The following is a 56,241-nucleotide window of genomic DNA, read 5'->3' on the forward strand; positions in this document are numbered from 1 at the left end:
AGGCGCCCTCGGTTTCGACCCGAACGGGTACTCTGTCGGGCGGCAACCAGCAAAAGGTGGTGCTCGCCAAATGGCTGTCGATGAACCCGAAGGTGATGATCCTCGATGAACCCACGCGCGGCATCGATATCGGCGCGAAAAACGAGATCTACGGTCTGATGCGGGCGCTTGCTGACGCTGGTGTCGCGATCCTGATGATCTCCAGCGATATGGAAGAGGTGATCGGCGTTTCCGACCGCATTGCCGTGATGCATGAGGGCCAGATCGCCGGCATTTTGGAAGAGGACGAATTCAGCCAGGAAAGCGTCCTTTTGCTTGCTGTCGGCAAAAGGGTAAAATAGCCGCTGCGGCCAATATGAATAAATATCGGGGAATGGATCTCGAATGATCAAGAAAGATCTTGGACTGCTGCTTTTGATCGTCGTCGTCGGCATCGTTGTCGCCATTATCAATCCGCGCTTCCTACTGCCGATCAACCTGGCCAACACGGCCAACCTGATCGGCCTGTTTGGTATCCTGTCGATCGGCCAGGCCTTCGTCATCATTACCGGCGGTATCGAACTTTCTGTTGGCTCGCTTGTAGCGCTTCTCGGCGTGCTGTTCGTCGATTTCATCGCGGTCCAGGACATGTCCTGGATGCTGGCACTACCGCTCATTCTCATGCTCGGCGCCGTCATAGGCGCCGTTCATGGCTGGCTGATCACGCGGCTGAACCTGCAGCCCTTTGTCGTCACCCTGTGCGGTCTCCTGATTTATCGTGGGGCTGCGCGCTTCTATACCGCCGACGGGACAGCAGGTTTTGCGTTCGGCCAGAATTTTCCGGACCTCGAATTCCTCACCGCCGGCCGGTCATACGGCGTCCCCAACACCTTCATCGCGCTTGTCATCATTGCGGTCGTAACGTGGGTAGTGCTGCATCGTTCTGTATTTGGGCGCTATCTCTATGCGATCGGCAAGAATGAAGAGGCCGCCCGATATTCCGGTATCCGCACCGATCGCATGGTCATGTCGGCCTACATCATTTGCGGAGTTCTTACGGCGCTTTCGGCGATCTATTTCGCCATGTACACACGCTCGATCTCGCCAGCGAGCCATGGGCAGTTCTACGAGCTCTACGCGATTGCCGCAGCGGTACTTGGGGGCTTTTCGCTACGCGGCGGCGAGGGGTCAATCGTCGGCGTCGTGCTCGGCACTGTTCTGCTCCAGGAGTTGCAGAACCTCGTGAACCTGCTCGGTATCCCCTCATCGCTGAATTTCGCCGTCATGGGTGGTGTTATCCTCATCGGCGTCCTGATTGATCAGCAATGGAACGCGATCCGCGAACAGCGCCGTCTCGTCGCTGCCGCCCGGCAGACCGAAACCCGCCTGCAGGGCGATGGTGTAGTGACGGTGGTCGCCAACGAGGACTAAGCGAGCCCTCGTGAACAGGGTTGCCGCCAGCGCGCCGTATCTCTGGATTCATGCCACCTCAGCGCGGCGGCAGCATCGTCTCTGTTGCGGGGATCATCGCCGACACTGATGCATCGAAGCTACACCGCGACGGAACTCGCTGCGCCTTGGTTGACCTCAGCAGGCACACTCTGCATATTGGATTCTCTTGATTTTAAACGTTCCTGCATCGCCACGGGGGATGGATGCATACTCTGTATCACGGGCCAAGGAGCCCGATCGGACTTGCCCGTTCGCACCGTTTGAATAAGATCGGTAGGGCGGCGGCTCTGGTGAGCGCGATTTTTTCAATCGCAGCGACGCAAGCGTACGCGCAGGACGCAGCAGGGGCAGCGTCCCCGACAGAATCGCAGCGGCCCAGCCAGTGGATCGTGACGATTGGCGGCAGCGTTGAATACAGTCCCAAATACGAAGGGTCGAAGCACTACACAGTGAGCGGCCTGCCTTCCTTCGACTTTCGCCGCCTGGGCGAGCCACCCGAGCAGGATGTCCCCGACGACAATTTCGACCTTCCGCTCTTCAACTACAAGGGCATAGAGATTGGTCCGGTGGTGGGTTTCCGCAACGGTCGGTCGCGCTTTGACGACGGTCGTCTGGAAGGGCTGGACCGAATAGATTGGAGCTTGGACGCCGGCGTCTTCGTGCAATACTGGCCGATCGAGGACCGGTTGCGGCTGCGGGTTGAGGCGCGCCAGGCGCTTTGGAACGGTGGAGGCCTGGTCGCGGATCTTGGTGCCGACTGGTTCCAGCCGGTGATGGAAGGCGTTGTGGTGTCAGCAGGCCCACGCATGACACTCGGCAATTCGACCTTCATGAAGCAGAATTTCGGCGTGTCGGCAACAGAGGCTGCCAATAGTAGTTTCCCGCAGTTCGACGCCGGCGCCGGCGTGGAATCCGTGGGTTTCACCGTCGCTGCGACTTACACGATCAACCCGCAATGGAGCGTGCAGCTCTATAACCGGTATGACCGCCTCGTGAGCGACGCTGCCGACAGCCCGATCACCAGCGACGTCGGGAGCAGAAATCAGAACACGATCGGCTTTACCATCAACCGGTCATTCCAGATCGGCTTCTGAGAAGGTTGGGACGATCGAGGATGTAGTCGCGTGTCACCGGCAGACTGTCGTTGCGCTTGCTGATCTGGATCTGGAAGACCACGAGGTCCTCGTAGCGGAACGCGGCCTCTGCTGTAGACAGGTAGTATTCCCACATCCGGCAAAATCTCTCGTCATAGAGCGTCGCCGCCTCAGTCCAGCGCGCCGCGAAGCGTTCCCGCCAGGCAGCGAGCGTCCAGGCGTAGTGGAGCCGCAATATTTCGACATCGGTGATGATCAGCCCAGCCGCCTCGACCTCGGGAACGATCTCGGACAGTGACGGAATATAGCCGCCGGGAAAGATATACCTGTCGAGCCAGGGTGTGGTGAAACCGGGCGTTGCGGAACAACCGATCGAGTGAAGCACCATGACGCCGTCATCCGCCAAGAGTTCGGCGCACTTGCGGAAAAACGTGCGGTAGGAGGAGCGACCGACATGTTCGAACATACCCACCGACACGATTCTGTCGAAGCGTCCTTCAAGGCTGCGATAATCCTGCAGCAAAAAGCCAACCTTTCCCATGCTCGGACCTGCGACGCTCTGCCCACGCTTTGAAGCATAGTCGAACTGCTCTTCCGACAGGGTGATGCCAAGGACATTTCCGCAGGGCGCACTCTGGGCGAGGTGGCGCGCGAGCCCGCCCCACCCGCAGCCGATATCGAGAATGCTGTTGCCCGGCTCGATCAAGAGCTTGGCGGCCAAATGCTTCTTCTTTGCCCGCTGGGCGTCCTCCAGGCTCTGGCCCGGATACTCGAAGTAGGCGCAGGAATACTGCCGGTCCGCATCAAGAAAGACTTCGTAAAGCCGGCCGTCGAGATCGTAGTGATGGGCGACGTTCCGCTTCGAACGACCGGGGAGATTTCGGTGGCGAAGGATTCGAAGGCGCGTCCTGACCCGGTCAATCAGCCGCGCGACGAGCGGATGCTTCTGATTTTTCGCTTCCCGCAGCATCATGGCCACGAACTCATAGAGCGAACCTCGCTCGACGATGAAGCGGCCATCCATGTAGAGCTCGCCAAGCCTGAGATCGGCGTCGATAAGAAAGGCCCACTGTGCCCGGGTATCAGTAAAGCGAACGCGAACAGGACTGCCGCTGTCGTCGCCGAAAACCAGGACGCGACCGCTTGCAGTGGCGACTTCTAGCGAACCGCTCGTCACGATGCGTGACAAAGCGCGCCTGAGAACATGGTCAGCGATTATCGAGGTATCGAAACGTCGACGATTCTGCTGTAGGGGTAGCGTCATTGTGCCTACTCCGGTCCCGGTTCGCGACGATGCCTGCTCCATCGTCGAAGTGCCGTCTTGCGTCTCTTCGGTAGCCCCGGCGATTAGCCAAACGCCTAAAAGGATCAGCCCGCTGCCAATGATCTGTAGGCCAAGGATTGGTTCTCCGAAGGCGAACCAGCCACTCGCAACAATCAGCACGTAACTGGCGCCGCTTAACGGGAAGGCCTTGCTGAGCTCCAGTTTGGAAAGGATATTCATCCATATGAAAAAGCAGAGTATTTCGGTGAGGATCGCGGCCAAAATCCAATAAGAGGCGAATGCTTCGAGCCAGCCGATGCCCGCAGACACGCCCTCAAGGGAGAGGGCACCTTTCTTGAGGAAGATCTGGAACAGCGTATTCAGAACCGGAACCGCAAGCCAGGACATGCGCGAGAGCTTCATGAGGCACTCCCATCAACGGAGAGGAAGCGCGACACCCGCTTCAGCAGCCTTTGAACCAGCCAATTGCGGTGATGGAAGAACATCGCATTCGAGGTGAGCTTGCTGCCCAGCCGCACCTTGTTCTCATAATATGCTTGGCCGCTCTGGTACCGTCTCATGCCATGATCGAGGCAATAGCGAAGGTTGGTGAACCAGCTGAGGAAATAGAGATTGTACGGCCTGCCGGCCTCCCCATCCATGCAGAAGAACTTGTCAACGAGCGTGTGCCCGTTGTGGACAAGAAGGTTGGCGGCGAGTAGCTGGTCGCCGACAAAGTACAGCATACAGAACGACCGCTCCGGCATGTGCCTCAGCACGCCTTGGAAATAGTCGGGTGTCAGCTCCTCGAACTGCCATTCACTGCGGTTGCGGGTGTCGTGATAGAGCGCCATCACCTGCGGAAGCAGATTGCCGACATCCGACGTCAATTCGACGCGGACAAGCTGCGAGGACTTCAACTTCCTGCGCATGTCCTTGCGCGTGCCGGATGACAACCGTTCGAGATAGCTGTCGATGTTATCGAAATCGATGTCGAGCCAGGCAGTCGGCAGGCCGTCGATAACGGCATACCCGCGCTCTTCGAGCGTTGCGGCAATGCTGGCAGCGGTTTGTTGGTCGATATCCTTCATACCGACGAGCGGGCAGTTCTCGGCGGCGGCATGGCGCTCGAACGCCGTGAGTAGCTCGGAAAACAACGTCGCGCGGCGTGCCTCGGAAATATCCGGATGAAATCCGACAACCCCCGTTTCCGTGCAGGGCGAGCCCAGGCAGGCAAGCCTAAGCGACAGGAACCTCGGAAACAGCTTTCGAACGCGGCGCATCATTCGCCGCGGCAGGCCGTTCTCCAGCGTCGTATCGAGCGCATAGTCACAAAGGAACGCCGGCATCGCGGCGCAGGTGCGCCCGTTTTCGACGACCGTGACATAGCGCCATTCAAAGCCGCCGATTCCTGCGTCCTCTATGGCGAGCAGACAATCATAGTCCTCCACCTGATCGACAAAACAGGCATTCCAAGCATCGCGCCCGACGTCACGGATACTGTCGACTACAAATGCTTGGGAGCCGCCGGAGTGAACGACCAGAGTGGCTCCCTCTGCCCGGGGATGGTCAAGGACGTGCTGGAGCATGGGGCGCCTCGAAAAACTCCGCCGTGTAGTCGGCGACCTCTTTATGATGCCGGTCGACATGGATCATGTGGTAGCTGTCCTTGATCCAGCGTAGCTCGTGTGGTCCCCCGATATGGGCAGCGATATGGCGTGCATTGCGGGGATTGCTGAGATCGTCTTCCAGGGCGTGCAGGATGAGGGTTGGGGTCTGAAGATACGGCAATCTGTCTTTGAGGGCATTGCCGAGCTTGCGCATCTCGACGATGCCCTTGCCGGGAAAGCTCTCGAGAACACCTTCGCCCGTCATCACTCCGATCTTCTGCCTCAGCCGGTCGTCCTTGATGCCGAGCGACGAGGTCTCGCGAAAGTTCAGCCGATCGAGGAACGGAACGTGCGACAGCCAGCCGATATGCGGCGACAGCAGCTGATAGGAGACGGGAACGTTCCAGCCATCGTAACCGAAGCACGGAGAATAGATGGCAACTGCCCCCACACGATCTGGATCGCGGTCTGCCGCCATCATCGCAAGCTTGCCGCCAACGCAGATTCCGGCTGCAAAGACAGCGTCTGTCCGCGACCGGAGCAGTTCTGCCCCTCCCTGCACGCTTTCCAGCCAGTCCTGCCAACGCGAACGCCGGAAACTGTCGAGATCGGCGCCGTGTCCGGCAAGCAGCGGCGCATAGACGCTATACCCGCGACGATGCAGGTAGCGCCCAACCAGCCGCATCTCAGCCGGTGCACCGGTCATTCCATGGACCAGGACGATACCCCTGCCATTGGTGCCCTCCAGGAAGAAGCTCATTTCATCGCGCGTCATGCGAGGCCTCCGTGCTGCTTCCCTCGAAGCCCAGGTTCTCCTTGGCCATGAAGCCGAGCGCGTGGCAGGTGCTGATAACATGGACGCCGGCCTGCTCCTGCTCCTCCTTGATCTGCTCGTGCAGGGCGTGAAGCTTGGTCCAGTGTGTGCGCGGGCGGTAGTGATGCTCGGCGTGATAGCCGTTGCCGAACCAGAGCCAGTTATAGAAGGGCTTGTGGCTGCTGACGCCCCAGGCGATCGGCTCGTCCGGGTCGCCGTGCAGGTGTTCGTAGTAGCCGTTGAGCGACGACAAGCAATTGCCGAGATAGTAGAAGGGTACGAAGAACAGCAGGGCCTTCCAGTCGTAGACGAGCGCGGCCAGCGCCAGCGCTAGGAAGAAATAGAGTTCGAACCGGCCCCATTTGGCCTCCAAAGGCCGCGTTCGGGCGATCGCCTTGTGAATATCGCCGATGCTGTCGCGGAAGAAGCTCACGAACGTGTAGGACCAAACGTTTTCCGGCTCGCCGTTGCGGCCGTGGCGGTAGATCGACAGCAGGTCGATGGTATCGCCCTTTTCATCCGGCCGGTCGCTGTTGCCGGAATGGTGACGCATGTGGACCCAGTGGTAGTAGGTCTGGGAAAAGCCGATCGCGACCGATTCGAGCAGGCTGAAAGCATAGTTCATCCAGCGCGGTTTAAAGTAGGGTGTGTGAATGAAGTTGTGGGATATGCTGTTGATATTCCACGATATGGAGATGGCGTACAGTACGCCGAGGACGGCTGAAAGCCAGAGCGGCCGACTTCCGAAACCCACGATCAGATAAATGTTGAAGGCCAGATGAGCGACGGCCGCCAGCACTGGAGCTACATCCCAACGTGTGTGTGCGAATATCTTCATAGTCCGGTTACTCCCACGCATGCCACGCCGGCCGCGACGAGAAACACTCCCGTTGCGTGACGCAGGTTTACTTTTTCCTTGAACATGATGGCGCCGGCGAAAACGACGACGACGTAGCTCGATGCCATGAGTGGAAAGGCGACCGAAAGCGGGACCCATTCGAGCACGACCGTCCAGGCCAGCAGTTCCACTGCCCAGAGCAAGATACCCAGCCAAATAAGTGGCTTTACGAGCAATGACAGGAACCCACCGTCGGCGGACTGCTTGAAGCAGACCTCCGTTGCCGTCTCCGCGAGCACGCAAAACAGGATCAGGCCGATCATTGAGGGCGTCAGGCTTCCGCTCATCCCATCGCCTCCGCGAGAACGTCGAGCAGCGCATGGTTGGCCGCAGAATTGATGTGGCGAACCGCCGCCAGCTCCGGGCGCTTCCGTGGCTGATCGATAAGGACTTCGGCCTTCTTCGCCACCCGTGTCCAAAGATTGCCGCCATATCGCGGGGCGGAATAATCGCCGGTCACGTCGGCGCCGACGATGCGGCAGCGCCGGCCGATCTCGCTTATCAAGGTCAGGACATAAGGAAGCCGCATACGACCCTGGTCCCAGTTGGTGACCGCATCCTCGGGTGCCAGGACGTCCTTGTCGATGGTAACGTAAACGGCCTCGGTTTCTATCCTGTCGAGGAACCAGCCGATGAAATTCTGCTCGCCAAGATTTGCGATTGACCTCCAGTGCAGGGCGCCTGCATCTTGGCGATGGCTAGCGCCGCAGCCGTAGTCGGCGGCAACGCGGCTTGGCGGATGGGCATAGGGATACAGCTCAAGCCTCCCTTCCGACAACAGTTTCAAATTGCCGCCCTTGCGCTCCGGGCTGCAAAGATCGTCGCTGCAGACGCCGAGCGTGATGACCTTTCGAACATTCTGATTGTCGAGGGCGCGGTTGATCCACGATCCGCAATGCATCCCGTCCTCGAACCTCACCCAGTCAGGGTGGTTGTCGAAATGGATCAGCGTCGTCGGAGCCGGATGCCGCGCCAGCGCACGCTCCAGCAGGAGGGCCGATACATGATGAAAGTCGCCGGAGCCCAGAAACCAGAGCGGCGCCTCCTTGCCTACCGCCGGCGTGCGCCGGTCGAGGGCGCAGGCGAGCTTGTCGAGCGCCCCCCATTTGCTCCAGAGGCGTATCGCCCTGCCGCTCTCCTCATCCGAAATTTGGTGCGCGCCGGCCTGTGTGCAGGCGCGCACAAAATCTGGCTGCAACTCCAGCGCATCGTCGAGGTGAAGAAGCAGGAGCTGCACGGTTCTATCTCCGCGCGGCGCGGGTGAAGAGTTGATCGAGCAGCTTCAACGCCAAGTCAATCTCCTCGTAAGTAATGAGCAGATTTGGCGCCAGCGTAATGACGTTCTTGTGGTAGCCGCCGACATCCAGCACCAAGCCGTACATCTGCGTCCCGACTTGAAGATCACCCTTCATGCCCTCGTCACAGAGCCAGTCCATGGTCGCCTTGTCGGGCGTAAAGCCGTCCTCCTGGCAGATTTCTGCCCGCAGCGCGAGACCCAGCCCGTCGACGTCGCCGATGATGGCATGGCGCCTCTGGAGCTGCTTCAACCCGTCGAGGAAATAGGCGCCCTTGGCCATCACCGTTGTGCCAAAGTCCTTCTCCTCCAGCATCTTCATGGTCTCCAGCGCCACTGCGGTCCCCATTGGATTGCTTGCGAATGTCGAGTGTGTCGATCCCGGCGGGAAGATATCGGGATTGATCATTTCCTCCCGTGCCCAGACACCCGAGAGGGGGTTGAGGCCGTTCGTGATCGCCTTGCCGAACACGAGGATGTCTGGCTGAACGCCGAAATGCTCGATCGACCAGAGCTTGCCGGTGCGGTAGACGCCCATCTGGATCTCGTCGACGACGAGCAGGATGCCATGCTCGTCCAGCACCTTCTTAAGCTCTGAGAAAAAGTTCATCGGCGGGATGACATAGCCGCCCGTGCCTTGGATCGGCTCGATGTAGAAGGCGGCATATTCCGCCTTGCCGACTTTCGGATCCCAGACGCCGTTGTACTCACTCTCGAACAGCCGGGCGAACCTGCGCACGCATTCGTGGCCGTATTCCTCCTTCGACATGCCCTTCGGGCCGCGGAAGTGATATGGAAACTCGACGAACTGCGCCCGTTCTCCGAAATGACCGAAGCGGCGGCGATAGCGATAGCTAGAGGTGATCGACGAGGCCCCGAGCGTGCGCCCGTGATAGCCGCCTTCGAAGGCGAACATCAGGCTCTTGCCGCCGGTATAGTTGCGCACCAGCTTCAGCGAATCCTCGATCGCCTGCGAGCCGCCGACGTTGAAGTGAACGCGGCCCTTGCGCCCGAACTTGTGCTCCGCATCCCGCGCGATCATGGCCGCGAGTTCGACTTTCTCGCGATGCAGGTACTGGGAGGCGACCTGCGGCAGCCGGTCGAGTTGCCGATGGGCGGCCTCGTTCAGGCGCTCGTTGCGGTAGCCGAAATTGACAGCCGAATACCACATCTGCAAATCGAGGAAGGGCGTACCGGCTGCGTCGTAGAGGTAGGATCCTTCGCATTCCTCGAAGAATTTCGGCTCCGGGGAATAGTGGACGGTGTCGCCGAACGAGCAGTAGGTCTCCTCAAGGGAGCGCAGTTCTGCCTCGCTTCGGGCCGGCGATGGGCGTACGCCGCCCGTGATGTCAACAATGTTGGTTTTCATTTTGCGCCTTTTGTCTGTGTCATACGGTGATGGGTTGAGTGATGACGCGGTCCCGCTCGAGGATGCCGGGCAGGATCGTCTTGAATGTCTCAAGAAGGTCGGTGAAGTCCGTGAAGCCGTAGTAGGGGATGCCTTGCTCGATGCAGTGGTCCGCAAGCTTGTCTTTCGCGAAGACGACGCTTGCCCGCGCGGATACGCAGAAGTCGCTTCGCCCGTCGCCGATATAAATCTGCTGCGTCGTGCCATTGATGACGGCACACTTGCAGACACCGGCATCGGCAGTGCAACAGGAAGCACTGAACGGCGACGTCAGCGAATAAAAGGCATCGTCATCGTCATGCAGCCGAACCAGCCGGTTCGCGATGATGGGCAGGAGGTGGATGCCGTGGGCGACGAGAATGCGACGAATGAAGTAGTCGACACCGTCGCTGACGACTGCCACCGGGATGCCGAAATCTACGCAGGCGTCCAGAAAGCGGTCGAAGCCGGGATCTATCGCCACTTTGTCCAGCAAGCCGTCGAGTTCGCTCCGGCTGGCGCGAATGAGGGCGACCTGGCGACGCATGCATTCGGCCGAGCCGATCAGCCCCTGCTTCCACTCGCTTTCGATTGCCTCCCACTCGGGGCTGGCAAAGCGGGAGAGAACCAGATCGGTTGCATCCTCGACGGAGATCGTCCCGTCGAAATCACAAAACACCTGCATGAAGCACTCCAAAACTTACTTTCTGGGAGTGTTTAACAAGCGTCGATGATCGCGACCTGAGGCGAAGATGAAGCGAAAATGAAAAAGTCGATTATTTGCTTTTTTGCAGCAACAAATCGACCTGCAGTCCCTTGCCCCAATTGGGTGTGGCGAGCGCAATCATCGCCGACAGGCGATCGGCGATATCCGCAACGATCGCGAGTCCAAGGCCACTTCCCTCGGATTGAAGGGTATTCAGCCTGTAGAAGCGCTGAAAGACGGCGTCGTAATAGTCCGAGGGGATGCCCGGTCCGCTGTCACGAATCGACAATCGGCAAACTTCCTTTTCTGACGAGACGACGACTGCGATGCGACCTCCGACCGGAGTGTACTTGATGGCGTTGTCAACGAGATTGCTGATCATCAGGGTCAGCAACAAACGGTCGGTGTTGGTTTGCGCATGCTCATCTCCCTCGAGCGATACGTCCATCTGACGGTCATTGATGACGTTGCCGAACTGCGCGAGCACCGACGCTGCCAGATCGTGGAGGTTGACGGGAGAGAGTTCTATTTCGTGGTGGCTCACTCGTGCCAGACGAAGCAGCTGCTCGATCATATGAATAGCGTGATCGTTGCTAAGCACGAGATCGGACATGATCGCGCGGCGCTCTTCGTCGCCATCAGCCCTGTCCAGCAACTGCAGCAGCAGCTTCATGCCGGCCTGTGGGGTGCGAAGCTGGTGAGCAGCAAGATCGGAGAACCGCCTCTCCAGTGTCAGCGAGTGCGCAAGCTTGTCGAGGAGATGGTTTATCGAAGTACCGAGCGGAAGAAGATCCCGGGGCAGGCCTTCCACCGGAATGGCCGAGAGATCGTCCGGCGAGCGGATACGGATGTGGTGCACGAGACCTCGCATGGTGCTCAGTCCATTGTTGATGCAGTACCATATGAGAAACCCGATGATCGGGAGGAGCGCGACCAGCGGGAAGAAGAGATTGAGCAGGATATTGGCGACCAACGTCTCACGGACAGCAATTTTTTCGCCCACCTCAAACACGATTGCCGTGCCTGGTAGCGAAGTCGAGTAGATCCGCCACATCTCGCCGTGATGGGCCAGGGTCGTAAAACCCGCCTTCTGCCGAGGGACGTCTTCGCCAAACGCATTGTTGCTGTAGACTGCGATGTGTTCGTTGACCCAGCCGCGAAACATATGGGCGTCCGCGAAATCGTCGGAATCCTGCCCGAAACCAGACTGGTTGTTCGCGGTGAAATCGATATCTGGTATCTCGCGCGCTCCTTTCCCGGTCGGCTTTTGGAGCGAGTGCTGCAGCAGTGCCAGAAGCACGTCCGCATCGTCGACGAGCTGTGCGTCGTAGATCTTGTTGATCTCTCGCGTTGCGCTATCGAATGCAAAGACGGCGACGAGCGCTATGGTGACCGCAACCACAGGCGCAATCCTGAAGAAAAGCCTGCGTGTGAGGGTAGACCGGCTCATCGTTCGATCAGGTAGCCGACGCCGCGGATAGACTTGATGAACTCACTGCCGAGCTTCTTGCGCAGATTGTAGATGGTGACCTCGGTGGTGTTGCTTTCCACCGTGTTGCCGGCGTCATAAAGCGAATACTCTATGTCATTCTTCGTCACGTAGCGGCCACTGCGCTCCATCAGCAGGCTTAGAAGGTGAAATTCCTTAGCTGTGGTGTGGACCTGCGAACCGGCTTTGCGCACGATCATGGCCGACGGATCCACTTCGACGAGTCCGCACCTGATGATCGTTTCCGCTCGGCCGTCCCTGCGTCGCGTAAGAGCCCTTACCCTGGCAAGCAGTTCGTCCAAGTCGAAGGGCTTAACCATGTAGTCGTCGGCCCCCTCATCAAGACCCTCGACCTTCTGGCGAACTGTATCGAGCGCAGTCAGCAAAAGGACGGGCACGCGATTGCCTCTGCGGCGGATGCCCTTGAGAACCTCAATGCCGCTCAGCTCCGGCAGGTTGATATCCAAGACGACGGCACCGAAATCAAGGCTCTCCAGGCAAAGGAGTGCAGACTGACCATCACGTAGCCAGTCGATTCCATAGGCATGCTTTTCCAGCGCCTTTTTCAAGGACGCTCCGAGGATTTGATCATCTTCAACAAGCAACACGCGCAACTCTCACCTCTTATCACCGGCGACAGGCGGAGCACAGGAGCCCAGAGTCGCCTTTACTGTTCCTGAGCGTGCAATCCACACGGATGGCCGTCCCTCGTTCATGAGGCTGAGTGGGGCGGTCCCACGGCTTACGGCCGTGGGGACGTCGGCGCTGTGGAGTGGGGGGTTTGACGTAAAACGGAAATTGGCTTGCTGATGGCTCCAAAACGAGGGCCAGAACAGCCGATCTCGTAAGAATCCTGACATCTCGTCTCCGTTTTATCTAACGGTCGGAGTCTATGATGGGAGAGGCAGCCACACACCTATACGCAAGTATAGCCGGCTCTGACGAAAGGTTTACACGCGACGGCCGGCGCCGATGGAAAAGGACGGCATGTGATGTCCCGGCATGTGATTATGGGTGTGGTCCCCAGACGATCGAGTACGGTGCTGAGTTCATAGCCCTAACGCGCAGAATAGATATGCAAACGTATCATTTGCCAGTCAATGATCCTTTTTCGTTGCATTTCTTGACAAGCTGCCGCGTGCGCAGTGAGTGACGCTGCTTCCATGCCTGTTGAAGCTGGAACTAGGCTTCTCCCGATCTGATTGAGGAATTGGTGAGTGGTTGAATTCGTTCAAGAGCTCGGAGCGCTCTTCTGTTGGCCAACCTATGACGCTCTTTCCCGAGTGCCGGGCAGGGCGGCACCCAGCGCGATCGTGAAGATCGTCATGAGGCGCTGATCGAAGCACGTGATAAAAAGCGACGCGACGGCGCGCAATTTCTCGCGTGGCGTCTAGCGCTGAAGTCGGTTCCGACGCTCCATCAGAAGCTCATGCTCAACAAGCGTCTTGCCCGCCGCACTCAGACCCGCTCCATCGACTGCCTTATCAATCAAGCCAAGCTTGCTGAACCTCTGGCTTTGCCCTGTCGGGATTTCGGCCGTTTCGTGCCTGTAGATATGCAGCAGGCAATTCCATTCCTCATAGGTAAAATCTCGTCGAGCGATCATCATCGTGGCCTCCCCGTCGGGTCGCTACCAGCCAGCAAGGCCGTAACGTTCGTCAATGGCTTAAACTCTTGCCGCGACACGTCGCCGGGGCCGGCAAAGCCTCGTGCGCTCTCGCCAGCGCCTCCAACCACGTGCCCAATTCGGCCGGAACAGTTTCGTTTCCGACCTCCAAAGCTTCGATCCATGACAAGTCGCACTGCAACGCCGACGCAATGTTGATCGGCGTCCATCGGATGTGCAGAAGGCATTCGCTAAATCGTTCTGGCGTCATGGTTTGCGCTTTCCGACTGGTCTCGAATACCGCTACACTCTCATATGCGCGGTGGGAGTCAATCGTCGCTTTGAATTGCAAGGTGGGGCGGCGAAGCGTCTAGCGGAGCAGAAGAAGCTGGCGGCACGTCAAACCATCTGCGCCCAATGGGAACGAAAGTCGTGACCTAACCGTTGATCTTGTCCGCAAGCAATGTGGAGGAAGTTCAATGGGTATAGAAAACGCTGAAACGGAAAAGGGCCGGCAATCGGCTCGCGGACTTCGTAAGAGCGCAGCAATGGAAGAGAAGAAGGTCGAGGCCCAAAAGGGTTCTGACCTGGCCAAGGGCGCCGAGCGATTCGATGAGCACGAAAAGCTCCGACGGCAAGAGCGCTGAAGAAAAGCAACGGCTTTAGCGGCGTCAAATTGCATGGCAGTCGTGGCGTGGCTAGCTCGAACTGCAGAAGGCAAGGCCGGGGTCAGCGCGCCTCATCTTTCCTTTTGGCGCCAACGCGCTAGTTGTAAACTATCGGCTCCGAACTTTTACGGCGGGGACCGCTTGGGAGATCATAAGAGCTTCTGCCGACAAACGGAGGAAGCTACATGTCTTTGTTGAGCCTTATCGATCTGAACCATGACCAGCTCGAATCTGTTATGGGCGTGGTCACTTGCTGGTGCCAAGATCACGCCGTGTCGGTTGATAGTGTTGAGGGTCGCGAAGCGATTGCTGCAGCTGTGGAGTGCGCGGTACGAGGGGAGCAGTCGCCTGTTGCACTTTCCGAAGCGATCAACGCCGCCTTAACTGCTCGATCAATGCCAACTATTGCCGCTCCAAATGATAGTCACGAACCTGCTGATTGTCGTTCTCAGACAATCGATCCCCATTTCGACAATACGCGGCCAGAGCCTATAGGAGCTCGAAATCGAGCTTTGCCGCACTCACCGCGGCCATGAAGGCGACTTGAGCGTCATAGGGTGTCTTCTGTCCTTCGGCGACTGCTGTGCAAACTTCCAACGCGGAAAAGTAAGGTTGCCCGTCGATGACAGGCCAATCGTCAAACAAGACGAGCAGTGCATCGTGGGTACAGGTCACAGCGCGGGTCCTTGAACCCCGTGCGCAAGCTATGGATACGGGAGCGCTCCAAGGGTGTTTCATTCCTGCTTCGCGGTCTCTCATCAAAGTGAGATAGCGCCGTATCAGGTGATTGCAACTTGGTTGGCCGCAAGCGCTATTCCCAACTGTAGCCCGGAGAGCATGAGAGCTGAGGCCAGCCAGACGAATACCCGTTGGTATACGATTCGAACGGTGAACCCGGACATCATATGCCTACCCGCTGCCACCGCCAGGCGGGCGCCTCATACAGATTTGTCGGCAGTGAACGCCTTCGCCGCGTGAGCACTGCGCCACAACGATCCGGGATCAATCCGGTCCGGGTAAAGCTCGATCATGCGATCATAAAGCTCGCGTGCGGAGGAAGTCTCGCCGTCCAGCCGATCAAAGTCCTGCCTCTAAACCCTGCCGCCCGAGGACTCACGACGGTTTGGCCGCTCCCCTCAAGCGACCAACCTAGAAGTCTGAGGGAGGACAATGCGAAATGTCGCGCCCCTGTCCTCGTTGTTGAACGCCTCGACTTTACCACCATGAGCTTCCGCGATCGTTCGACAGATGGACAGCCCTATGCCCATGCCATGAAGCTTTGTGGTGAAGAACGCGTCGAACAGCCGGCCCGCGACCCCCTCCGTTATCCCATGCCCCGCGTCCCGCACTTCAACGGCAACACTGTCCTCGCAATTTCGCGAACGGATTGATATCTGACGCTCGCTCTCCGGAGTCGTTGCCATGGCATCGAAGCCGTTCATCAGGAAATTCACGAGGATTTGCTGCAGCTGCACCTCGTCGGCCTCCACCAGCTTCAGATTCGACTCAAGATCGATCAGGCACCGGATGTTTCTGTCCTGGGCTTCCCTCTGCAGGATTTGTACGACGTCGGCTACGACATGGTTCATATCAAGGGCCCTCGTTTGAACCTCTGCCTTTTTGGTCATATTCCGAAGATTGGAGATCAAGGCTCCTGTGCGTCCTGCGTTATCGACGATGCGGGTCAAACTCAGACGGACGTTGTCCAATTGAGGCGGTTCCCGGTCAAGCCATCTTGCGCCGGTCTCTGCGTTCAACTTGATGGCTGCGAGCGGTTGATTTATTTCATGGCTTATGGAGGCAACCAGTTCTCCCATTGCAGTCAACCTGGTGACATGGGCAAGTTCGGCTTGCGATTTCCGCAGCGAAGCACTTATGCGTTTTGCCTCGGTCACATCCATAACCGCCGCCGAAACCCGGATCTTTCCACCCCGTTCGAGTTCGGCCTTGCCAAGTACAGCAAGCTCCTTGAGGGTACCATCCGGCATCACGATCCGATGTTCGAAATCGATGCGTTTCGCAGGCTCTGTCAGTTGGAAGAACCGGCTCTGTGCCAAAGCGATATCGCCGGGATGTACACGTGCAATCATGCGCTGCACGCTTGGCGAGGTGTCGTTGCTATAGCCAAGTACTCGATATGCCTGCGCGGACCAGAAGACTTCGGCATCCGGCACAATGAAGCTCACGCTCCCTGTCTGGCTCAGTGCCTGGGCGTCTGTCAGATATGCTTCGCTTGCTCTCAGCTTTTCCTGGGCGCGTCGCTGGGCCGAGCCAAGCAGCCAGAGTAGCAGGATAGCCTCGCTGAAAAGGAGAAATACACGCAGTTCCTCGTCAGGCAGAGCGAAGGGATCAATTGTGTAGAGGGGCTCAAGCAGAAAGAACCTAATGCTGAAAATCGTGAACACCGAAGCCACCAAGCCAGGCCCAATACCAAATCTCCACACGGAAAACATGACGGCGAGCAACATGGTCGCAAAGGCCGTGGGAACATGGAAGCTATTGAGTGTCAGCGCTATCGGTAGCGTGACGGCAATTACAAGAACCATAAGTCCGTAGCGGATGGCATGCTTTTTCGGCATCGCGACTGCCTCAGATATTTTTAATAGCATGAAATTCTCCGGGGGTTAGAAACGGTCGGGCTCAGCAGGGGCAAACGGGCCCCACATCGGCAATTCTGCGGTGATGGCTTGTTGTGGAGCTTCTCGTGGGCGCGAAATCTCACTTAACCGTGCGCGAAAGGCAGTGAGAAATGAGTTGCTAAAAGCAAACCCAAATGTTCCGCTGGAGACCTCGTGGACGGTCCTGTGACCTTCCGAAGCGATCTCTGAGGACGGCCGGCGAACGGCGAAATGGCACCATCGAATTCGTGCCTCGATTAAGAAAAAACTCGTTCCACTCACTCAAGGTGATTGGCATGGCAATCGTCTCCTGTAGCAGGCAAGCGTGCAACTGCTGTCGGCAGGCAGACCAAGGGTGGCATGCCTGAAATCGGATCAAGGCATCGCGGCAATATCCGCGATGGCACCGAAACCTCACTTCGCGTCTTGGGTGAGCAATCGGGATGAGTAGTTGCAACTACCCGTTATTCTCCGGTCAGACTATTCCCCCGTGGGGGATGAAAAGTTTTGGATGCATGTCCAGCTACATGCACTTCAGCTGTGACGAAAAACCCGACTTCCGCACTGTGCCGTTCAGCGATCATCGCAGCGCGAATAAATGGTGGCGCGCGGTATGGCGTTCAATTCTGAAGAGACGGAAGCAATCTTGTAGCACACGGCGCTATGCGCCGACGGCGCATATCAAATCCGCTATCAGATCTCGCGGACCATTGGCGGTTCAAAACGGTGTCGAATTTCCCGGCGAGTTCCGCGGCCGCTGCAGCGCCACCGCTAGGTCTTCCCACGAATTCACCCCAACTACTCGATAAATGGCGGAAAGATGCTTCTTTAGTGCCTCCTTGCTAATCCCCGTCGAGTTCAGGCAGTCCGCACGGGACCCGTCCTCAGCAGCAACCAGTGCGATCAAGCGTTGAAGCGGCGATATTGGCAGGTCCAGGATCGCATGGATAATCCGTAGGCGTTTGGGCACCTCCATCTCGAGCGAGATGAGCACCCGTTTCGTAGCCTCTGCTGAGAATTCATGCATTTGCGTGGCTGTAGCACGAAGCCGACCCCACGGGATGTCCAGGATATCGCTCGTCACACCTGCCGTCTCCAGGCGACGACAGAGGTCCTCGGCAAATCGCGGGGGAAGCGTTGCGGAAGCTGTAACGCGGATATCCTGCCCGACGATCGCACAGGCGTTGAGAAGCTGGGATGCTTCATCGCTCACCGCCAACAGCTTTGTGCCAGACCAATCGACAAGTATATGACCGGGAGCATTGGGTCCCTCCCAAGGCCCTTCCGGTGCGTGCCTTTCAATAGCATGTCGCAGGTAGGGGAGTGCCTGTCTGAAATGCGAAGCGTCGTGTTCATCAAACGCCGTTTGCCCCTTGCGAAACAACATAAAAACCGCTCGTGTCTGATTTTCAACGTCGACCTTCAGATCAATGGAGTGCAGGTTTGCACTCGCCTTGACCATAAGATTGAAGGTTTTGGAGCAAAAATAGTCCCGCCGTGGATTCATCAGGATTCCGACAGGCTCGTCATTCTCCGGGGATGCGCTCAAGCCATTCAGCTCTGATGGATCAGAAAAGAACCGGTGATAATCATCACCGAATACCTCAGCTGCGCAATCTGCGGTGCTCTCGTAGAAAAGCCCCGCAGGCAGGCCGTTCTGATCGAGCCAGAACAGCAAGATGGAGTCTGCTCCAACGAGCTCGCGGACTATCCTGCAGGCCGCAGGCGCGATGGGTCCAATCCCCGCTCCAGCTCGGCACAAGAGATCAAGCTCGTGCCATTTGCGCTTTTTACGGTACCGTTGGACATTCATTCTGCACTGACTCGGCATTTTCATATTGCCGGCATGTATTTACCGGCAACGTACTGGACTCTGCCCCCACCGGAACTTTCTTAAGGGACTGCTTATTCACGTTCAAATCACAACAACGAACGGTATCGGCACTGCATCGGCGGCAGGGCAGGGATACTCTTAGTCCCGGACTAAATCCTGCCGCCGGCATTCGGGTTGTGGTTCATTCGGGACGCGCAAACTCCATGATCCAGTTGGTTTCCCAAGTATTTCCATCATCATAGGAAAACGACTGGCTCCAGCGCGGGCTCTCGGTATCGGTGCGGCTCCAATGGAACTTTACCTTCACCGGGCGGTCACCATCCGTGTCGTCGCCGGTGAATATACCCACGCCCTTTTCGAAGCGACCGAAAACCGGCGGCTGGAGGATACCGTCGCCAGAATTGATCCAATAGATCGCCCATTCGTCCTTTTGGGGATTGTAGGTCCGCAGGCTCATACCGCGGAAACCCTTCGTCGGGAAATCGCTTTCGTCGATCGAAACCATGCCACCCATCCAGAGCTGCGCCTTCTCATAGGAGGTGAACACCTCCCACTCATGAGAGTTGGCGCCGCGCTGAACCAGTCGCTTATTGGTAACGACCCAATCGCCGTGGTTGAAATCGAAGTCATGTGTTGCCCCGCCGACCATAAGCTTCCCCTTTTTTCGTTCTGACAAGGCAACTTGATCACACCGGCCCTGGCGCGACTAGGTCATCAGCCGCCAACTCCTGACATCTAGTGTCAGTTGTATCTCGCAAACGGCGCCCACGGCTACCTGAAACCAAAATCGCAACCTCGGTGGCCATGCCCCCGGCAGAGAACTGACGAGCCGGAAGGTGCTGTGAAGCTGGCTTTTGGCGATCAACTTGTGTTGGCGCTTCTGCCGGTGTTCGCGCCATCGCTCATACTTAGTGACCAAGGATCATCCGCGTGGTCTGCAAGAAAGTCGACGACGACACCACGGAATTTTTCCGGCTCCTCCGAGAACAGGAAGTGGCCAGAACGGTCAAACAGGACAAACTTGCTTTGCGCAATGCTCTTCGCAATCGCACGGCTCGCCCGTGGTGGGCAGACCCAGTCGTATGCACCGACGAGTACCAAGGTTGGAACGGCAATCAGATGAAGTTGTGAGGTCAAATCATACTGTGGGGCAATCTTTGTCATGAAATGTTTCATCATATCGACGTTTTTCGAGGTTGCCTGCAACAGCGTTGCGGTCAGCCCCATCTGCGCGGGAGCGGCATAGTAAGGGCCTACCTTTTCGAAGAATTCCGCCACACTTTCCGCGGTGATGTCCCCTGAAAAAATTCTAGCGGCTACTTCCATCGTCTTGGGTGGGGCTCGGTCCGCGAGGGTGGGCGTGGGCTGGTTGGGCTCATCTTGTATCGGCGCGACAGTTGGCGCGGTCCCCGACAAAATCAGGCCAGCAATCGATCTGGAATGCCTCAGGGCTAGGTGCAACGCTACGAAACCACCCGCCGAATGACCGAAGATATATGGCTTATGGGGTCCGAGCATACGGATGAGCTCCGCAACGTCGTCGGCCATCTGCTCCAGTGTGGCTGTTTCCAGCGCCGGACGGCCTGATCGGCCTTGCCCCCTCAGATCCACATAGATGATTTGGGCGATATCCTGCAGACGTCCAAGTCCATCCCGCAAGTAGCCATGATCGAATCCAAGGCCCCCATGCAGAGCCAGTATTGTGGGTACTTCGCACATCTGTCCGTCGATCTTTCGCAACGCACTGCCTTCGATATCAAAGAAGATGTCTGTCCCATTGATCCTCGTTAGCATTTACAGGGCCTTTCAATTGGGAGAGGGAGCAAGTTGCCGCTCGTTTGATGTCGCTGGCGGCGTGGCGACACGACCATCTGGGCCAGCCGTTGCGGGTCCCGATGTCAACAGGGCAATACGTACCACCGTTGACGAGCGCAAACTCGCTGTCGAGGAGTCGCGATGAAATCGTCGCTTCGCCCTTTGTCTAACTGCGCTTGAGATTAGGCAAGACAGCATTGCTGAACATCTAGACGAAGATATAGGAGTGCGAACTCTTGAATGTTCTCAAGGAACTCCCACGCCAAGAAATGACCTCGGATAGGAACCGAGGCGATCGCGCCTTCAAACGAGCTTGGCGATTGTGCGCAACCGATCAGCGGTTGTCGCCGGGAAATCGAAGAACTCCAGGTAAGCCGGAATCTGTTCAAACAACATGTCCGTCCCCACTTGAAACGTGCAGCCACGCGCTTTTGCAGCCTCGAGAAGAGGTGTCATTTGGGCGGACATCACGACTTCGCCTACAAAGGTTGACGGGGAAATATGGTTGACATCGATGGGGAGCGGGTCGTCGCGCCTCATTCCAAGCGGCGTCGCGTTGACCACAATATCAAAGCCAGCCGGATCGGCGGAGCCGGTTGAAACCTGAAGGCCTGGATGGTGCTTCTTAAGTCTGTCGAGCAGCGCACTGGCGGTCCCTTGATTTGCATCGAAAATTGCGAGACGGCCCACGCCGCCATTCGCCAATGATGCTGCTATCGCCGATCCGACACCGCCAGCGCCGACTACCAGGACACTCGTTCCGGCAATCGGCCTTCCCTTTCGCATCACGCCGCGCACAAAACCCTCGCCGTCAAACATGTCTCCGATGAGCCTGCCATCCGGGTCGAGCCGTACGGCATTGCATGAGCCCGCGATTTTTGCGGCTGTCGACGCTTCGTCGATAAGGTCCATCGTCGAAACCTTGTGAGGCATCGTTATCAGTGCGCCATGGATATTTGACAGCCGAAAGAGCAGCTTCAGGAATGCCGGATAGTCTTCCGGTCTACAGCCCATGGGCATCACCACGGCATCGATGTCGCTTGCCTCGAAATACGGATTGTAGATCAACGGAGCCTTGAATGAATCGGTGGGGTAGCCAAGGTGAGCAATGAGCTTGGTCTTGCCGGTGATCATGACACTCGTCTTTCTTCGGATCGAATTGAGTAACGTCGCATATCCGGATCTCGCTCCAAGGCTGGCCGAGTTCGTGGCCGCCGTTGCGAAGCTCACTTCCGGAGGATCTCCCCGAGAAACTTCCTGGTCCGCGCATGCCTCGGATCGGTGAAGAATTCGGCAGGAGGCGCCTCCTCGACGATCGCTCCGCTGGCCATGAAGATGACCCTGTCTGCCACTTGCCGGGCAAAACCCATCTCGTGGGTGACACAGATCATCGTCATGCCGTCGTCTGCCAGCGAAATCATGGTGTCCAGGACTTCCTTGACCATCTCAGGATCAAGCGCCGAGGTAGGCTCATCGAACAGCATGACTTTCGGCTGCATGCAAAGCGCACGCGCGATGGCAACGCGCTGCTGCTGACCGCCAGATAACTGTGCCGGATACTTGCTGGCCTGCTCGGAAATCTTGACCCGTTCGAGAAGCCCGCGAGCCCGATCTTCTGCCTCGGACTTGCTGATGCCAGTGGCTCTGACAGGAGCAAGCATGCAGTTCTGCAGCACTGTCAGGTGCGGAAAGAGGTTGAACTGCTGGAACACCATTCCGACCTCGCGTCGGATCGCATCGATAGCTTTCGGCCGATCTCCAAGGACGATGCCGCCGACACGAATCTCGCCCTTCTGGTAGGTTTCGAGATGATTGATGCATCGGATGAGTGTCGATTTTCCGCTGCCGGAGGGACCGCACAAGACAATCCGCTCGCCACTGCGCACCGTCATGTTGATGTCATGCAACGCTTGAAAAGCGCCGTACCACTTCTCCACCCGTTCCATGACAATCATCGGTGCGGCGACTTCGGCAGGCTTTGAATTTGGCATCGATGGAACTCCGGTGGGCTTGGTAGGTAGCTTCGAAGCAGGAGAGGGAGGCTAGCGTGCCGATGCGGCGAACCGTCGTTCCAATCGCGCTCCAAAAATCGTCAGAGGCAGGCACATGAGGAAGTACAGCACCCCAACAATCCCAAAGACCGTCAGCGGCTGGAATATCTGATTGGAGATGATGTTGCCGGCGCGCGTCAGCTCGGTGAACCCCACGATCGAAGCAAGCGAAGTTCCCTTGATCAGTTGGACAAGAAAGCCGACCGTTGCCGGCAGCGAGATACGCAATGCCTGGGGAAGGATAACGTCTCGCATGCGCGACATGTATTTGAGGCTCAAAGCCTTTGCTGCCTCGGTCTGGCCGCGGGGCACGGCTTCTATGGCGCCGCGCCAGATTTCGCCAAGGTAGGCACTGGCGTGAAGCGTCAGGCCTATGGAGACTGCAACCCATGCGTCCAGGCGCAAGCCAACAAGCGCCAGTCCATAGTAGACGACGAAAAGCTGCATCAGCAGTGGCGTCCCCTGAAATATCGCGATGTAACCAGCCGTTAACCGCTCGAGCAGAGGAAGGCTGGAAGTCCGCGCAAGCGCCACGCCGAGCCCGGCCACGCAGCCACAGGCAAAGCCGACCGCCGAAAGTACAACGGTCCACTTCAAGCCAATCAGGAGAAACACGAATTCTTCGGGGCCCATCACACCGCTCCTACCTAACCGGATATTTGAAGTAGCGCGCCGAAAACAGCGCAAACAGGCGCATCATCAGCCAGGAGATCACGAGATAGAAAACCGTAACCGTGAAATAGACTTCGAAGCTGCGGAAGCTCTCGGACTCAATGCGCTGGGAGACCGAGGTCAGCTCGTAAGCCGAGATAGCCGAAGCAATGCTTGTCGATAGCGTCAACAAGACAAACTGGCTGGTCAGCGACGGATAGATCGCCCTCAATGCGGGCTTGAGGATGATCAACCGGAAGACCTGAGCCTTGTGGAGGCCTAGCGCCAAGCCTGCTTCCATTTGTCCCTTGGGGATCGACTGCACCCCGCCGCGGATGATCTCGATAGCGTATGCGCCACCGTTTATACCGAGTGCGATGATCGCTGTTGGCGTCGGATCGAGTCTCACGCCAATGAGGGGAAGCGCGAAATAGATGAAGAAGATCTGGACCAGAAATGGGGTGTTGCGGATCACTTCAACGAACCCGATGATCAACCAGCGCACTGGCTTGAAACCGGAATCGCGCAAAGCCACGCCGCCGATTCCGATGACGATTGCCAGCGCCATTCCGCAGATTGCGAGCAAAAGCGTACCGAGGCAACCGAGCAACAGGCTCGGCAGGGCATCAATCACCGGCGTGAAATCCAACTGGTAGTTCATTGCGACCTTTCTCGTCCGTGATCCTGAAACTCAATCGCGCGTGACCATTCCAGCCATCGCCTGGATGGCCAGCTCGTAGCCATCCGCTCCGAAGCCGATCATGATCGCCGTTGCGACGCGGGAGATCAAAGAGTTGTGATAGATGCTCTCCCGCGCATGCACATTCGAGATATGCAGCTCGATCTTGGGTGGATCGAAGGTTTTCAAGGCATCGAGAATCGCGATCGACGTAAAGGTGTAGGCTGCTGGATTGATAATGATGCCGCAAGCGTCGGTGCGTGCCTGATGCACGCTTTCGACAAGCTCACCCTCGAAATTGCTCTGCCTGAAATCAACTGCAAACCCCAAAGCCTTTGCCTTGTTCAAGCATCGCTCACGAATATCGGCGAGCGTGGTTGTGCCGTAGATGTGCGGCTCGCGTTGGCCGAGAAGGTTCAGGTTCGGCCCATTAAGGATAAAGATCGGCTTGTTCATGAACATGGTTCCACGCACGGATCATATCCGGCTTCTCGACATCAAGGCGACGGTGACGGGCATCGTTCACGATGCCCGTCATCTATCTAAATGGTAGCTGGTTCCGGTTTACTTGGCGGCGAAGGGGATGCCTTCGAGGCTTTGCGGGAATTCCGGGACGGGAACCTTCATCCACTTGTCGTAGACTTTCTTGAGTTCGCCGTTTGCCTTTATTTTATCGATAAAGGTATTGATTGACGCGTTTATCTCGGTTTCACCGAGACGCGTGCAAGCACCGTTGTAGAGCTTCTGGAATTCGAGTTTGTTTTCGAACTCGCCCGGACGGGCCTTCTCGACGCGGTCCATGTAGAAGATGTTTCCACCCAGCGTATTGACCTGTCCGGATACCAGGGCCTGAACGCTTGCGGCGTCGCCGTCGTAGCGGCGGATCGTCGTGCCTTCCGGCGCGTTCTTGGTAACCTGCGTGTCTTGGGCGGCGCCCTTTGCCACGCCTACGGTGAACTTCGCCATGTCGACATTGGTTTTGATTTCAGCGGATTTGGGTCCGATCAGGACGATCGCATTGGCAACATAAGGCTTGCTGAACTGAACTGCCTTTGCTCTGTCCGGCAACATGGCCATCGTCGCGAACAGAACGTCCACTCTTCCCGCCGTGAGCGCGGGAATGCGGTTGTTCACTTCAAGCGGCACGAATTCCACCGGAACGCCGAGTTCGTTTCCGAACAAAGTGGCGATGTCGGCGTCAAGACCGTCTTGCTTGCCGCCACTGGTAACGAAACCCCATGGTGGGTTATCGCCTTGAATTCCGACGATCAGCTTACCACGAGCCTTGATCTCGTCTGGCGAAATCGCCGAGGCCGGCTGTGACATTGCAACGGATGCAAGCGCGGCAGCAACTGAAAGCATGGCGTTGCGGCGCGATAGAGTAGATTTAAACATGCTAATCCTCCTCCTTTTTTGGTCTTTTGACCGAACAGCCACCCTCATCCTTGGCTGCGGGCCTATCGTTGCCTGAGAGCGGCATCGAAATCAACAGAGTTTTTTCAAAACCTATGATAATTTATCATATGACAAGCTAATTGAAATTAAATCTACATTTGCGATAATAGTGGCGAGATATCTGCTGACCCGAACCGACGACCCGGAACTCATATTTTCTCGCGCTAATTGGAAGAGCTTAGAATGAAGACCTCAATCGCGACCGTTACGATCAGCGGCGAACTCCCGGAAAAGCTGGAGGCAATCGCCACGGCTGGTTTCGATGGTGTCGAAATCTTCGAGAACGACTTCCTCGCGTTCGATGGCAGTCCCGCCGACGTCGGGCGGCTGGTGCGTGACCACGGCCTCGAGATCACGCTCTTCCAGCCTTTCCGTGACTTCGAAGGAATGCCGGAACCTCTTCGAAGCCGTACCTTCGATCGTGCAGAGCGCAAGTTCGACCTGATGCAAGAACTTGGCACCGATCTTGTGCTGGTCTGTTCAAACGTATCTCTGGCGTCACAGGGTGGCATCGATCGTGCGGCCGCCGATTTCCACGAACTTGGAGAACGGGCCGCCAAACGCGGGCTGAGGGTAGGCTACGAGGCACTGGCTTGGGGGCGCCACATCAATGACCACCGCGACGCCTGGGAAATCGTCAGGCGTGCCGACCACCAGAACGTAGGTCTTATTCTCGATAGCTTCCACAGTCTGGCGCGTAAGATCGATGTCAAGTCGATCCGTTCGATTCCAAAGGAGAAGATATTTATCGTTCAGCTTGCCGATGCTCCTTTGATCGACATGGACCTTCTGTACTGGAGCCGACACTTCCGCAGCATGCCGGGAGAGGGTGATCTCCCGGTCACCGCCTTTACCGAGGCAGTGGCGGCAACAGGTTATGATGGATATCTTTCGCTCGAAATATTCAATGACCAGTTCCGCGGTGGATCGTCACGTGCCATCGCCGCCGATGGCCATCGATCGCTTGTCTACCTTGGAGATCAGGTTCGTCGCAGCCTGGGAGATAGAAATCTGACGGGTCCCGCAATGCCGAACAGGGCGCCAGTCAAAGGCGTCGGCTTTGTGGAGTTTGCTACCGATGCGGAGGAGGCGGTTGAGCTGATCGAGCTGCTACGCACGCTGGGATTTCGACAAACGGCTGTCCACCGGACAAAGGATGTCCTTCTTTTCGAGCAGGGACAAATCCGGATATTGGTCAATATCGACCAGCTGGGCTTCGCGAGCGCAGCCTACGCGGTCCATGGCACCTTTGCATATGCCGTTGCGCTCATCGTCGATGACGCCGCCGAGGCATATGAACGGGCTGTTGCGCTGGATGCCGAAGCGTTCGTGCAGGCTGTTCAGGAAGGCGAACTGGAGTTGCCTGCCATACGTGGCGTCGGAGGCGGCGTCATCTATCTTATTGATGAAAAGACAACGCTGGGTCGGTTCTCAGAGATTGATTTTCGCCCGGTTTGCGACGATAGCGGTGTAGCCTCGGCGGGCCTTTTGCGCATCGACCACGTCGCGCAGACAGTTGCCTATGACGAGATGCTGACGTGGTTGCTCTTCTACACCTCGATCTTCGAGACGCACAAAACGCCCATGGTCGACATCATCGATCCGGCTGGCGTGGTGCGCAGCCAGGTCATAGAGAACGAACCTGGTACAATCAGGATCACCATGAATGGGGCGGAAAATCGCCGCACCCTGGCGGGGCATTTTATCGCCGAGAAGTTCGGGTCGGGAATACAGCACATCGCGTTTGAGACGCACGATATCTTTGCGACTGCCGAATGCCTTCAGGTGTGCGGTTTCAAATCTCTGCACATTTCTCCGAATTATTATGACGACGTCGAGGCTCGTTTTGGTCTGGATCCTGAATTGACGGAGCGGCTGAAGGCAAGGAACATTCTTTACGACCGCGACGAAAACGGCGAGTATTTCCAGCTCTACAGCGGGACTTATGGCGAGGGTTTCTTTTTTGAAATCGTCGAGCGTCGCGGTTATCGCGGTTACGGCGCCTCGAATGCGATTTTTCGGATCGCTGCCTTAAAAAAGCAGATGCGGCCTGAGGGCATCCCGAAAGATGCTGGCTGAGCCACTTTAGGGGATCCGGCCGCTTTTGAGCACATGCTCGACGCCGCTCTGGACATGCCGCCTCACGACAGCAGTAGCCCCCGCGACATCGCGTTGAATCGAGAGGTCAAACAGACGCTTGTGGTCATCGACCACTGGCTTTCCACGAAAACTCTCGGCCAGCATGTGATATCGCAGAAAGCGGTCAAACACAGACGATAAGGTCGCCAGCAACGTGGACGAATTGCAGGCCGAGACAATCGCCTGGTGGAATTCCCAATCATAGCGCACCCAGTCAATGGTGCGTGACATGTCGCCGGCAAGAAGCTTTTTCTCAGCCGCCGCAAGACGGTGATGCGCTGCCACGATGCGGCCTTCCCATTCCAGGTTTCCCTCGGCAAAGGACAAAGCGATTGCGTGCGTTTCCAGAACAATCCTGAGATCTGCAAGTTCGAAAAGCTCCTGCCGCGAGGCTGGACTGACTTCGAAGCCACGCTGCCCTTCCGCGACAACCAGGTTTTCGGTGGTCAACCGGCTCAGAATTTCACGCAGCGATGAGATTCCGATGGAGTAGCGCTCCTTGGCCTGCTCCAGCTTGATCTTTGCCCCCGGCGGTAGCTTGCCGGAAATTATATCCTGCCTGATCTGCCGGAACACGACGTCGCTCACGGTCTCGCTTACGTCCCTTATTTTTCCCAGCATCTCTATGTCAACTTTCCTCTCGCCAGAGCGTGCTCGACGCCTCCCTGGATATGTATCTCGAGAACGCTGATTGCAGTCTTGGCATCCCGCATCAAAGCCGCATCAAGAAGCTGTCGATGTTCCTTCGCAGCCACATCCCCGCGGTAGGAGAGCGCAACCATTTGGTATCTGAGGTATCGGTCGAAGATTACCGAGTGGGTCTCCATGAGCAGTTTCGAGCCGCAGGCGGCTATCAAAGCCTGATGAAATTCCCAGTCATAGCGTTTCCAATCTTCCGTTTTGCTTGTCTCGCCGGATGCCATCACCTGTTCCATTCGCGCCAGCTTGTAATGCGCCGATGCGAGGGAGGCCTCCCACTCCACGTCACCATGAAGGAACGACTGTTCGAGCGCATGCGTCTCCAACAGAAGCCTGAGCCCGGCTGTCTCCCGGAGATCCGCCACGGAAACGGGCGACACTTGGAACCCTTTTTGCCCTTCCGCCACCACCAGACCTTCGGCAGAGAGACGGTTCAACACCTCACGCAATGTGCTGATACTGGTATCGTAAGCGCTTTTGAGTTTGTCCAGTTTCAGCCTTTGCCCGGGTGGCAGGCGACCAAAAATGATGTCCGCACGAATCTTCCTATAGCTGTTTTCTGCGATGGTTTCGTCGGCACTGACCTGCGGCATCACGATCTCTGACGTTTTCAATTTCATCAGATATATCGCGGAATATGGACATGGATCAAGGTGGCAACTTCAGCCTTTGGGTTTGCTTTTCAAGCGGCTTTCCGAAGCCGAGTGCACCGTCCGATCACATGGCGATGGTATCCCCGGTTTTCCGTTTGGCCGCCAGTTCATCGAGCGCATCGGCATTTGCCCGCCCCCAGCCATAGAGTAGCTCGATTGGCTCGACGAAACGCCGGCCGAGCGGTGTCAGCGTATAATCGACGGCAGGCGGCACGGTTCCGTAGACCCGCCGCGTCACCAGCCCGTCGGACTCCATGTCGCGTAGCGTCTGCGTCAGCATCTTCTTGGAAATGCCGGGCAGGCTTCGCTGCAGCACGCCGGTGCGGGCGCATCCGTCCAGCCGCGTGTCCAGCACGTGCAGGATCATGCTCGTCCACTTGCTGGAAAAGATCTCCAGCACGCGGCGAGGCGCACAATCTTCGCGCCATTCGTGATCGGGAGAACCTATGCGCATGTGGTTACCTCAGGGTGTCTATGTCTCGAATGGGTGCCTTCTAGCCGCAAACGATCGAAATGACTACATCCACCGAAACAACAGGAGACAGTTATTTGAACAAGGCATTGATCGCAGGCGCAAGCGGCATCGTCGGTACCGCCACGGCAGAACTGTTGAGCGGTAACGGCTGGCAGGTCTTCGGCCTGGCGCGCAGGCCGCCGCATATCGCGGGCGTACAGCCTGTTGCCGCCGACCTGATGGACCCGGCCGCGCTGGCCTCAGCGCTAAAAGCCGTCGATCCGACACACATCGTCATTTCCAGCTGGCTGCGACAGCCGACGGAAGCCGAAAACATCCGCGTCAATTCCGCCATGGTGCGACACCTGCTTGATGCCGCCAGGCCGTCGGGCTCGGTGCGTCATGTCGCACTCGTTACCGGCCTCAAGCACTATCTCGGTCCTTTCGAGGCCTACGGCAAGGGCAGCCTTCCGCAGACGCCGTTCCGTGAAGAGCAGGAACGGCTGGATATCGACAATTTCTACTATGCGCAGGAAGACGAAGTCTTTGCCGCCGCCGCAAAAGACGGATTCACCTGGAGCATCCATCGTCCGCACACCATCGTGGGGAAGGCTGTCGGCAATGCCATGAACATGGGCACGACGCTGGCGGCCTACGCCACCATCTGCAAGGATACCGGCCGCCCCTTCCGCTTTCCCGGCGTCGCGGCGCAATGGGAAAGCCTCACCGATATGACCGACGCAAGGCTGCTCGCGCGGCATATCGAATGGGCATCGACAACGCCTGCTGCCGCCTGCCAGGCCTTCAATGTCGTCAACGGTGATGTCTTTCGCTGGAGCTGGATGTGGGGCCGGATCGCCGACTGGTTCGGCATCGAACCCGTCGCCTTCGACGGCGTGGTCCGGCCGCTCGAACGGCAGATGGCCGACGATGCCAGTCTCTGGCGCGACATCGCCGGTCGCCACGGGCTCGTCGAACCCGACATCCACCGTCTGGCCTCGCCATGGCACACCGACGCCGATCTCGGTCGCCCGATCGAAGTCGTCACTGACATGTCGAAAAGCCGCCAATTGGGTTTTCTGGATTATCAGTCCACCGCCGATGCCTTCTTCGCCCTGTTCGAGCAACTGCGCGCTGACCGGCTCATCCCGTAACACGGTCGGTGGCAGCGTCCCGCATGTGGTGCCAGAAGTACTCGGAGAGATCATTCGCTGTTATCGCACGCGATCGAGATGGCAGGTCGATGGGTCCGCAACAGCGGGCAAACCGCTCAGATGTTCCATAATATTTGTTATGCTTCTTAATTTGTGTAGCTGGTGGGTTCAAAGTTGAAGTGTCGTGCTTCTGCAAAGTTGGAATGTCACACTCCCCGCCTTTGGACGGCTCGGAAAAGACCTGCTTCGCGACACCTGGTGGTGGCGCGAGCAGAAAGGAATACCCATCTCAGGACTGATACAAGCTGAGAAGACTGTGGACACAAGCAGAGCGGGCCTTCGCAAAGGGTCTGGTCGTGTTATGGCGGGTTCTCATCCAGGGAGCTTCGATGGTGATCGTTGACATTTTGATGTCTGCCGCAGTTGCTGCGACCTTGAATGCATCCGTTGCGCCGGCCGATATGGCAGCGCTGTCCTTCCGCCCTTTCGGCGTCTCTCAGGATGCTCGCCCGTCGGCGCTCGGCTGCACGCCTATGGACAGCGACAAGCCGGACAGCACCGGACAATATTCCTGCAGCAGCCTGCCGGACGCCAACGGCCTGTTTGATCAGTACATTCTCGCCTACGTCAGGGATGTCGGAATATGCAACGTCGTTGCGGTGTCTCGCTATCTCAACGACGATCAGCGAGGGACAACGACACGCGAGATCTACAAGGAAGTTGCCTCCTTATTGACGGAAGAATTCGGCCCGGCCGACGAGAAAGTTGATCACACCGCGTCGCCGCGCTTCGCCAAGGATAGCATGTTCCGCCAGGCAATCATTTCCCAGGATCGGCAGATCTTCCAGCAATGGGCGAACCTGAATTCAAAGTTCCCCGACGCTCAATCAGCGAGTGTCACAGTATCGGGAAGCGCGGAATTGGGATTGGCCGTCTACAGTATTTTCCGCTTTGCCGATAACGACTCCTGCCTCACGGAACTCGAACGCCAGACAGGTGCGAGGGGTGATGATAGCCAGTGACGTGCGGCAAGCTTGTTCAGGCACCGCTCAGCGAAATTTCGCGACGAGCGGGTGTCTTCCTTCGTCTGTGTCGACGTTAGGTAAGCAACCGCCCGGCTCCACACGCTGCCTTAAACGGCCGCCGTTTCATCGCGTCTTTGACCCGATAGCCTCACCCGAGCGGAGGTTCGCCTCGTACCTCGTCGTTGACCTTTCGGTCAGGCAGTCTTGGCCGCGCCGATCTCCTGCCATGCCTCGTAGGCAGAAAGAACCGTTTCCATCTGGGCTTCATGGCCCGCGACAAAGGCATCGCCATAGATGGTTTCATCGGGATATTCGGTAATCAGCGTCATCGGCACCGTGTGGCGGTCATCCACCGAGGATAGGCACGGAAAGCCATTGATAACGCGGAAACCGGTCTCTCCCGCATGAATCTCGTAGAGCGCAACCTGTCGGTCGTTGAAGGCGAGCAACCCGGGGATTTTTCCGAGATGGCGCGTCACGCGATCGAGCAAGATTTCGGCGTGCTCTTCAAAGTTCGGGTGGTGGCGCATGATAAGGAAAAAGCCCTTTGGCAGCGTCCACATGCCAAAGCCTCGAGGCACATAGCCAGACAGCGGTCGCGTCCATTCATGGCTCGGATAACCGTGCAGGTTGACATGCAGCTGCGCGCCGCTCAGAACCTGCGCCTCCAGCCGAATCTGTTTTTCGTTGAGATGCTCGCCCGAATTTTCCACTGTGCGATATTCCAGATCGTCGCCAAGGGCTGTGTAGCGGGCGGCGTGGTGCATGTGGCGCGGGTTGTCGAGGCGAAGGCGCTGGTGGACCGCGTAACCATCCGGGTTTTCCAGCGGCGAAATGGTGAAATGCGCGCTTCTTCGCGCCTCTTTCAGTCGCGCGGCGGCGCGAAGCGCGCCGACAATGCCGGTCGTCTCGTTAGGGTGCTGGCCAGCACTGATCATTACCGGCAGATCGGAGCCCCTGACATAACGCGCGGACACTGTGCGACCGGAGCGGGCGCTCGCGATGAAGGTTTCGCCGCCGATTTCCGCCAGCCTGCCAGCGATCTGGCGCGCAGCAAGTGGCTCTTGCGCTGTGTCGACCTCCTGGTCCGCGCCATCGAGAAACGCCGTTGAAAAGGCGCGCGTCGAGATGCTGACCGCAACCTGCGTGTCGCTCTTGACGACTTCCGGGACGATCTGGCCGGGCTTCAGGCTTCGGTCGCCGAGCGCCCGCCCGGATTTCCGCTGGAATAATTCGAGCAGGGAAAAATAGAAATCCTCGTGCAGCGCCTCGCGCAGGCTTATAACCTCGTCGCCAAAAGACAGCGGCTCGTCTTCGGCCGGATAGCTCACCTTTATGTTCAGCTCTTCGAAATAGGGCTCCTCGCTACTCCAGGAATGCGCGGCAACTGCGCTGATGGCAGCCTTGAACAGCGCTTCGTAGTCGGTCTCAAGCCGTCTCCCCTCGTTTTCGCCGGCCCATTCGAGCCAGCCGGTCGGCGACAGGTTTGTTTCACCGACGGCATCGATATGAACCCAGTTGGGCACCAGCACCCGATGGTTTTCTGCCTTGCCGGCGCGCACCAGTGTCACGTCATAAACCATGTTTTCATCGGCACGCGACAGAAACGCGATGCTTGCAGGTTTCACCAACCCGGCCAATGGATAGGCCTCCAGCCGGAAGCGGTTTTCAGGCGCTGCCGGATGTACCGGATAGCGGATTTCGATCGCATCGACGCCGGCAAGATCCACTTCTTCGAGGAAGAAGCAAAGCAGGGGCTTGTAGGCGCTGCGAATACGAGCGGTGATGCCCTTGTCCGCCAGTGCCTGTTCGGCGGCCCGCCGGCTCTTGCGGTCATCGAAGGTCCAGGCCTGAAAATCCCGTCCGGCCGCGGACTGCGCCACAAGGCGATCCAGAGTGCGCTCGAAGGATTTGACGAAAATCTCGGTCATGAATTTACCTCGAGGTTCTGCCGGTCGGGTCGAGGCTGTCGCGCAGCCAGTCGCCGAGAAGGTTGAGACCAAGCACGGTCAAGAGGATAGCAAGGCCCGGAAAAACGCTGACCCACCAGGCGATCTGCAGATAGGTGCGTCCATCGGCCAGCATGCCGCCCCAGCTTGGAATGGTCGGATCAACGCCGAGGCCGAGAAAGGTGAGACTGCTCTCCAGAAGAATGTTGTTGGCGACATTCAGCGTCATCAGCACGATCACCGGGCCGATCAGATTCGGCAAAAGGTGCTGGAAGATGATGCGCCAGTCGGCAACGCCAATCGCGCGTGCAGACAGAATGAATTCGCGCTCGCGCAGAGTCAGCACCGAGCCGCGCACAAGGCGCGCATACTGCACCCATTGCGAGACGATGAGCAGGATGATGGTGTTGGTCAGGCTGCCGCCGACGATGGCGATGAAGGTGATGGCCAACAAAATGAAGGGCATGGCGAGCTGGATATCGGCAAAGCGCATGACAAGCATGTCCCAGAAGCCGCGATAGTAGCCGGCGACCAGCCCCATCAGCACGCCGAAGAGGACGGCGCCGATCACCGAGGTAAAGCCGACCAGCAGCGAGATCTTACCGCCCGCCACCACGCGCGCCAGCACGTCGCGCCCCAGGGGATCGGTGCCGAAGGGGTGGGCAGCAGTGGCGAACGGTTTTGCCAACCGCGCCATCAGGTCGATCTTTTCCGCGCCGCCGGGAAACAGAATGTCGGAGAAAAGGACGGCAAGGCAGATGACCGTGGTGAGCGTCGCGCCAAGCACGAATTCGAGGCTTGCGAAGCGAAAGTGGCGGGCGGGTGTGGTGGCCATCTTGACTACTCCGTCCGGATGCGCGGATCGACGAGCCCGTAAGCGATATCGACCAGAAGGTTGATGCCGACGATCATCAGCGACAGAACGGTGATGACGGCCTGGAGCACGGGATAATCGCGGGCCGCCACCGCGTCGAACGCGAGCGTGCCCATGCCCGGCCAATTGAACACCCGCTCGATGACGACGATGCCGCCCAGCAGACCGCCGAATTGCAGGCCGAAATAGGTGATGAGCGGAATGGCGCAGTTGCGCAGCGCATGCTTGTAAAGCACCTTGGTTTCGCTGAGCCCCTTGGCACGGGCCACCATGACATACTGCGATTGCAGGGTTTCCAGCATCGAGGTGCGCACCAGCCGCACATTGGTGGCGGTCAGAATGATGCCCATGGTGATCGCCGGCATCACATAGCTTGCGGGCCCCGACATGCCGCTTGGCGGCAACCATCCGAGCGTGATGGCAAAGAGAAGCACCAGCATGGTTGCCAGCCAGAAATTGGGAAATGAGAGCCCGACCAGCGAAAAAATGCGGATCGCCTGATCGGCAGCCTTGCCCTTGGCGGTGGCTGCCTTGATGCCGAGTGGGATGCTCAGCACGATCGAAACGGCCATGGAAATGAAGGCGAGCAACAGCGTTGCCGGCAGCGCATTGCCGATGAGAAGCGAAACGGGCGTGCCTCCGGTGAAGCTACGCCCGAGATCGAGGGTGACGAGGCCTTTTAGAAAATTCAGATATTGGACGAAGAACGGCTGGTCGGTGCCGAGGGCAACACGGATGCGCGCAAGATCCTCCTGCGTCATGCTGCCGCCACCTTGGAACATCATGGTTGCCGGATCGCCGGTGAGGCGAATGGCAAAGGAGACGACCAGTGTTATGGCAATGACGACAAAGATCGCTTGCAGCAATCGCTTGATGAGAAAACCGGCCACGTTTTTTCAGTCCTTAGCATCGGGGAGCGGTGCCGCCCCTGGGAGCGTGACGGCACCGGAAGGTTCAGATCACTCGACGGTAACGTCGGTGAGCTTCAGGCGGCTATCCGGTGGTACGACAAAGCCCTTTACGCGCTTGGAAATGCCGTAGATGGACTTTGTGTTGTAAAGCGGCAGTTCGAGAGCCCTGTCGGCGGCATATTTTGCCACGTCCTGAAGGATCTTTTCGCGCTGCGCCCTGTCGGTCAGCGGGCGCTGCGATTCCAGGAGCTTGTCGAGCGTCTCGTCCTTGTCATACGGGTTCCACTTCTCGCCGGAGTGGTACATGGCATAGGCCGTATTGTCGAAATCGAAGGTCCAGCCGCCCCACTTCTGCTGGAACATCGCGCCCGTCTTTCCCTGCGGGATAATGTCGTTCAGCAAGACATTGGTCTCGTAGGGCTTGATGGTGGCGGTGATGCCGACCATCTGCAGGTAGCTGGCAATCACCTGCGCCACCTCGTTCATCGTCGCGTCATTGCCGCGAATGTCGATCTGCAGCGTAGCACCCGGCTTGACGCCTGCTTCTTCGAGCAGCTTCTTGGCACCAGCCGGATCATAGGGCAGACCCTTCAGGTCCTTGTCGTAGCCGAAGGAGAGCGCGCCCTGGAAGCTGACGATTTCGGTCGCCTGGCCGGCAAGGATCGAATTGACAATGGTGGCGCGATCGACCGCCATGATTATGGCCTTGCGCACCTTCGGGTCAGCGGTGATACCGTCGCGCGTATTGAAACGCAGCGCATCGACCGTGGGGCCAGCGACGCTGACGACCTGCAGCTTGGAATCGCCTTCGATGACCGGGATCATTCCGATCGGAATGGTCGGCGGGATGACGAGATCGACGCGGCCGGCCTGCAGTTCGGCAACGGCGGTCGCCGGCTCCGGGATGAATCGGTATTCCAGCTCCGACAGTTTTGGCGCACCGCCCCAGTAGTCCGGATTTGCTTCCAGCTTGATATTGACCTTCGGCTGGTAGGAGACGAACTTGAATGCGCCAGTGCCGACCGGATTGGTGTTGAAATTGTCCTCGCCCTTTTCCTTGATGTATTTCGGCGGAACGATCATGGCGCCGTAGCCGGCAAGCTTGGTCAGGAGCACCGGATCCGGCGCCTTCAGCTTCATGTCGACCGTGTAGTCGTCGATCACCTCGACGCTGTCGATCGCGGTATAGTTGGAGCGCTGCGGGCCTTTGGCACCCTGTTCGCCGAGAAGGCGCTCGAAAGTGAACTTGACGGCCTCGGCATTGAAGGCTTCGCCATCGTGGAACTTGACGTTCTGGCGCAGCTTGAAGCGGATGCGCTTGCCCTCGTCCAGTTCTTCCCAGGACTGGGCAAGGCCCGGTACGATCTTCAGGTCCGGGCCGCGATAGGTCAGGCCATCGAAGACGTTGGTGGCAACGGCTGCCCACTGCACGAGAAATGTATCGATCGGGTCCCAGCTGCCCGGATCCTGGGGACTTGCAATCGTCATCTTGCCGGCCGCAACTGCCGGGGCTGCGTAAAGGGCCGTGCCGCTGAGGGCAAGGGCCATGAAAGTAGCGGTCAGACCGCGCTTCAGACTGTGCATTCTGCTGTTCCTTTTCACATGCTTTGCGATTGTCTCGCAGTTTTCAGGCGCGTCTTGCGACGAAATGCCCTGTCTTGATTTCCTCGTGGAGGAGAATGGCGGGTTCTTCGCCCACCTTGTGGACCGGGTTCGGTATCTCTCCCTCGATGAGGGCGGTGCCGCGCCCGCGGGCCGGATCGGCCACCGGAACGGCGGAGAGAAGGCGGCGGGTGTATTCATGCTGCGGCGTTTCGAAAACCTGCCGGCGGCTGCCCATTTCCATGATTTGACCGAGATAAAGCACCGCCACACGGTGGCTGATCTCTTCCACCACCGCCATGTCATGGCTGATGAAGAGGTAGGCGAGACCACGCTCGGCCTGCAAATCCATGAAGAGCGCGATGATCTGCGCCTGGATCGAGACATCGAGTGCCGACAGCGCCTCGTCCGCGATGATCAGCTTCGGTTTGGAAGCCAGCGCGCGCGCGATGCAGACACGCTGGCGCTGTCCGCCGGAAAACTCGTGTGGATAACGGTCGGCGTGCGCAGATGTCAGCCCGACCCGTTCCAGCAGTTCATCCACCTGGCGGCGCACCGCTCTGGTGCCGGAAAGCAGGCCGTGCGTATTGATCGGCTCGGAAATCGAAAAGCCGACGGTCTTTCTCGGGTCGAGCGAAGCGAACGGGTCCTGAAAAATATACTGAACGTCGCGGCGCAGGCGAAAACGTTCCGCCGAAGACATGGTGGAAAGCGGCTTGCCGTTGAACCCGATGTCGCCGGATTGGCTGGCCTGCAATTGCTGGATGGTGCGCCCGATGGTGGATTTTCCCGAGCCGGATTCACCGACAAGCGCCAGCGTTTCGCCCGGATAGATATCAAAGCTGACCTTTGAGACCGCATTCAGCCGGTGCGTGACCTTACCGAACAGCGTGCGGCGTATATCGAAAGTGACGGACAGATCCTTGACCGTCAGAAGCGGGCTCTCCTCATAGCGTGCCGTATCCTGCACGCGCTCCTCGCCGATCAGAACCGGCTTGCCATCCTGAAGCACGGTGAGCGGCATGCGCTTGGGGAACACTTGACCTGCCATGCTGCCAAGGCGCGGCACAGCGGCCAGCAGCGTGCGGGTATAGGGATGCTGCGGATTGGCGAAGATTTCAGCAACCGGGCTTTCCTCGACTTTCTTGCCCTTCCACATCACCACCACATCATCGGCCATCTCCGCGACCACCCCCATGTCGTGCGTGATGAAGATCATGCCCATGCCAAGCTCGGCCTGGAGATCGCGCAGGATATTGAGGATCTGCGCCTGGATGGTGACGTCGAGCGCCGTCGTCGGCTCGTCGGCAATCAGGAGTTTCGGCCGGCAAGCTAGCGCCATGGCAATCATCACGCGCTGGCGCATGCCGCCGGACAGTTGGTGCGGATAACGCTTTAGCAGCTGCTGCGAATCCGGCAGGCGCACCATGTCGAGCAAGCGACGTGCCTCGGTCGTGGCTGCCGTCTTGCTGATGCCTTCGTGCAGCAGCAACACTTCGCAGATCTGGTCCCCGATGGTGAAGACCGGATTGAGCGAGGTCATCGGCTCCTGAAAGATCATGGCGATCTCTTTGCCCCGAATGCGCCGCATGTTCTTCTGCGCGGTCTTCAAAAGGTCTTGCCCGCCAAACAGGATACGACCTTCCGTAAATTTTGCGCCCATCATGTCGGCAAGCCGCATGATGGAAAGTGAAGTGACGGATTTGCCGGAGCCGGATTCGCCAACCACAGCCATGGTCCGGCCGGCTGCAACTGAGAAAGAAAGGTTGTCCACCACACGGTTTTCACCAAAATCGACGCTCAGATTTTCAACCGAAATCAGTGGTTCGCGCTCGTTCATCGAAGTGGTCATTTTGACGCCTCCGGCCGCACTCTGCCCTTTGGTGTAGATGAGAGGGCCTCAGATGCCGGCCGGATATGAGCCAGAACTGCGCCGGCCTGCTGAAAGGAACCAGCCTCGGCGGCAATAGTGAGAATGCCGGCATGCGGCGCGGAAACATTTGTCTCCATCTTCATCGCATCCATCATCGCAACCACGGTTCCCTTTTCCACATGATCGCCATCTGCAACGGTCCAGTGAACGAGATTTCCGGGAACCGGTGCGAGAAGCGCCGTCTCGTCGCTCTCGACCTTCTTAGGTTTTTCTTCAGCGGGACCGGCCCTCCTCCCGAGAAGAGCGAGGAAGGTGACCGGCAGGCGCAGCGCCACGCGCTTGCCGTCGATCTCAACATGGCCGGTGAACATCTCTTCGCAGTCTTCCGGCTCCGGCCGCTGCTGGGCGTCCAGATGACCGGCAAAGTCCGTCTCTATCCAACGCGTGTGGACACGGAAGTCGCTACCGGCAAAATCCGGATGGGCAAGCACCGCGCGGTGGAAGGGCAGCACGGATGGCACGCCGTCAATCTCGAATTCCGCCATGGCCCGGCGGGCTCGGGCGATAGCCTTGTTGCGATCCGGTGCCCAGACGATGAGTTTTGCGACAAGCGAGTCGAACATCGGCGGAACGGCCGAACCGCTTGCGACTCCCGTGTCCAACCGCACGCCTGGACCGGATGGTGGCGAAAACCGCGTGATTCGGCCCGCAAAGGGAAGGAAGCCGCGTACGGGATCCTCAATATTGATGCGAAACTCGATGGCGTGGCCGCGTGGCTCCGGCATCTCGGCAAATGGCAGCGCATGGCCTTCCGCAATGCGGAACTGTTCGATAACGAGATCGAGTCCCGTCGTTTCCTCGCTCACCGGATGCTCCACCTGCAGCCTTGTGTTGACCTCGAGGAAGGAGATGACGCCATCGCTGCTCAGCAGGAATTCCACCGTACCGGCGCCGACATAGCCGGCTGCCGTGCAAATATCGCGCGCAGCCTTGTGGATCACATCGCGCTGTTCGTCTGACAGGAAGGGCGCCGGCGCCTCCTCGACCAGTTTCTGGTTGCGGCGCTGCAGCGAACAATCGCGCGTGCCGACCACGAGCACAGTGCCGTGTCGGTCTGCCAGCACCTGCGCCTCAATGTGGCGCGGACGGTCCAGAAACTGCTCGACATAGCATTCGCCGCGCCCGAAGGCGGCAATGGCCTCGCGGGTGGCAGAGTTGAACATCTCTTCCACTTCGTCCAGATGCCGTGCGATCTTCATACCGCGACCGCCGCCGCCGTGTGCCGCCTTGATGGCGATCGGCAGACCGAAACGGCGGGCAAAGACAAGCGCGTCGGCTGCGTCCGAAAGGGCGCCGTCGCTTCCAGCCACCAGCGGCGCGCCCACCTTTCGAGCAATCTCGCGCGCCTTCAGCTTGTCACCCAGCGCTTCGATGGTGGCCGGGTCAGGGCCGATCCAGGTCAGGTCGGCTGCGACGACCGCTTTCGCAAACGTCGCATTTTCCGAGAGGAAGCCATAGCCCGGATGCACCGCATCCGCGCCGGAGCGCCGCGCAATAGCGATCAGCTTTTCGACATCGAGATAGCTGTCCTTCGGGCTTAATCCGTCCAGCGCATAGGCCTCATCGGCAAGAGAGACGAACAATGCGTCGGCATCGGCATCGGCAAAAACGGCAACAGAAGCGACGCCGTGATCGCGGCACGCCCGGATGATGCGCACGGCAATCTCGCCGCGGTTCGCTACCATCACCTTCTTCATCGCTTGTTTCCTGACATGAGGTGGGGTGTAAACGGCGACACCGCCTTGAACCGAATGCGCTGACCAACGGGCACCTGCCCCGCGAGATCGAGATGATGGCCAGCGATATTTCCGATGACAGGATATCCGCCTGTCAGCGGATGATCGACCAGAAACAGCACCGGCTGGCCGCTCGCCGGCACTTGGATAGCGCCGCGAATGGTGGCTTCGCTTGGCAACTCTCCGGCTATCTCGCGCTCCAGCGTCGGTCCCTGAAGCCGAATGCCGACGCGGCTCGATTGCGCGGACACCGTCCATTCTTCATCTAGAAACAGCTCGACGGAACGTGTGGTGAACCAGTCGGTGCGAGGCCCCAGCACGATATCCAGCGTCACCGTTTCATCCGCGCGGGGCATTGCAAAGGCAGGCTCTCCGCCAACCGCAACGACGGAACCGGCAGGGGCATCAAGAATGCCAATCATTTCACCCACCCTCAACGGCTCCGGGCCTATCTGCGCCAGCATGTCCGTCGAACGGCTGCTCAGAACGGGGGCCAGATCAAACCCGCCGCGCAACGCCAGATAGGCACGCATGCCGGCGGTGGCCTCGGAAAGGCTCACCGTGTCGCCATCCTCGACAGGAAAGGCATGACGATGGGGCACGTCGATGCGTTTGCCGCCCGCAGTAATTATCGCGGTTTTCACTTCGGCACCCGTTACCGCCATCACGCCCTGACCATGCATCCGCACCGAAAATCCGCCATACGTGATTTCGAGCGCTGCCGTTCCCGGCGCATTGCCCACGAGACTGTTTGCCGCCTTCAGGCTTTGCCTGTCGGCCGCACCCGAGCGGCTGATACCTTGCGCTACAAGCCCGGTGCGCCCGAGATCCTCAAACAGAACCGGGAGACCAATGGCAAGGATTTCAATTGCGTTCTTCTGCTGGACGGCCGGCACTGTCGCCCGTTTCGAAAACGAGGCTTCGCTGGCACTGGCAAGGACTTTGTAAGCCCGGTCCTTTGCGACATCTCGAAAGCGCACGCGCTGGCCCGGCTGGAGCAGGGATGCCCGCTGGCGCCCGATATCAAACATTGCAAGTGGCGTAGTGCCGATCAGCTGCCACCCGCCGGGGCTCGCCTTCGGGTACACGCCACTGAAGGCACCGGCAAGGCCAACGGAACCGGCCGGCACCAGCGTGCGCGGCGATTGCCGGCGCGGCACGGAAAGGCGCGGGTCGCCATTTGACAGGTAGGCAAAACCCGGCGCAAAGCCGGTGAAAGCCACGAGATAATCCTGGCCCGTATGAAGCCGCACAACCTCCTCGCGGCTCATCCCCAGCAGGCCGGCCACGGCATCCAGATCCTCGCCGTCATAGCGCACCGGGATTTCTACCAGTTCGCCCTCGTCCGCTTCGCCCGCCGGTCTGCCGAGCGCGCCGATCGCCAATTTGAGCGCTTCGAGCGAAAGAACGGCGGGATCGAATGCGATCATCAGCGTCCGAGCAGCGGGAATGATGTCGCTGACGCCAGCGAGCTTTTCGCGGCCAAGCGCATCGTAAAGCGCAAGCGTTTCCGAAAGATCTGCAACCTCGAGCAGAACGCAGCCGGCTCGCATTGGAAGGATGCGCCAATTATTACCCTCGCTCATACGGCGTTCGTGAACGCAGCGATCGTAAGGCCCGCTTCCTGCAGCCGCACCCGCAGCAGGCGGGCGATATCGACTGCACCGGGGCTATCGCCATGCACGCAGATGCTATGCGCCTTGATGCGTGTGGGCTTGCCATCGATGGAGGTGATGACGCCTTCGCGCACCAGCTTCACCATACGGCTTGCCACGTTTTCCGGGTCATGCAGCACGGCACCTGGCTCGCGACGCGAAACGAGATGACCATCCGCCGTATATGCGCGGTCGGCAAAGGCTTCGGCAACGACGCGAAGACCGGCGGTCTCCGCCTGCTCCACCAGCGGCGAGCCGGCCAGTGCCATCAGCACCAGTTCGGGATCGACCGCCTGGATGGCCGTGATCACGTCAGCGGCCTGGCGGGCATCGATGGCGATCGTGTTGTAAAGCGCACCATGGGGCTTGACGTAACTGACGCGGGTGCCGGCGGCGCGGGCTAGGCCTTTCAGCGCACCGATTTGGTAGATCACGTCGCTCACCAATTCGTCGCTCGTTGGGTCCATATTGCGGCGACCGAAACCAACAAGATCCCGGTAACCTACATGCGCGCCGATGGCGACGCCGCGCTGGGCGGCCGCCCGCAAGGTCTTAAGGATGCCCGCTGGATCGCCGGCATGAAACCCGCAGGCGACATTGGCGCTTGTGACTACCTGAAGCATGGCTTCATCGTCACCCATTTTCCACGGGCCGAAGCTTTCACCGAGATCACTGTTGAGGTCGATTGCCCTCATCCGCCAACATCCCAAAACTAAACAAGCTTTGAAGCTATCAAAGGAGAACAATCATGTCCACCGTGTTGAACAATATTTGCACATTGCCCTACAGATAATCAAATGCCACGTTGTTGGGCAGTGTATCAGAATGCGGGACAGCGCGCCTTTCCTGTTGATGTTGCCGCGCCATCGCGCCTAAGGCAATGTGGCACACGCAACGAATGACAAACGGCGCCGGGGATGAGATCAGATCCGGATAAATGAAAACGGCAGCGCCATGTGGTGGGCGCTCATACAGACGAGATGAGATGAAGGTTTTCAGCGAAGCCGCAGACGTGACATCCGCCCCTGCTCAGCCCGATGGGCCGATGTCCGGGCTGATATCCGGCCAAGCACCCGGCCAGACTTTGGCCGAAACAGTGGCGGACAGGATTCGCGACCAGGTGGTCTCCGGGCGCCTCACGCCCGGCAGTCACCTTTCGGAGCTGGCGCTGAGTGAGGAGTTGCAGGTCTCGCGTAACACGCTGCGCGAGGTATTTCGCATGCTGACCAAGGAGGGCCTGCTGCGCCACGAGGCCAACCGCGGCGTCTTCGTGGCCACCCCCAATATGTCCACTATCATGGACGTCTACCGGGTGCGCCGCATGATCGAGTGTCCGGCACTGGCGCAGGCGCACGCAAGCCACCCCGCTGTTAGAAAAATGCGTGCCGCGGTGGAAGCTGCCCATCGCTGCCGCACAGAGGGCGAGTGGCTGGGCGTCGGCAGCGCCGACATCGCCTTTCACGCCGCGGTGGTGGAACTGGCCGACAGCCCGCGCCTTTCGGCCTTTTTCTTCGAGGTCTCGCTGGAACTGCGGCTGGTGTTCGGCCTGTTGCGCGATCCCGAGTTTCTGCATGCCCCCTTCGTTGACCAGAACCTGAAGATCCTCACCGAGTTCGAGGAGGGAAAGGCCGCAAAGGCTGCCGAAACCATGGAGGCCTACCTCAACCAGGCCGAGCGCTTCATCATGGGCGCCTATGGACGGCTGTCCTCAAAATCCTGATTTTTCAGAATATCTGGTCCGGCGTTGCCGATGAACAGGCTGGTCAGCGGGACGCTTTGATTGTTGGTGATGCCCCCGCGCCAGCATCGTCTTCGTGAAAGTAAATAACTGATTAACCATAAGTATTTACCATAACGGAAATGAGGCCGCCACTTTGTTCCGTCAGGTGACCGCCTGCCACACCGGTGTTTCTACCGCGTCAACGGTTGGTGACCCATGGTCGGGATTTCCGGAAACGTGCATGTTCCACACTCGCCATCTTAATCAGCCTGTCCTACGCGAAACCGGACCGTTGGCGCGCGCCAGCGCCATAAGCATGGGCCCGATCGCAAACTCGCCACGTTCCGCTCGCCGTGTCAGGTCGCGCAGATAACCACCAGCCGAGTTGATGTGGCCTCCCCTCTCCAGCACGCAGGCCATGACGGTTGCAGCGTTCTCTGGCCCCAAGACATCGCAGGCCTCCTGATAAGCCGACGGACTGACTCCCAGCATCGACCGCGTCACGACCGCCGCCGCCATCAAGTCGCGCCAGCTTCCAACGGTTCCGCCAGGCCCATATGCCATTATTTCGGGGCACGCCTGCAGGACGAGTGCCAGGGGGAAAGATTTTAGTTCGGCCCGGCTGTTTGAGTGAGACCCAGAACTCGGCCGGGGCGGCCCCCCATTCATTCTCGCCTCATCACGCGGTTCAGCAGGCTGTTCCTTGTTGGCCGTCGACGTTTCGCCCTGCTTCTTTTCGAAGCGAGGTTCAAGTTCAGTAATAGAGTCGGGTTTTGAATTCTGTATGTGCCGCTCGATCTGGAAGTCATTGGCGCTCGTTTTCTGCACTTTCAGCTGAAATTCCAAATGATTGACGATATTTTCCCGCATGAACTCAAGTTCGCCTAGCGTCCCCGCTGCCTGTTCGGCTGTAGGTGTCCGCGGTGCAGCGTCTACGATCGCTCTGAATTGCAGATGGATGGTCTCCCAGTCGCCTATGGTGCCTTCCTCAATTGCGGCCTCCACCAGCTTGGCGATATCGCGGCGGCAAAGGGTGACCTGCTCACGCAGCCGCTGAAGCTGCAGCCGCTCCGCCTCGACCTCACCGGCCAGGCGTTCTATCTCGTCGGCCCGCGCAAGCAGCGGTGCCAGCGAAAAGCCAAACGCCGCGTTGATCTCGCCGCCCCTGTCCTTGCGGGCGTATCGTTTTCCATTAGGGCTATCTTTGCGGATAAGCAGGCCGGCTTCGATCAGTACCGAGAGGTGTCGGCGGATTGTCTGCTCTGCCATGCCATGTGCGCGGAGCGAAAGCTGTGCGTTGGAGGGAAAAACAATCAGGCCGCTCTCCTGCGACAGCTCGACTTTCGGATGAAAGCTCAGCAACGCATTCAAAACGGCCAGGGCGCGGTCGGTAATCCCGAATCGTGCCCTGGCCTCGCACAGCGCCCGATAGATCTTCCATTTGTCCACTGACCGACCGGGTTCGATCTCCCCGGCCATGACCTGGCTTGCAAGCATGCCAAACGTCATCGACCGCTGCCCGAAGGGCGTCGTTACATTTCCGCTTTCCATTTTCTTCGCCTTCTTGAAGGCAAAAGATTACAGCCCGCCTGAAATAAGCGCCGAAGACTCTTGACTATGATTCGCGGAAATGTGATTCTCTGGTTGTCTAGATCAGAGAGGGCTTCCGCTACGGCAACGTTCGGGGGCCTTTTCTTTTGCTCATTAGTCTCCGTTGTTTCCTGAAATCTGTGCTTTCTCGAACGCCTCGTAGAGACGATCCAGATTGTCGGCGATGTAGGCTCCGAACGCTGACGCCTTCTCTGCCCGCAGCGCAATCGTGAACTGTCTACCGTCGCTCCGGAAGTTGGCCCTCACCGAGCCGTCCCGCCGCTGCCACCCTTCGATCGCCTGAGACACGCCCTGCGACGGTACGGCCTGCTGTCCGCTCCTGTTCAGCAGCGTCACTAGCATGTCGAAACGAGCATCAGGTGCCGCTGCTTCAAACTCAGGCGCCGCGACGATGTCTCTCGCCCGGTCGGCAGCATTCTCCGTTTCGAAATTTACCGAGAGATCGTGCCACCGATCGCGGCCGATCGCACGCGCAGCGCCGATCGCCGCCAAAACGTCGGCCGGGATGCGTTTCGTCACGGACAGCATCTTCGACACAGTCGTCTTGTCCGCGCTCAGCGCTGCCATGATCGTCTCGCGATCAAAGCCGAGCCTGTCAAGCTTGCCGGCAAACATGGTGCGTTCGATGAAGGCGAGATCGGCACGCGCCGAGTTCTCCTGCCCTTGGGCAATGACATGGTCCCGGTCATCGAGCTTCCGGACGACCGCGCGAACGGGACGGCCAAGCTCTCTCGCGGCCCGTGCGCGCCGATGGCCAAAAGCGATCTGGTAGTGCCCTTCCTTCTCCGGGTGCGGGCGCACGAGGATCGGCGAATCCTGACCTCTAAGCCGAATGCCTTCGACAAGCTCCTGGAACTGCTCGTCGGTATGGACAAGTCTGTCCGTTACGAATGAATCGACGATAAGGGATGGATCAAGATCGACGATTGTTTCGCCGCTCGCCAGTTTCTCCTCGATCGCGCGCGCTGCATCTGCTTTGGCTGCCAGCGCATCAATGCTGCGCGTTACTGCTCCAAGCGCTCCGATGCCCTTAAATGCGATTTGCTGCTTTTCCTCGGATTCCACGACGGCCGGCTCGTGGTTTACCGCGGTAAACTTCTTCGAATCGTCCATCAGACCCGAAAGCAGATTCTTACGCGCCATCGCCCACCTCCGGACTCGTCCGATTGACCGATTTTACTGCGCCAAACTTCATTTCCGCCCCCAAGCCTTGTGGATCAGGTCGGTGATTTCGCTGTTTACCGACCCCATCGCCTCCATTGCGCGGTCATAGGTCGCCCGGGTGAACTGGCTTCGCTCGACTTCATAGAGCGTCTGGTTCGTCATCGCGGCATCGGATATCGCTACGCTGCGCAACATCGGATTGGTCAGCACGTGATTGCGGAACATGGACCGCATGAATGCCACCATCTGCGTCTGCGGCCCGTCTTGCGGGTCGTAACGCGTTACCAGGTAGCGCAGCCAGTCCAGGTTCATGTCACCCCCGGCACCCTTTAGCGTATTCAGCACTTCGCCGAGCATTTGCAGGAACTGGCACATGGACATCACGTCGAGCATCTGTGGATGCACGGTGATCAGGACAGCGGTCGCACCGCAAATTGCGCTCATCGTCAGGAAGCCGAGCTGCGGAGGGCAATCGATCACCACCACGTCGTAGTCGTCGGACACGGAGGCGAGCGCCTCGTCGAGGCGAGCAAAGAAGATGCGGCCGTAATCGGCCGCCTTGCCCTGCGCGAGGACGCGGGGGGTGTCGTGTTCGAACTCCATCAGTTCCAGATTGCCCGGAACGAGATCGAGGTTGGGGAAGTTCGTCTTTCGGATAATCTCCCGCAAGGGCCGTCGTTGGTCATCGTAGCGAATGGCCGCATACAGCGTTTCGTTTTCGCCTACGTCGAATTCCGGCTGAAAGCCGTGGATCGCAGACAGCGACGCCTGTGGATCCAGATCAACGGCCAGCACGCGGTGGCCGGTCAATGCCAGGTGTTGCGCGAGATGCGCGGCACTGGTGGTCTTGCCGCTGCCGCCCTTGAAGTTGACCACTGCGACGACCTGCAAATGCTCGCTGCCCCTCCGGCGCGGCACGTAATGCGTGCCGGCTCGAGCATTCTGATCGAGGAAGAGCCGCATTTCATCCATCTGCTCCGCTCGATAGGACCGCCGGCCCGATGGGGTGACCTGAGGCAGAGGCCCCTTGCCCTCAAGCGAAAGATTGCGCAAGTATCCGCTTGTCACGCCAAGATAGTGTGCCGCCTCGGCAAGCTGAAATTCACGCAGACCCTTCATGGCACGCGGCGGAAACATCTCGAGACGGTGCTGCTTCAACTTGTCGGACAATTCCTGCGCTTGACCAATGATCAGTTGATCGACGTCAGAAATTGCCTTTCCAATTAAAGCAGCCATATTCATGGAAATCTCGAAAATGCGATTTTAATGCCCTATGGGCCGTGAAACCGCATTTAGCGCCGATTCTCGTTTTGTGGCAAGGCAGTTGGGCTTGACGCAACCGGATAAGCGAATTGCCCAACAGCTATTCACGGGTCCGAAGGTGCCGCCGAGGGATTTGGAGGCAGACCGAGTGTACCGATCCCCGCCGACGTCCACGCTGAAAAGGAAATGCGAACATCAGGCCATCCGACTCACTGCCTTGGTCTATAGCGACCTTATCAACGAAAAATCGCCAACCAAATGATGCGGCGTGCCCCGGCGCCCAGAGGGCTACCGGGGCACGTCCTCCCCTCTTTTAGTGCAGGGCCATCGCTGTCGCCTCCGGCGATGGCTTGTCATCGAACACAGCCGCGTCATCAAGCTCGCGCAGCAGCCCGCCCAGTGCGGATTCCAGGCAAGTGGCAGGAAACTCCGCGCCAAGGTCCCTCGCGGTTTCGCACGCGAAGGCCACCAACCGCGCAAGGGCTGCGAGGTCCTTCAATTGCGCCTCACTTCTGGATGAAGCTGAGTCACGAGCCGCAGAATCCATTCCAATCTCCGTTTCGTGGTAGAAATTCCTACCCGATAGAGAGAGCGTAACCCAAACAGGGCGGCAATGCGCGTGACACAGACGTGACACGCCTTTTTCTTTTTACAAACATATGCTTAGATAAACAAATCGGCCGCACCGACGACGGTGCGCCCGCGCTGCGGCACGTCAGACAAAAGGACCAGGCGTGGATTGAGCTCCAACGGTGCCCCGTGCATCCTGCGCATGCGCCATTGCCTTGACGAGCGCAACAATCTTCTCGCGAAGCTGCGCGTCGGTGATCTTCAGGAAGGCGCGGTTGAGTGCCAGACCCTCTTTCGACTGAAGAAATTCGGCAACCGGATCAGCGTTGACCGCAACATCCAGCCCGGCAAGGGTGAGCGGCTCCGATTCATCCTGCTGAAAAAAGAAACTGGGAGATGTGCTCAGAACCTCGGCGATTCGCTGTAGGCGGCTGGCACCGATCCGGTTCATGCCCTTTTCGTATTTCTGAACCTGCTGGAAGGTTACGCCAATCTGATCGGCCAGTCTTTCCTGGCTGAGACCCAGGAGTTGCCTGCGCATTCTAACCCGGGAACCGACGTAGGTATCTATGGCATTCGGTGTTTTAGCATTCATCGTAAATGTTCCATATGCCTGCCGGTGTAGCATTCTTTCGCTCGGCTAACGGGTACCGCACCCGAACAAGTGTGTCTTAGCCGCTAGCGAAATTCAATTATTAGTTCGTGCAGATACGATAATACTCGCTGGCGGGGATGTGACAAGGCCGCAAGAAATCCGCCGCCTCTGTGGAAACAGCTCATAAGCGCCGCAGGGCGCGCAAGACAGCAACGGCAGTGCATCCATCAGTCAGGCGTGCTTGTACAACAGATCCGACGCCTTTCGAAAAGCCGACCCACGGCGCTGCCGCAAGGTTCGCGGCCGAGTGTTTCTGTGCTACGGGAGCCGCGCAACGCGAGGCACGACAGACATGCTCCCTTGGATCCAGCTCGATTCCGCCACCATTCCCGGAGGAGGCGGTGAACTGCGTCTGAAGCAACGAGGTAGCGAGTTCTCGATCATGCTCGGTGCGAACGAACTGATGAACAGCCGGCTTAGCGGTTCGGAGGAAGCGCTTGCGACCCTTTCCCATGAGCGTATCAAGGATCGCGCCGGTCCGCACATGCTGATCGGCGGCCTTGGCATGGGCTTTACTCTTCGTGCCGCCCTCGGCGTCCTTCCACCGGACGCCACTGTGACGGTTGCCGAACTGGTTCCGGAGGTAGTCGACTGGGCACGCGGGCCGATGTCGTCGGTGTTCAACGGTTGCCTCGAGGATTCACGCGTTGTCGTTCACCACGGCGATGTCAGCGAACTGATCCGGTCGAGCAAGGCCACGTTCGACGCGATCCTTCTGGATGTCGACAACGGCCCCGACGGCCTGACGCGCCAATCCAACGACCGGCTCTATGACCTACCCGGCCTACGCGCCGCCCGGGACGCACTGCGGCCGCGCGGGGTGCTTGCCATCTGGTCGTCCGGGCCGGATACCGGCTTTACCCGGAGGCTTCGCGACAGCGGCTTTGCGGTCGAGGTTATCAACACCCGCGCCAACGGAAAACGTGGCGGCGCGCGTCACGTTATCTGGCTCGCCGTCAAATAGCCTCACGAAGCCTGACCCTTTCGGGCAGCAGAGATTGCGCTGGCCGCGCCCAGGCGCAATTGCTGGGTATCGGCACCCGCGATGACGAAGTCGAACCCCATCTTCAGCAATTCGCCGGCGCGTTCGCCATTGCTGCCGAAGACGCACGCGAACTTTCCATGGGCGCGGCAGCGGGCCACGAGGTGCTTCAGCACGCCATCGATTTCCGCGGTATCGGGTGCCAATCTCGCGCCATTCGAAAGCGCGATTGAAAGATCGGATGGACCGATGAAGATGCCGTCGATGCCCTTGACGCGCAGAATTTCATCGGCGGCATCAAGCGCGGCGCGCGTTTCGATCATCGCGATCGCCACGGTCTGCTCGTTCGCGGTCGCAAGATAATCCGCCGCGGAAAGCCCTGTGTGATTGATCGCCAGTGTCGGTCCCCAGCTTCGCTCCCCATCCGGCGGATACTTCGTTGCCCTGGCGAAACCCTCGGCGTCCGCGACAGAGTTGATCATCGGCGCGATGATGCCCGAGGCACCGGCGTCGAGTAGTCTCGATGCCAAGGAAAACTCTCCGACCGGAATGCGCGCCAGCACCGGCTTTCCGGCCAGCCTCCCCTGGCCGATGCCGTTTGCCGCCGCCGCCATGTCCCATACGCCGTGCTGCATATCCAGCACGACCGCATCGAAGGCTTCCTGTGCCAGATGATTGACGAACAGCGGATCTGGAATGCCGATCCAGGCGGAGATCATCCCGCCCCCCTCACCACTTCTGATCCGCTTCGCAAAGCCCTCAATCGCCGTTGCAACGCTCATATTATCCTCCCTATGCAGTTCATCCTATGGCGCGCTGCTTGCCCTGATAGAGCTCTTCGATAAAGGCCCTCTGCAGCAGGATGCCATCCCATTCGTCGACGAAGAAGGGCGAATCGTAGATTAGTGTGAAGGGCCCCTCGTAACCTGCCAGCCGGCAGGCCTCCAGCGACCTGCCATAGTCGGCGGCATCGAGGCCTGCCCGATTGTAGTCTGCCTTGGCATGGCAGATTTCCGCACGGCGCATGATATCGGCCAGACCGGCGTACTTTTCCGGAGCCGCCCAGTTTCCAAGGTCGCCATTGAGGCCGACCTTGCCTTCAAGCTGGTCGAGGAGCCAGTTCGTTTCCTTCGGTGACGGCAGCAGGTCGAACCAGTTTTCGCTGACGATGCGCACGCCGCTGCCCTCTGCCTGCGCAGCCAACCAGGACAGATGCCCCGCCGCGCGCATCAGGTTCGCCTCGCTCGGCGGCTGCTTGCCGGCAATAACGCGCATGTTGCGGGCACCGAGGCTCGAGGCGATCTCCACCCATCCGGCGATCCAGCCGATATCCCGTTCCGCAGTCCTCGGATCGCTCGGATCTCCGTCCTCGACCAGCAGCGTCTGAAGCAGAATGCCGGCGTCATCCAGCGCAGCCCTCAGTTCACCAAGATAAGCCCGGTCAAGGCTCGGCAGATGGAAGGAGCAAATCTCAAGCCGACCGATATCCTGTCCGGCAAGCTGCCCCGGAATTTCGATAAGGGCAGCACGGCCCGGACCGTAAGGCTCCTTGCGCGCGGCACTCTTGTCGGGATCCGGGCTGTAGGGATAGGTCGGCCCCAAGAGCCTGTGCAACGACCATGTCGAGACCGCAAAGCGCCCGTTCTCCAAGTCTTCTGCCAATATCTCCTCCTTCTGGCCGGCCGGACGGCAATGTCCGACAGCCTCAAACAAAATCTCCGCGGATCACCGCCTCAGCCGACAGAGCGACACCCAACAACGACTCGTCGCGATTGGCTCGAGCGGACAGCAAAAGGCCGACCGGCATATCCGCATCGCCAGTGCCGCAGGGGATCGACACACCGCACCAATCGAGGAAGTTGCCGAGCATGGTGTTGCGCAGCGTCTTGCCGTTGGTTTCGACGAAAATGTCGTCACTGTCTTCGAGCGGCGAAAGTGGCGGCGCCACGTGGGCCACGGACGGGAACGCAATGAAGCTGTCGCCGACAAGGCGCTCGACGTCGGCGATCATTTGTTCGCGCGCTTCAAGAATGGCGAGATAGTCAGCGAGTGTCGTTCGCTCGCCGAGACGAGTCCGCATCACAACACGACGGTCCATCTCGGCAGCGGCAACCCCAGCCAGTCGCTCGCGGTGAAGCGCGAAAGCTTCGGCCGTAACCATGGCACCGTATCTCGCCATCAACGCCAGAATCTCGTCGAACGCCGGGATCTTGATCCGGCTGATCGAGGCGCCGGCAGCAGCCAGCCACTCGACCGAGGTCTCGAATGCGGCAACGACACCTGCCTCAGCCCCGTCGAAGACGACATTGTCGGGGATCACGACTTCGAGACCTTTGATCGGTAGATGCTTGACGGCGGGCGCTGTCAGCCCGCGCATCGCCGCATCGATCCAGACGGCGTCCTGCACGGTCCGGCAAAGCGGGCCAAGCGAATCCAGGCTCTTGGCCAAAGGAAAGACGCCGTCCATCGGATACCGACCGCGCGTCGCCTTGTAGCCCACGATACCATTGAAGGCGGCCGGGATGCGCACGGAGCCACCCGTATCGGTCCCTATCGCCGCCGGGACAAGGCCGGCCGCGACGGCGACGCCCGCACCCGACGACGAGCCACCAGGAACGCGCGCAACGTCGGCGCCCCGCGGATTGCGTGGGGTGCCGTAATGCGGATTGATGCCTAGTCCGGAGAAGGCGAACTCGCTCATGTTCGTACAGCCGATCGAGACCATCCCAGCCTGCTGCAAGGCGGTGACGACAGTCGCATCGGTTTGCGCCACATGTCCTTCGGCAAGAATTCTGGAGCCGGCCGTCGTTGCCCGTCCTTGAATGTCGAACAAGTCTTTCCAGGCGATCGGGATACCGTCCAGCATCCCGCGCGAACGTCCCTCTCTCAGCCGTTTCGACGACGCCTTCGCCTCTTCCCTTGCCCTTTGGCCGAGGAGGACAGTAAAGATCGCCTGATCGGGATAACTCTCGATCCCCTGGAGAACCGCCTCCGTCACGTCGACCGGATCGACCGTCGCTGATTGAATGAGAATGGAAAGCTGCGCGACGGACATCGCGCCAAATGATTTTGTCATGGGGTATCCGCGATCTGGCTGCCGTGCGAGCTAAGCCCAATTTCGCCGAAGAGCCAAGCCCTTAAAGCATGCACGGACAGATTGTCTCAATTTTATGAACACTGAGTTTGCGTATCCGGGCTTCAACTTGGACACGCGCGAGCACACATGCACGCGGCATGCTCGATATTGCCGGCGTAGGGAATTGTGCGTTCGTCGGTGAGAGCTGCATTGTAGGAGTACACAAGATGACAACAGATGACACTTGGACCGCTCCGCGCGGCGACGTGGTGCACCATCATGCAACGGATGACGAATTGGACGGCATGGGCGAACGTGAATACGCCGAGCACGTGAGTGCTCATAGACCCTCTATCTCCGAGCGCGTGATCGTTCTCGGCGCGCTGGTTTTACTGGGCATTGCCGGTTTCACGGCGCATATGACGGGCTCGATCGCTTCGGGCGTCGACACTGCGACGGTGGGATCCATCTCGGATTCACTTCCGTCGGTCGACTACTGCCGCGAACATAGCCCCTATGCCGACAAAACCTGCTGATAGCCACCGCGCGTCTCGGGCATGGACAGACTTCTTTGCCGATTTAACTATCGGTGAGGAGGTGCACTATGCCTGCTGACATTGACTATAATCTCATGCGTTTCATAGATGCCCAAGGCGGCACCTATGACAAAGCGCTGGCGGAACTGCAGCTCGGGCGCAAACGATCGCACTGGATGTGGTTCGTCTTTCCTCAAATTGCTGGCCTGGGATCATCGCTCATGGCGGAAAAATACGCCATCCGGTCCGCAGAGGAAGCATCTGCCTATCTCGCCGACGCCATTCTGGGTAGCCGTCTTCTGCGATGTGCCGAAGCCGTACTTGCAGTCAAGGATCGCTCTGCACACGACATATTCGGCTCGCCTGACGATCTCAAGCTGCAGTCGTCAATGACCCTCTTTGCAGCCGTTAGTGATCACGGGTCACCTTTTCACGCAATCATCGATCACTTCTATCAGGGAAATTTCGATGGCCGCACGATCGAGTTGCTCGATGCCGCCAACTAGCCGGCGGTGTGTTCCAGAACATCAATTTCAGCTGAAATCTCATTGATCCGCTGACGGAGATCGCGGTCCGTACCGTCATTGACATCGTCGTCGCCAAAGCAATCACGCGCGTCGTAAAGCTCCAGCTTGGCCTCAAGCTCGGCTCGTCTGGCATACAGGCGATGAAGATAAATGTAATTCATCTTCCCACTTCCTTTCCACGTCAGGTGGAAAACGGACGCAATGACGGAAGGTTCCCGCAAAGGCGATGAAGCGCTTTAGGCAAAGGCTGCAATGGCCGCGCTGCAGGCGTTGGAAAAATGGCTGCAGCAGCTGTCGTTGCCCATCGCTTGCCGGGTGACGCGAGCGCCTTCGAGAAGGAGCGTCAGAGTATCGGCAAGAAGTTGGGGTTCGCGCGCGCCGGCTGCAAGACAGAGCGCCTCAAGCCTGTCACGCTGCTCGGCTTTGTGACGCTCGATGACGCCATAGGCGGGATGCCCCTCGCCTTTCAGCTCGATCGCGGCATTGGCCAGGTCGCATCCGACATGTTGTCCGCAGAGGCTTTGCGTGCGGGCTTCGACCCACGCTAGCAGCTGCTCGCGCGGCGCCCCCGGATGGGCCGCATCCAGATCACGCCAGATCGTCTCGGCCTTTTCCGACGCTCGGCGCAAGGTCTCGCAGACCAATTCGTCCTTCGAGCCGAAGTGCCGGTAAAGGGTCATCTTGTTGGTTAGCGCCGCATCGGCGATGGCATCCACGCCAATCCCGCGAATGCCGTGCTCCCGAAAGAGGTCGGCGGCGGTCGAGACGATACGCTCCCGCGGGGGGATCTTTTGGTCTGTGTTCGCCGGAAGGAATACGCTCGAAGTTTCTGATTTTTTTGAGGACAAGGTCCTTGACATCCATGTGACCGATCGGTAACAAATGCGTTGTTACTTACCGGTAACACCACTTCTTGCGAAAGTCAACGCCGAGGAGCCTTGCTGCAGGAGTGGAACACGGGCGACCGCCCACGAAAGGAGGATGTACCATGAGAAAGACCAGAGACGACCTGACGATAGCCGAAGCCCTCCGTGACCCCCTGATCGCCATGGTGATGCGCGCCGACGGCGTGAAGCTTGACGACTTCAAGCAACTCCTCGAGACGGCAGCCGGCAAACGCGAACATCGCGCTTCTCCTGTGAGCAAGTTCTTGAACGCGATTTCCACCAATCCTGCTGCGACCTGCAGCTACTGCTGAGTTTCGGGCTTTTCCCTGCCCCTGCAAGAGCCGTCGCTGACGAAGCGGCGGCCCTTTCTGCTTGAGCTCCAGCCGCTCCGCTATCATTTTTCCAGCAGCGTGTATTGCAGCTTGTTCAGGCGATCCGGATCGGCGATGGCATCGATGGCGGAGATCCTGTCACCGTCAAAGGCAAGCATCAGTACGACGCGTAGTTCTCCTCGGATAGCGACGACGAAGCAGATCTCGCCGTCGACCAGCGCCGGTCGAGCCCCCTGCGCCCTGCCCTTGAATGTTTCGGCAACTGCCTCCGCACCGCGAAGCTCGCCAACCGCGCCGAGGCTGATCGCCGTCGCATCCGGAGTAAAGACGACCTGCGGATCGAGGACGGCAAGCAGCGCCCTGAGATCTCCGGTGCGCGACGCCGCAAGGAAGGCGCTTGCGAGCTTGCGCTTGCGCGTGGCGTCAGCCTCCGGCGCCTCGCCTTTGCCCTGCACGCGGCGACGCGCCCGGCTGGCGAGCTGCCGTGTCGCCGCCGACGATCGTTGGATGATCGGTGCGATGTCATCGAAGGGCAGATCAAACATGTCGTGCAGCACGAAGGCGACACGCTCCGCGGGCGCGAGTTGTTGAAGCACGACGAGCAGAGCGACACCGACCGTATCGGCAAAGACCAGTTCGCGCTCCGGATCGGCAGTCGTCGCAGTATCGGCAATGCCGCCGTGCACCGGTAGATCGAGCGGGTCTTCGCGCCGCGACTTTCTTGATCGCAGCACGTCCAGGCAAATCCGAGCGACAACCGTCGTCAACCA

Annotated in this window: 56 protein-coding genes and 1 pseudogene (2 of these 57 only partly in view); 12 read left to right on the forward strand and 45 right to left on the reverse strand. The window is 58.8% G+C overall.

What is annotated here, in order from left to right:
- The 3 genes from ASC90_RS23875 to ASC90_RS23885 all read left to right on the forward strand — a co-directional run.
- On the forward strand, positions 1-341 hold the 3' end of the coding sequence (locus tag ASC90_RS23875; RefSeq protein ID WP_056546009.1) for a sugar ABC transporter ATP-binding protein. The gene continues 1,201 nt to the left of window position 1, outside the view; 341 of the gene's 1,542 nt are visible here — the last part of the coding sequence; the start codon falls outside the window, past its left edge; the stop codon is at positions 339-341.
- A gap of 43 nt (positions 342-384) precedes the next feature.
- Complete coding sequence (locus ASC90_RS23880; protein ID WP_056546010.1) at positions 385-1,410, forward strand: ABC transporter permease; 1,026 nt, start codon at positions 385-387, stop codon at positions 1,408-1,410.
- 311 nt (positions 1,411-1,721) lie between these two features.
- Positions 1,722-2,525 (forward strand): MipA/OmpV family protein, encoded by an 804-nt coding sequence (locus tag ASC90_RS23885; RefSeq protein ID WP_244480444.1) that lies wholly within the window; start codon positions 1,722-1,724, stop codon positions 2,523-2,525.
- Here ASC90_RS23885 and ASC90_RS23890 read toward each other — a convergent pair.
- The 12 genes from ASC90_RS23890 to ASC90_RS30145 all read right to left on the reverse strand — a co-directional run bounded on the left by ASC90_RS23890 (position 2,497) and on the right by ASC90_RS30145 (position 13,864).
- Complete coding sequence (locus tag ASC90_RS23890) at positions 2,497-4,212, reverse strand: class I SAM-dependent methyltransferase (protein WP_244480445.1); 1,716 nt, start codon at positions 4,210-4,212, stop codon at positions 2,497-2,499. The genes ASC90_RS23885 and ASC90_RS23890 overlap by 29 nt on opposite strands.
- On the reverse strand, positions 4,209-5,378 hold the full coding sequence (locus ASC90_RS23895; protein WP_082520034.1) for a peptidogalycan biosysnthesis protein: 1,170 nt from the start codon (positions 5,376-5,378) through the stop codon (positions 4,209-4,211). The genes ASC90_RS23890 and ASC90_RS23895 overlap by 4 nt, the downstream gene beginning before the upstream one ends.
- On the reverse strand, positions 5,359-6,174 hold the full coding sequence (locus ASC90_RS23900) for an alpha/beta fold hydrolase (RefSeq protein ID WP_056546012.1): 816 nt from the start codon (positions 6,172-6,174) through the stop codon (positions 5,359-5,361). The genes ASC90_RS23895 and ASC90_RS23900 overlap by 20 nt, the downstream gene beginning before the upstream one ends.
- On the reverse strand, positions 6,161-7,051 hold the full coding sequence (locus ASC90_RS23905; RefSeq protein WP_056546015.1) for a fatty acid desaturase: 891 nt from the start codon (positions 7,049-7,051) through the stop codon (positions 6,161-6,163). Before ASC90_RS23905 ends, ASC90_RS23900 begins: the two co-directional genes overlap by 14 nt.
- On the reverse strand, positions 7,048-7,398 hold the full coding sequence (locus ASC90_RS23910; protein WP_056546017.1) for a permease: 351 nt from the start codon (positions 7,396-7,398) through the stop codon (positions 7,048-7,050). The genes ASC90_RS23905 and ASC90_RS23910 overlap by 4 nt, the downstream gene beginning before the upstream one ends.
- Positions 7,395-8,348, reverse strand: a complete 954-nt coding sequence (locus ASC90_RS23915) for a hypothetical protein (protein WP_056546019.1) — start codon at positions 8,346-8,348, stop codon at positions 7,395-7,397. The genes ASC90_RS23910 and ASC90_RS23915 overlap by 4 nt, the downstream gene beginning before the upstream one ends.
- A 4-nt stretch (positions 8,349-8,352) precedes the next feature.
- Positions 8,353-9,774, reverse strand: coding sequence for an aminotransferase class III-fold pyridoxal phosphate-dependent enzyme (locus ASC90_RS23920; protein WP_056546021.1), 1,422 nt, complete (start codon positions 9,772-9,774; stop codon positions 8,353-8,355).
- Between the two features lie 19 nt (positions 9,775-9,793).
- Positions 9,794-10,477, reverse strand: coding sequence for an MtnX-like HAD-IB family phosphatase (locus ASC90_RS23925; RefSeq protein ID WP_056546023.1), 684 nt, complete (start codon positions 10,475-10,477; stop codon positions 9,794-9,796).
- A gap of 91 nt (positions 10,478-10,568) precedes the next feature.
- Complete coding sequence (locus ASC90_RS23930; RefSeq protein ID WP_056546024.1) at positions 10,569-11,948, reverse strand: ATP-binding protein; 1,380 nt, start codon at positions 11,946-11,948, stop codon at positions 10,569-10,571.
- Entirely contained in the window at positions 11,945-12,601 is a 657-nt protein-coding gene (locus ASC90_RS23935) for a response regulator transcription factor (protein WP_056546027.1), read from the reverse strand. The genes ASC90_RS23930 and ASC90_RS23935 overlap by 4 nt, the downstream gene beginning before the upstream one ends.
- A gap of 776 nt (positions 12,602-13,377) precedes the next feature.
- The gene (locus tag ASC90_RS23940; protein ID WP_244480446.1) at positions 13,378-13,596 is read right to left on the reverse strand and encodes a hypothetical protein; all 219 of its coding nucleotides are present in this window, start codon (positions 13,594-13,596) and stop codon (positions 13,378-13,380) included.
- A gap of 49 nt (positions 13,597-13,645) precedes the next feature.
- Entirely contained in the window at positions 13,646-13,864 is a 219-nt protein-coding gene (locus tag ASC90_RS30145) for a hypothetical protein (RefSeq protein ID WP_056546029.1), read from the reverse strand.
- A gap of 208 nt (positions 13,865-14,072) precedes the next feature.
- Between ASC90_RS30145 and ASC90_RS23950 the strand changes: the two are divergent.
- Positions 14,073-14,259, forward strand: a pseudogene (locus tag ASC90_RS23950) (hypothetical protein).
- Between the two features lie 491 nt (positions 14,260-14,750).
- On the opposite strand, the gene ASC90_RS23955 reads toward ASC90_RS23950, so the two are convergent.
- The 11 genes from ASC90_RS23955 to ASC90_RS24005 all read right to left on the reverse strand — a co-directional run bounded on the left by ASC90_RS23955 (position 14,751) and on the right by ASC90_RS24005 (position 25,304).
- The gene (locus ASC90_RS23955) at positions 14,751-15,020 is read right to left on the reverse strand and encodes a DUF982 domain-containing protein (RefSeq protein ID WP_082520035.1); all 270 of its coding nucleotides are present in this window, start codon (positions 15,018-15,020) and stop codon (positions 14,751-14,753) included.
- A 377-nt stretch (positions 15,021-15,397) separates the two neighbouring features.
- Positions 15,398-16,840, reverse strand: a complete 1,443-nt coding sequence (locus ASC90_RS23960) for an ATP-binding protein (RefSeq protein WP_056546033.1) — start codon at positions 16,838-16,840, stop codon at positions 15,398-15,400.
- 757 nt (positions 16,841-17,597) lie between these two features.
- Positions 17,598-18,557 (reverse strand): hypothetical protein, encoded by a 960-nt coding sequence (locus ASC90_RS23965; RefSeq protein WP_156393109.1) that lies wholly within the window; start codon positions 18,555-18,557, stop codon positions 17,598-17,600.
- Positions 18,558-18,894: 337 nt separating this feature from the next.
- Positions 18,895-19,362, reverse strand: a complete 468-nt coding sequence (locus tag ASC90_RS23970) for a hypothetical protein (RefSeq protein WP_056546038.1) — start codon at positions 19,360-19,362, stop codon at positions 18,895-18,897.
- Positions 19,363-19,574: 212 nt separating this feature from the next.
- Positions 19,575-20,453, reverse strand: a complete 879-nt coding sequence (locus tag ASC90_RS23975) for an alpha/beta hydrolase (protein ID WP_162246991.1) — start codon at positions 20,451-20,453, stop codon at positions 19,575-19,577.
- Between the two features lie 378 nt (positions 20,454-20,831).
- On the reverse strand, positions 20,832-21,662 hold the full coding sequence (locus ASC90_RS23980) for a ThiF family adenylyltransferase (RefSeq protein ID WP_056546401.1): 831 nt from the start codon (positions 21,660-21,662) through the stop codon (positions 20,832-20,834).
- A gap of 92 nt (positions 21,663-21,754) precedes the next feature.
- Positions 21,755-22,519: an amino acid ABC transporter ATP-binding protein gene (locus ASC90_RS23985; RefSeq protein ID WP_056546042.1), complete on the reverse strand. Its 765-nt coding sequence runs from the start codon at positions 22,517-22,519 to the stop codon at positions 21,755-21,757.
- Positions 22,520-22,570: 51 nt separating this feature from the next.
- Positions 22,571-23,212, reverse strand: coding sequence for an amino acid ABC transporter permease (locus tag ASC90_RS23990; RefSeq protein ID WP_056546043.1), 642 nt, complete (start codon positions 23,210-23,212; stop codon positions 22,571-22,573).
- Between the two features lie 10 nt (positions 23,213-23,222).
- Positions 23,223-23,891, reverse strand: coding sequence for an amino acid ABC transporter permease (locus ASC90_RS23995; protein ID WP_056546046.1), 669 nt, complete (start codon positions 23,889-23,891; stop codon positions 23,223-23,225).
- 30 nt (positions 23,892-23,921) lie between these two features.
- On the reverse strand, positions 23,922-24,365 hold the full coding sequence (aroQ, locus tag ASC90_RS24000; protein WP_056546048.1) for a type II 3-dehydroquinate dehydratase: 444 nt from the start codon (positions 24,363-24,365) through the stop codon (positions 23,922-23,924).
- 108 nt (positions 24,366-24,473) lie between these two features.
- Entirely contained in the window at positions 24,474-25,304 is an 831-nt protein-coding gene (locus ASC90_RS24005; protein ID WP_056546051.1) for a transporter substrate-binding domain-containing protein, read from the reverse strand.
- Between the two features lie 243 nt (positions 25,305-25,547).
- Between ASC90_RS24005 and ASC90_RS24010 the strand changes: the two genes are divergently transcribed.
- Positions 25,548-27,443, forward strand: a complete 1,896-nt coding sequence (locus ASC90_RS24010; protein WP_056546052.1) for a sugar phosphate isomerase/epimerase and 4-hydroxyphenylpyruvate domain-containing protein — start codon at positions 25,548-25,550, stop codon at positions 27,441-27,443.
- 6 nt (positions 27,444-27,449) lie between these two features.
- On the opposite strand, the gene ASC90_RS24015 is transcribed toward ASC90_RS24010, so the two are convergent.
- The 3 genes from ASC90_RS24015 to ASC90_RS24025 form a co-directional block, all read right to left on the reverse strand.
- Positions 27,450-28,124: a GntR family transcriptional regulator gene (locus tag ASC90_RS24015; protein ID WP_056546054.1), complete on the reverse strand. Its 675-nt coding sequence runs from the start codon at positions 28,122-28,124 to the stop codon at positions 27,450-27,452.
- A 2-nt stretch (positions 28,125-28,126) separates the two neighbouring features.
- Complete coding sequence (locus ASC90_RS24020; protein ID WP_056546404.1) at positions 28,127-28,795, reverse strand: GntR family transcriptional regulator; 669 nt, start codon at positions 28,793-28,795, stop codon at positions 28,127-28,129.
- A gap of 124 nt (positions 28,796-28,919) precedes the next feature.
- On the reverse strand, positions 28,920-29,309 hold the full coding sequence (locus ASC90_RS24025; protein ID WP_056546056.1) for a helix-turn-helix domain-containing protein: 390 nt from the start codon (positions 29,307-29,309) through the stop codon (positions 28,920-28,922).
- A 59-nt stretch (positions 29,310-29,368) separates the two neighbouring features.
- Between ASC90_RS24025 and ASC90_RS24030 the strand changes: the two genes are divergently transcribed.
- Both ASC90_RS24030 and ASC90_RS24035 read left to right on the forward strand, forming a co-directional pair.
- Entirely contained in the window at positions 29,369-30,463 is a 1,095-nt protein-coding gene (locus ASC90_RS24030) for an SDR family oxidoreductase (RefSeq protein ID WP_056546058.1), read from the forward strand.
- A 389-nt stretch (positions 30,464-30,852) separates the two neighbouring features.
- The gene (locus tag ASC90_RS24035) at positions 30,853-31,485 is read left to right on the forward strand and encodes a hypothetical protein (protein ID WP_056546060.1); all 633 of its coding nucleotides are present in this window, start codon (positions 30,853-30,855) and stop codon (positions 31,483-31,485) included.
- A gap of 197 nt (positions 31,486-31,682) precedes the next feature.
- Here the strand turns inward: ASC90_RS24035 and ASC90_RS24040 are convergent, their stop codons facing one another.
- From ASC90_RS24040 to ASC90_RS24075, 8 genes are all read right to left on the reverse strand, one after another.
- Entirely contained in the window at positions 31,683-33,419 is a 1,737-nt protein-coding gene (locus ASC90_RS24040; RefSeq protein WP_056546061.1) for a M14 family metallopeptidase, read from the reverse strand.
- Between the two features lie 4 nt (positions 33,420-33,423).
- On the reverse strand, positions 33,424-34,272 hold the full coding sequence (locus ASC90_RS24045) for an ABC transporter permease (protein ID WP_056546064.1): 849 nt from the start codon (positions 34,270-34,272) through the stop codon (positions 33,424-33,426).
- Between the two features lie 5 nt (positions 34,273-34,277).
- A complete protein-coding gene (locus tag ASC90_RS24050; RefSeq protein ID WP_056546066.1) occupies positions 34,278-35,201 on the reverse strand; it encodes an ABC transporter permease in 924 nt (307 codons plus the stop codon).
- 69 nt (positions 35,202-35,270) lie between these two features.
- Complete coding sequence (locus ASC90_RS24055) at positions 35,271-36,806, reverse strand: ABC transporter substrate-binding protein (RefSeq protein ID WP_056546068.1); 1,536 nt, start codon at positions 36,804-36,806, stop codon at positions 35,271-35,273.
- 43 nt (positions 36,807-36,849) lie between these two features.
- Positions 36,850-38,676, reverse strand: coding sequence for an ABC transporter ATP-binding protein (locus ASC90_RS24060; RefSeq protein ID WP_056546070.1), 1,827 nt, complete (start codon positions 38,674-38,676; stop codon positions 36,850-36,852).
- On the reverse strand, positions 38,673-40,454 hold the full coding sequence (locus tag ASC90_RS24065; protein ID WP_056546073.1) for a biotin carboxylase N-terminal domain-containing protein: 1,782 nt from the start codon (positions 40,452-40,454) through the stop codon (positions 38,673-38,675). Before ASC90_RS24065 ends, ASC90_RS24060 begins: the two co-directional genes overlap by 4 nt.
- Complete coding sequence (locus ASC90_RS24070) at positions 40,451-42,079, reverse strand: urea amidolyase family protein (RefSeq protein WP_056546075.1); 1,629 nt, start codon at positions 42,077-42,079, stop codon at positions 40,451-40,453. Before ASC90_RS24070 ends, ASC90_RS24065 begins: the two co-directional genes overlap by 4 nt.
- Positions 42,076-42,843, reverse strand: a complete 768-nt coding sequence (locus tag ASC90_RS24075; RefSeq protein ID WP_056546078.1) for a 5-oxoprolinase subunit PxpA — start codon at positions 42,841-42,843, stop codon at positions 42,076-42,078. Before ASC90_RS24075 ends, ASC90_RS24070 begins: the two co-directional genes overlap by 4 nt.
- A gap of 350 nt (positions 42,844-43,193) precedes the next feature.
- Between ASC90_RS24075 and ASC90_RS24080 the strand changes: the two genes are divergently transcribed.
- Positions 43,194-43,868 carry a GntR family transcriptional regulator gene (locus tag ASC90_RS24080; RefSeq protein ID WP_056546407.1) on the forward strand — a complete coding sequence of 225 codons (675 nt, stop codon included), beginning with the start codon at positions 43,194-43,196 and terminating at the stop codon, positions 43,866-43,868.
- A 264-nt stretch (positions 43,869-44,132) separates the two neighbouring features.
- On the opposite strand, the gene repC is transcribed toward ASC90_RS24080, so the two are convergent.
- The 5 genes from repC to ASC90_RS24110 form a co-directional block, all read right to left on the reverse strand.
- Positions 44,133-45,419, reverse strand: coding sequence for a plasmid replication protein RepC (repC, locus tag ASC90_RS24085; protein WP_056546080.1), 1,287 nt, complete (start codon positions 45,417-45,419; stop codon positions 44,133-44,135).
- 153 nt (positions 45,420-45,572) lie between these two features.
- Complete coding sequence (gene repB, locus ASC90_RS24090; RefSeq protein ID WP_056546082.1) at positions 45,573-46,622, reverse strand: plasmid partitioning protein RepB; 1,050 nt, start codon at positions 46,620-46,622, stop codon at positions 45,573-45,575.
- 48 nt (positions 46,623-46,670) lie between these two features.
- Complete coding sequence (repA, locus tag ASC90_RS24095) at positions 46,671-47,885, reverse strand: plasmid partitioning protein RepA (protein ID WP_056546084.1); 1,215 nt, start codon at positions 47,883-47,885, stop codon at positions 46,671-46,673.
- Positions 47,886-48,219: 334 nt separating this feature from the next.
- Positions 48,220-48,453 (reverse strand): hypothetical protein, encoded by a 234-nt coding sequence (locus tag ASC90_RS24105; RefSeq protein ID WP_056546087.1) that lies wholly within the window; start codon positions 48,451-48,453, stop codon positions 48,220-48,222.
- A 168-nt stretch (positions 48,454-48,621) separates the two neighbouring features.
- A complete protein-coding gene (locus ASC90_RS24110) occupies positions 48,622-49,071 on the reverse strand; it encodes a helix-turn-helix transcriptional regulator (RefSeq protein ID WP_056546089.1) in 450 nt (149 codons plus the stop codon).
- Between the two features lie 352 nt (positions 49,072-49,423).
- Here ASC90_RS24110 and ASC90_RS24115 point away from each other — a divergent pair, with 352 nt between their 5' ends.
- Positions 49,424-50,095, forward strand: a complete 672-nt coding sequence (locus ASC90_RS24115; protein ID WP_056546091.1) for a hypothetical protein — start codon at positions 49,424-49,426, stop codon at positions 50,093-50,095.
- Positions 50,096-50,097: 2 nt separating this feature from the next.
- Here the strand turns inward: ASC90_RS24115 and ASC90_RS24120 are convergent, their stop codons facing one another.
- The 3 genes from ASC90_RS24120 to ASC90_RS24130 are packed head-to-tail and all read right to left on the reverse strand — an operon-like array spanning position 50,098 to position 53,189.
- On the reverse strand, positions 50,098-50,895 hold the full coding sequence (locus ASC90_RS24120; RefSeq protein WP_056546093.1) for an aldolase/citrate lyase family protein: 798 nt from the start codon (positions 50,893-50,895) through the stop codon (positions 50,098-50,100).
- 19 nt (positions 50,896-50,914) lie between these two features.
- Positions 50,915-51,778, reverse strand: coding sequence for a TIM barrel protein (locus tag ASC90_RS24125; RefSeq protein WP_156393121.1), 864 nt, complete (start codon positions 51,776-51,778; stop codon positions 50,915-50,917).
- Positions 51,779-51,818: 40 nt separating this feature from the next.
- On the reverse strand, positions 51,819-53,189 hold the full coding sequence (locus ASC90_RS24130) for an amidase (RefSeq protein WP_056546095.1): 1,371 nt from the start codon (positions 53,187-53,189) through the stop codon (positions 51,819-51,821).
- Positions 53,190-53,416: 227 nt separating this feature from the next.
- Between ASC90_RS24130 and ASC90_RS24135 the strand changes: the two genes are divergently transcribed.
- Positions 53,417-53,725, forward strand: coding sequence for a hypothetical protein (locus ASC90_RS24135; RefSeq protein WP_056546098.1), 309 nt, complete (start codon positions 53,417-53,419; stop codon positions 53,723-53,725).
- 68 nt (positions 53,726-53,793) lie between these two features.
- The gene (locus ASC90_RS24140; RefSeq protein ID WP_056546100.1) at positions 53,794-54,231 is read left to right on the forward strand and encodes a DUF1810 domain-containing protein; all 438 of its coding nucleotides are present in this window, start codon (positions 53,794-53,796) and stop codon (positions 54,229-54,231) included.
- On the opposite strand, the gene ASC90_RS24145 is transcribed toward ASC90_RS24140, so the two are convergent.
- A complete protein-coding gene (locus tag ASC90_RS24145) occupies positions 54,228-54,413 on the reverse strand; it encodes a hypothetical protein (protein ID WP_056546102.1) in 186 nt (61 codons plus the stop codon). The two genes, ASC90_RS24140 and ASC90_RS24145, sit on opposite strands and share 4 nt — an antisense overlap.
- Positions 54,414-54,488: 75 nt before the next feature.
- The gene (locus ASC90_RS24150) at positions 54,489-55,112 is read right to left on the reverse strand and encodes a TetR/AcrR family transcriptional regulator (RefSeq protein ID WP_056546104.1); all 624 of its coding nucleotides are present in this window, start codon (positions 55,110-55,112) and stop codon (positions 54,489-54,491) included.
- A gap of 128 nt (positions 55,113-55,240) precedes the next feature.
- Between ASC90_RS24150 and ASC90_RS24155 the strand changes: the two genes are divergently transcribed.
- The gene (locus ASC90_RS24155; protein WP_056546105.1) at positions 55,241-55,450 is read left to right on the forward strand and encodes a hypothetical protein; all 210 of its coding nucleotides are present in this window, start codon (positions 55,241-55,243) and stop codon (positions 55,448-55,450) included.
- A gap of 83 nt (positions 55,451-55,533) precedes the next feature.
- On the opposite strand, the gene ASC90_RS24160 is transcribed toward ASC90_RS24155, so the two are convergent.
- Positions 55,534-56,241: the 3' portion of a sigma-70 family RNA polymerase sigma factor gene (locus ASC90_RS24160; protein WP_056546107.1), read on the reverse strand. 168 nt of this gene lie beyond the right edge of the window; the window shows 708 of its 876 coding nt (coding positions 169-876); its start codon lies off the right edge, out of view; the stop codon is at positions 55,534-55,536.

Origin of the sequence: Rhizobium sp. Root1220 (assembly GCF_001426265.1) — a bacterium.
GTDB lineage: Bacteria > Pseudomonadota > Alphaproteobacteria > Rhizobiales > Rhizobiaceae > Rhizobium.

Excerpts from the sequence above, each read along its gene's own strand:
- ASC90_RS23880 (WP_056546010.1), top strand. The coding sequence starts at position 385 with ATGATCAAGAAAGATCTTGGACTGCTGCTTTTGATCGTCGTCGTCGGC.
- ASC90_RS23890 (WP_244480445.1), bottom strand. The coding sequence starts at position 4,212 with ATGAAGCTCTCGCGCATGTCCTGGCTTGCGGTTCCGGTTCTGAATACG.
- ASC90_RS23895 (WP_082520034.1), bottom strand. The coding sequence starts at position 5,378 with ATGCTCCAGCACGTCCTTGACCATCCCCGGGCAGAGGGAGCCACTCTG.
- ASC90_RS23900 (WP_056546012.1), bottom strand. The coding sequence starts at position 6,174 with ATGACGCGCGATGAAATGAGCTTCTTCCTGGAGGGCACCAATGGCAGG.
- ASC90_RS23905 (WP_056546015.1), bottom strand. The coding sequence starts at position 7,051 with ATGAAGATATTCGCACACACACGTTGGGATGTAGCTCCAGTGCTGGCG.
- ASC90_RS23910 (WP_056546017.1), bottom strand. The coding sequence starts at position 7,398 with ATGAGCGGAAGCCTGACGCCCTCAATGATCGGCCTGATCCTGTTTTGC.
- ASC90_RS23920 (WP_056546021.1), bottom strand. The coding sequence starts at position 9,774 with ATGAAAACCAACATTGTTGACATCACGGGCGGCGTACGCCCATCGCCG.
- ASC90_RS23925 (WP_056546023.1), bottom strand. The coding sequence starts at position 10,477 with ATGCAGGTGTTTTGTGATTTCGACGGGACGATCTCCGTCGAGGATGCA.
- ASC90_RS23930 (WP_056546024.1), bottom strand. The coding sequence starts at position 11,948 with ATGAGCCGGTCTACCCTCACACGCAGGCTTTTCTTCAGGATTGCGCCT.
- ASC90_RS23940 (WP_244480446.1), bottom strand. The coding sequence starts at position 13,596 with ATGATGATCGCTCGACGAGATTTTACCTATGAGGAATGGAATTGCCTG.
- ASC90_RS30145 (WP_056546029.1), bottom strand. The coding sequence starts at position 13,864 with ATGACGCCAGAACGATTTAGCGAATGCCTTCTGCACATCCGATGGACG.
- ASC90_RS23955 (WP_082520035.1), bottom strand. The coding sequence starts at position 15,020 with ATGAGAGACCGCGAAGCAGGAATGAAACACCCTTGGAGCGCTCCCGTA.
- ASC90_RS23960 (WP_056546033.1), bottom strand. The coding sequence starts at position 16,840 with ATGCCGAAAAAGCATGCCATCCGCTACGGACTTATGGTTCTTGTAATT.
- ASC90_RS23970 (WP_056546038.1), bottom strand. The coding sequence starts at position 19,362 with ATGGTCGGCGGGGCAACACATGACTTCGATTTCAACCACGGCGATTGG.
- ASC90_RS23980 (WP_056546401.1), bottom strand. The coding sequence starts at position 21,662 with ATGATCACCGGCAAGACCAAGCTCATTGCTCACCTTGGCTACCCCACC.
- ASC90_RS23985 (WP_056546042.1), bottom strand. The coding sequence starts at position 22,519 with ATGCCAAATTCAAAGCCTGCCGAAGTCGCCGCACCGATGATTGTCATG.
- ASC90_RS23990 (WP_056546043.1), bottom strand. The coding sequence starts at position 23,212 with ATGGGCCCCGAAGAATTCGTGTTTCTCCTGATTGGCTTGAAGTGGACC.
- ASC90_RS23995 (WP_056546046.1), bottom strand. The coding sequence starts at position 23,891 with ATGAACTACCAGTTGGATTTCACGCCGGTGATTGATGCCCTGCCGAGC.
- aroQ (WP_056546048.1), bottom strand. The coding sequence starts at position 24,365 with ATGAACAAGCCGATCTTTATCCTTAATGGGCCGAACCTGAACCTTCTC.
- ASC90_RS24005 (WP_056546051.1), bottom strand. The coding sequence starts at position 25,304 with ATGTTTAAATCTACTCTATCGCGCCGCAACGCCATGCTTTCAGTTGCT.
- ASC90_RS24010 (WP_056546052.1), top strand. The coding sequence starts at position 25,548 with ATGAAGACCTCAATCGCGACCGTTACGATCAGCGGCGAACTCCCGGAA.
- ASC90_RS24015 (WP_056546054.1), bottom strand. The coding sequence starts at position 28,124 with ATGCTGGGAAAAATAAGGGACGTAAGCGAGACCGTGAGCGACGTCGTG.
- ASC90_RS24020 (WP_056546404.1), bottom strand. The coding sequence starts at position 28,795 with ATGCCGCAGGTCAGTGCCGACGAAACCATCGCAGAAAACAGCTATAGG.
- ASC90_RS24025 (WP_056546056.1), bottom strand. The coding sequence starts at position 29,309 with ATGCGCATAGGTTCTCCCGATCACGAATGGCGCGAAGATTGTGCGCCT.
- ASC90_RS24030 (WP_056546058.1), top strand. The coding sequence starts at position 29,369 with ATGACTACATCCACCGAAACAACAGGAGACAGTTATTTGAACAAGGCA.
- ASC90_RS24035 (WP_056546060.1), top strand. The coding sequence starts at position 30,853 with ATGGTGATCGTTGACATTTTGATGTCTGCCGCAGTTGCTGCGACCTTG.
- ASC90_RS24040 (WP_056546061.1), bottom strand. The coding sequence starts at position 33,419 with ATGACCGAGATTTTCGTCAAATCCTTCGAGCGCACTCTGGATCGCCTT.
- ASC90_RS24045 (WP_056546064.1), bottom strand. The coding sequence starts at position 34,272 with ATGGCCACCACACCCGCCCGCCACTTTCGCTTCGCAAGCCTCGAATTC.
- ASC90_RS24055 (WP_056546068.1), bottom strand. The coding sequence starts at position 36,806 with ATGCACAGTCTGAAGCGCGGTCTGACCGCTACTTTCATGGCCCTTGCC.
- ASC90_RS24060 (WP_056546070.1), bottom strand. The coding sequence starts at position 38,676 with ATGACCACTTCGATGAACGAGCGCGAACCACTGATTTCGGTTGAAAAT.
- ASC90_RS24065 (WP_056546073.1), bottom strand. The coding sequence starts at position 40,454 with ATGAAGAAGGTGATGGTAGCGAACCGCGGCGAGATTGCCGTGCGCATC.
- ASC90_RS24070 (WP_056546075.1), bottom strand. The coding sequence starts at position 42,079 with ATGAGCGAGGGTAATAATTGGCGCATCCTTCCAATGCGAGCCGGCTGC.
- ASC90_RS24075 (WP_056546078.1), bottom strand. The coding sequence starts at position 42,843 with ATGAGGGCAATCGACCTCAACAGTGATCTCGGTGAAAGCTTCGGCCCG.
- ASC90_RS24080 (WP_056546407.1), top strand. The coding sequence starts at position 43,194 with ATGTCCGGGCTGATATCCGGCCAAGCACCCGGCCAGACTTTGGCCGAA.
- repC (WP_056546080.1), bottom strand. The coding sequence starts at position 45,419 with ATGGAAAGCGGAAATGTAACGACGCCCTTCGGGCAGCGGTCGATGACG.
- repB (WP_056546082.1), bottom strand. The coding sequence starts at position 46,622 with ATGGCGCGTAAGAATCTGCTTTCGGGTCTGATGGACGATTCGAAGAAG.
- repA (WP_056546084.1), bottom strand. The coding sequence starts at position 47,885 with ATGAATATGGCTGCTTTAATTGGAAAGGCAATTTCTGACGTCGATCAA.
- ASC90_RS24105 (WP_056546087.1), bottom strand. The coding sequence starts at position 48,453 with ATGGATTCTGCGGCTCGTGACTCAGCTTCATCCAGAAGTGAGGCGCAA.
- ASC90_RS24110 (WP_056546089.1), bottom strand. The coding sequence starts at position 49,071 with ATGAATGCTAAAACACCGAATGCCATAGATACCTACGTCGGTTCCCGG.
- ASC90_RS24115 (WP_056546091.1), top strand. The coding sequence starts at position 49,424 with ATGCTCCCTTGGATCCAGCTCGATTCCGCCACCATTCCCGGAGGAGGC.
- ASC90_RS24120 (WP_056546093.1), bottom strand. The coding sequence starts at position 50,895 with ATGAGCGTTGCAACGGCGATTGAGGGCTTTGCGAAGCGGATCAGAAGT.
- ASC90_RS24130 (WP_056546095.1), bottom strand. The coding sequence starts at position 53,189 with ATGACAAAATCATTTGGCGCGATGTCCGTCGCGCAGCTTTCCATTCTC.
- ASC90_RS24135 (WP_056546098.1), top strand. The coding sequence starts at position 53,417 with ATGACAACAGATGACACTTGGACCGCTCCGCGCGGCGACGTGGTGCAC.
- ASC90_RS24140 (WP_056546100.1), top strand. The coding sequence starts at position 53,794 with ATGCCTGCTGACATTGACTATAATCTCATGCGTTTCATAGATGCCCAA.
- ASC90_RS24145 (WP_056546102.1), bottom strand. The coding sequence starts at position 54,413 with ATGAATTACATTTATCTTCATCGCCTGTATGCCAGACGAGCCGAGCTT.
- ASC90_RS24150 (WP_056546104.1), bottom strand. The coding sequence starts at position 55,112 with ATGTCAAGGACCTTGTCCTCAAAAAAATCAGAAACTTCGAGCGTATTC.
- ASC90_RS24155 (WP_056546105.1), top strand. The coding sequence starts at position 55,241 with ATGAGAAAGACCAGAGACGACCTGACGATAGCCGAAGCCCTCCGTGAC.